Annotated in this window: 53 protein-coding genes and 4 pseudogenes (2 of these 57 running past the window's edge); 27 read left to right on the top strand and 30 right to left on the bottom strand. The window is 41.1% G+C overall.

The window, feature by feature from the left end; all coding sequences use genetic code 11:
• The 8 genes from EGN73_RS18810 to EGN73_RS18775 form a co-directional block, all read right to left on the bottom strand.
• Positions 1–107 carry the beginning of a GIY-YIG nuclease family protein gene (locus EGN73_RS18810; RefSeq protein ID WP_219293211.1) on the bottom strand. Its footprint begins 766 nt before the window's first position, so only the first 107 of its 873 coding nucleotides appear in the window; the start codon lies at positions 105–107; its stop codon lies beyond the left edge, outside the window.
• Between the two features lie 665 nt (positions 108–772).
• Positions 773–1,627 (bottom strand): DUF4062 domain-containing protein, encoded by an 855-nt coding sequence (locus EGN73_RS18805; RefSeq protein WP_219293209.1) that lies wholly within the window; start codon positions 1,625–1,627, stop codon positions 773–775.
• A 495-nt stretch (positions 1,628–2,122) separates the two neighbouring features.
• Positions 2,123–2,656 (bottom strand): restriction endonuclease, encoded by a 534-nt coding sequence (locus tag EGN73_RS18800; RefSeq protein WP_219293207.1) that lies wholly within the window; start codon positions 2,654–2,656, stop codon positions 2,123–2,125.
• A 3-nt stretch (positions 2,657–2,659) separates the two neighbouring features.
• Positions 2,660–3,565: a restriction endonuclease gene (locus tag EGN73_RS18795; protein WP_219293205.1), complete on the bottom strand. Its 906-nt coding sequence runs from the start codon at positions 3,563–3,565 to the stop codon at positions 2,660–2,662.
• Between the two features lie 165 nt (positions 3,566–3,730).
• A complete protein-coding gene (locus EGN73_RS18790; protein ID WP_246611661.1) occupies positions 3,731–4,861 on the bottom strand; it encodes a DGQHR domain-containing protein in 1,131 nt (376 codons plus the stop codon).
• 2 nt (positions 4,862–4,863) lie between these two features.
• On the bottom strand, positions 4,864–5,337 hold the full coding sequence (locus tag EGN73_RS18785; RefSeq protein WP_219293203.1) for a hypothetical protein: 474 nt from the start codon (positions 5,335–5,337) through the stop codon (positions 4,864–4,866).
• 5 nt (positions 5,338–5,342) lie between these two features.
• Positions 5,343–6,173: a DNA adenine methylase gene (locus tag EGN73_RS18780; RefSeq protein ID WP_219293200.1), complete on the bottom strand. Its 831-nt coding sequence runs from the start codon at positions 6,171–6,173 to the stop codon at positions 5,343–5,345.
• 207 nt (positions 6,174–6,380) lie between these two features.
• Complete coding sequence (locus tag EGN73_RS18775) at positions 6,381–6,932, bottom strand: hypothetical protein (RefSeq protein WP_219293198.1); 552 nt, start codon at positions 6,930–6,932, stop codon at positions 6,381–6,383.
• 1,108 nt (positions 6,933–8,040) lie between these two features.
• On the opposite strand from EGN73_RS18775, the gene EGN73_RS18770 reads away from it, so the two are divergent.
• The 4 genes from EGN73_RS18770 to EGN73_RS18755 all read left to right on the top strand — a co-directional run bounded on the left by EGN73_RS18770 (position 8,041) and on the right by EGN73_RS18755 (position 15,052).
• Entirely contained in the window at positions 8,041–8,499 is a 459-nt protein-coding gene (locus EGN73_RS18770; RefSeq protein WP_219293196.1) for a hypothetical protein, read from the top strand.
• A 319-nt stretch (positions 8,500–8,818) separates the two neighbouring features.
• Entirely contained in the window at positions 8,819–10,438 is a 1,620-nt protein-coding gene (locus tag EGN73_RS18765) for a TlpA family protein disulfide reductase (RefSeq protein WP_219293194.1), read from the top strand.
• A 12-nt stretch (positions 10,439–10,450) separates the two neighbouring features.
• Positions 10,451–13,675, top strand: a complete 3,225-nt coding sequence (locus EGN73_RS18760; RefSeq protein ID WP_219293193.1) for a SusC/RagA family TonB-linked outer membrane protein — start codon at positions 10,451–10,453, stop codon at positions 13,673–13,675.
• 21 nt (positions 13,676–13,696) lie between these two features.
• Positions 13,697–15,052, top strand: coding sequence for a RagB/SusD family nutrient uptake outer membrane protein (locus EGN73_RS18755; protein ID WP_219293191.1), 1,356 nt, complete (start codon positions 13,697–13,699; stop codon positions 15,050–15,052).
• A 72-nt stretch (positions 15,053–15,124) separates the two neighbouring features.
• Here EGN73_RS18755 and EGN73_RS18750 read toward each other — a convergent pair whose 3' ends face one another.
• Positions 15,125–15,373 carry a DUF6520 family protein gene (locus tag EGN73_RS18750; RefSeq protein WP_219293190.1) on the bottom strand — a complete coding sequence of 83 codons (249 nt, stop codon included), beginning with the start codon at positions 15,371–15,373 and terminating at the stop codon, positions 15,125–15,127.
• A 785-nt stretch (positions 15,374–16,158) separates the two neighbouring features.
• Positions 16,159–16,590 (bottom strand): MauE/DoxX family redox-associated membrane protein, encoded by a 432-nt coding sequence (locus tag EGN73_RS18745; protein ID WP_219293189.1) that lies wholly within the window; start codon positions 16,588–16,590, stop codon positions 16,159–16,161.
• A gap of 229 nt (positions 16,591–16,819) precedes the next feature.
• On the opposite strand from EGN73_RS18745, the gene EGN73_RS22715 reads away from it, so the two are divergent.
• From EGN73_RS22715 to EGN73_RS18715, 8 genes and pseudogenes are all read left to right on the top strand, one after another.
• On the top strand, positions 16,820–16,951 hold the full coding sequence (locus tag EGN73_RS22715; RefSeq protein WP_281422303.1) for a hypothetical protein: 132 nt from the start codon (positions 16,820–16,822) through the stop codon (positions 16,949–16,951).
• A 259-nt stretch (positions 16,952–17,210) separates the two neighbouring features.
• Positions 17,211–18,479 carry an RHS repeat domain-containing protein gene (locus tag EGN73_RS18740; protein ID WP_219293188.1) on the top strand — a complete coding sequence of 423 codons (1,269 nt, stop codon included), beginning with the start codon at positions 17,211–17,213 and terminating at the stop codon, positions 18,477–18,479.
• Entirely contained in the window at positions 18,476–18,892 is a 417-nt protein-coding gene (locus EGN73_RS18735; protein ID WP_219293187.1) for a hypothetical protein, read from the top strand. Before EGN73_RS18740 ends, EGN73_RS18735 begins: the two co-directional genes overlap by 4 nt.
• A gap of 21 nt (positions 18,893–18,913) precedes the next feature.
• A pseudogene (locus EGN73_RS18730) lies at positions 18,914–19,744 on the top strand (RHS repeat-associated core domain-containing protein); the annotation flags it as partial.
• Positions 19,737–20,192 carry a hypothetical protein gene (locus tag EGN73_RS18725; RefSeq protein WP_219293186.1) on the top strand — a complete coding sequence of 152 codons (456 nt, stop codon included), beginning with the start codon at positions 19,737–19,739 and terminating at the stop codon, positions 20,190–20,192. The pseudogene EGN73_RS18730 and the gene EGN73_RS18725, both read left to right, overlap by 8 nt.
• A 1,016-nt stretch (positions 20,193–21,208) precedes the next feature.
• Positions 21,209–21,382, top strand: a pseudogene (locus EGN73_RS22710) (RHS repeat-associated core domain-containing protein); the annotation flags it as partial.
• Between the two features lie 51 nt (positions 21,383–21,433).
• A complete protein-coding gene (locus tag EGN73_RS18720; RefSeq protein WP_343207143.1) occupies positions 21,434–22,051 on the top strand; it encodes a TNT domain-containing protein in 618 nt (205 codons plus the stop codon).
• Positions 22,051–22,269, top strand: coding sequence for a hypothetical protein (locus tag EGN73_RS18715; RefSeq protein ID WP_219293184.1), 219 nt, complete (start codon positions 22,051–22,053; stop codon positions 22,267–22,269). Before EGN73_RS18720 ends, EGN73_RS18715 begins: the two co-directional genes overlap by 1 nt.
• A 109-nt stretch (positions 22,270–22,378) precedes the next feature.
• Here EGN73_RS18715 and EGN73_RS18710 read toward each other — a convergent pair whose 3' ends face one another.
• Entirely contained in the window at positions 22,379–22,744 is a 366-nt protein-coding gene (locus EGN73_RS18710) for a helix-turn-helix domain-containing protein (protein WP_219293182.1), read from the bottom strand.
• Positions 22,745–22,872: 128 nt separating this feature from the next.
• On the opposite strand from EGN73_RS18710, the gene EGN73_RS22765 reads away from it, so the two are divergent.
• Both EGN73_RS22765 and EGN73_RS18700 read left to right on the top strand, forming a co-directional pair.
• Positions 22,873–24,636, top strand: a complete 1,764-nt coding sequence (locus EGN73_RS22765; RefSeq protein ID WP_219293180.1) for an RHS repeat domain-containing protein — start codon at positions 22,873–22,875, stop codon at positions 24,634–24,636.
• 11 nt (positions 24,637–24,647) lie between these two features.
• Positions 24,648–24,905 (top strand): DUF7660 family protein, encoded by a 258-nt coding sequence (locus EGN73_RS18700; protein WP_219293179.1) that lies wholly within the window; start codon positions 24,648–24,650, stop codon positions 24,903–24,905.
• A gap of 116 nt (positions 24,906–25,021) precedes the next feature.
• On the opposite strand, the gene EGN73_RS18695 is transcribed toward EGN73_RS18700, so the two are convergent.
• On the bottom strand, positions 25,022–25,360 hold the full coding sequence (locus tag EGN73_RS18695; RefSeq protein WP_219293178.1) for a helix-turn-helix domain-containing protein: 339 nt from the start codon (positions 25,358–25,360) through the stop codon (positions 25,022–25,024).
• 743 nt (positions 25,361–26,103) lie between these two features.
• Between EGN73_RS18695 and EGN73_RS18690 the strand changes: the two are divergent.
• From EGN73_RS18690 to bglX, 13 genes and pseudogenes are all read left to right on the top strand, one after another.
• Positions 26,104–27,009, top strand: a pseudogene (locus tag EGN73_RS18690) (RHS repeat-associated core domain-containing protein); the annotation flags it as partial.
• Positions 27,006–27,248: a hypothetical protein gene (locus EGN73_RS18685; RefSeq protein ID WP_009034413.1), complete on the top strand. Its 243-nt coding sequence runs from the start codon at positions 27,006–27,008 to the stop codon at positions 27,246–27,248. The pseudogene EGN73_RS18690 and the gene EGN73_RS18685, both read left to right, overlap by 4 nt.
• Before the next feature lie 409 nt (positions 27,249–27,657).
• Positions 27,658–28,125, top strand: coding sequence for a hypothetical protein (locus tag EGN73_RS18680; protein ID WP_246611660.1), 468 nt, complete (start codon positions 27,658–27,660; stop codon positions 28,123–28,125).
• Complete coding sequence (locus EGN73_RS22600; RefSeq protein WP_343207142.1) at positions 28,106–29,083, top strand: M91 family zinc metallopeptidase; 978 nt, start codon at positions 28,106–28,108, stop codon at positions 29,081–29,083. Before EGN73_RS18680 ends, EGN73_RS22600 begins: the two co-directional genes overlap by 20 nt.
• 2 nt (positions 29,084–29,085) lie before the next feature.
• A complete protein-coding gene (locus EGN73_RS18670; protein WP_219293177.1) occupies positions 29,086–29,598 on the top strand; it encodes a hypothetical protein in 513 nt (170 codons plus the stop codon).
• A pseudogene (locus tag EGN73_RS22860) lies at positions 29,595–29,741 on the top strand (RHS repeat-associated core domain-containing protein); the annotation flags it as partial. The gene EGN73_RS18670 and the pseudogene EGN73_RS22860, both read left to right, overlap by 4 nt.
• Positions 29,742–30,443 (top strand): hypothetical protein, encoded by a 702-nt coding sequence (locus tag EGN73_RS18665; protein ID WP_246611659.1) that lies wholly within the window; start codon positions 29,742–29,744, stop codon positions 30,441–30,443. It begins immediately after the preceding pseudogene.
• On the top strand, positions 30,418–31,188 hold the full coding sequence (locus EGN73_RS18660; RefSeq protein ID WP_219293176.1) for a hypothetical protein: 771 nt from the start codon (positions 30,418–30,420) through the stop codon (positions 31,186–31,188). The genes EGN73_RS18665 and EGN73_RS18660 overlap by 26 nt, the downstream gene beginning before the upstream one ends.
• Before the next feature lie 274 nt (positions 31,189–31,462).
• On the top strand, positions 31,463–31,699 hold the full coding sequence (locus EGN73_RS18655; RefSeq protein ID WP_219293175.1) for a hypothetical protein: 237 nt from the start codon (positions 31,463–31,465) through the stop codon (positions 31,697–31,699).
• 928 nt (positions 31,700–32,627) lie between these two features.
• Positions 32,628–35,507 (top strand): glycosyl hydrolase 115 family protein, encoded by a 2,880-nt coding sequence (locus EGN73_RS18650; protein WP_219293174.1) that lies wholly within the window; start codon positions 32,628–32,630, stop codon positions 35,505–35,507.
• A 346-nt stretch (positions 35,508–35,853) separates the two neighbouring features.
• Positions 35,854–37,731: an outer membrane protein assembly factor BamB family protein gene (locus EGN73_RS18645; RefSeq protein ID WP_219293173.1), complete on the top strand. Its 1,878-nt coding sequence runs from the start codon at positions 35,854–35,856 to the stop codon at positions 37,729–37,731.
• A gap of 34 nt (positions 37,732–37,765) precedes the next feature.
• Complete coding sequence (locus EGN73_RS22855; protein ID WP_425515038.1) at positions 37,766–38,056, top strand: type II toxin-antitoxin system RelE/ParE family toxin; 291 nt, start codon at positions 37,766–37,768, stop codon at positions 38,054–38,056.
• A gap of 616 nt (positions 38,057–38,672) precedes the next feature.
• Positions 38,673–40,964, top strand: coding sequence for a beta-glucosidase BglX (gene bglX / locus EGN73_RS18640; RefSeq protein WP_219293172.1), 2,292 nt, complete (start codon positions 38,673–38,675; stop codon positions 40,962–40,964).
• A 293-nt stretch (positions 40,965–41,257) separates the two neighbouring features.
• Here bglX and EGN73_RS18635 read toward each other — a convergent pair whose 3' ends face one another.
• The 18 genes from EGN73_RS18635 to EGN73_RS18550 all read right to left on the bottom strand — a co-directional run.
• Entirely contained in the window at positions 41,258–42,667 is a 1,410-nt protein-coding gene (locus EGN73_RS18635) for a cytochrome c (protein WP_219293170.1), read from the bottom strand.
• A 5-nt stretch (positions 42,668–42,672) separates the two neighbouring features.
• Entirely contained in the window at positions 42,673–43,395 is a 723-nt protein-coding gene (gene ric / locus EGN73_RS18630; protein WP_219293168.1) for an iron-sulfur cluster repair di-iron protein, read from the bottom strand.
• Positions 43,396–43,434: 39 nt separating this feature from the next.
• Entirely contained in the window at positions 43,435–43,866 is a 432-nt protein-coding gene (locus tag EGN73_RS18625) for an RrF2 family transcriptional regulator (protein WP_219293166.1), read from the bottom strand.
• An 88-nt stretch (positions 43,867–43,954) separates the two neighbouring features.
• Complete coding sequence (gene moaCB / locus EGN73_RS18620; protein ID WP_219293164.1) at positions 43,955–44,869, bottom strand: bifunctional molybdenum cofactor biosynthesis protein MoaC/MoaB; 915 nt, start codon at positions 44,867–44,869, stop codon at positions 43,955–43,957.
• Positions 44,870–45,351: 482 nt separating this feature from the next.
• Positions 45,352–45,798: a molybdenum cofactor biosynthesis protein MoaE gene (locus EGN73_RS18615; RefSeq protein WP_219293162.1), complete on the bottom strand. Its 447-nt coding sequence runs from the start codon at positions 45,796–45,798 to the stop codon at positions 45,352–45,354.
• A gap of 328 nt (positions 45,799–46,126) precedes the next feature.
• A complete protein-coding gene (locus EGN73_RS18610; RefSeq protein WP_219293160.1) occupies positions 46,127–47,206 on the bottom strand; it encodes a HesA/MoeB/ThiF family protein in 1,080 nt (359 codons plus the stop codon).
• Positions 47,207–47,209: 3 nt separating this feature from the next.
• On the bottom strand, positions 47,210–47,437 hold the full coding sequence (locus EGN73_RS18605; RefSeq protein WP_219293158.1) for a MoaD/ThiS family protein: 228 nt from the start codon (positions 47,435–47,437) through the stop codon (positions 47,210–47,212).
• Between the two features lie 39 nt (positions 47,438–47,476).
• Positions 47,477–48,979, bottom strand: coding sequence for an MFS transporter (locus EGN73_RS18600; protein WP_014772542.1), 1,503 nt, complete (start codon positions 48,977–48,979; stop codon positions 47,477–47,479).
• Between the two features lie 41 nt (positions 48,980–49,020).
• Entirely contained in the window at positions 49,021–49,608 is a 588-nt protein-coding gene (gene mobA, locus EGN73_RS18595; RefSeq protein WP_009034398.1) for a molybdenum cofactor guanylyltransferase, read from the bottom strand.
• On the bottom strand, positions 49,605–50,360 hold the full coding sequence (locus EGN73_RS18590) for a sulfite exporter TauE/SafE family protein (RefSeq protein ID WP_235062791.1): 756 nt from the start codon (positions 50,358–50,360) through the stop codon (positions 49,605–49,607). The genes mobA and EGN73_RS18590 overlap by 4 nt, the downstream gene beginning before the upstream one ends.
• Entirely contained in the window at positions 50,344–51,519 is a 1,176-nt protein-coding gene (locus tag EGN73_RS18585; protein ID WP_009034396.1) for a molybdopterin molybdotransferase MoeA, read from the bottom strand. The genes EGN73_RS18590 and EGN73_RS18585 overlap by 17 nt, the downstream gene beginning before the upstream one ends.
• 305 nt (positions 51,520–51,824) lie before the next feature.
• Positions 51,825–52,805 carry a GTP 3',8-cyclase MoaA gene (moaA, locus tag EGN73_RS18580; protein WP_219293156.1) on the bottom strand — a complete coding sequence of 327 codons (981 nt, stop codon included), beginning with the start codon at positions 52,803–52,805 and terminating at the stop codon, positions 51,825–51,827.
• 7 nt (positions 52,806–52,812) lie between these two features.
• The gene (locus EGN73_RS18575) at positions 52,813–53,067 is read right to left on the bottom strand and encodes a DUF6755 family protein (protein ID WP_219293154.1); all 255 of its coding nucleotides are present in this window, start codon (positions 53,065–53,067) and stop codon (positions 52,813–52,815) included.
• A gap of 5 nt (positions 53,068–53,072) precedes the next feature.
• Positions 53,073–53,585 carry a QcrA and Rieske domain-containing protein gene (locus tag EGN73_RS18570; RefSeq protein ID WP_009034393.1) on the bottom strand — a complete coding sequence of 171 codons (513 nt, stop codon included), beginning with the start codon at positions 53,583–53,585 and terminating at the stop codon, positions 53,073–53,075.
• Between the two features lie 12 nt (positions 53,586–53,597).
• The gene (locus EGN73_RS18565) at positions 53,598–54,170 is read right to left on the bottom strand and encodes a 4Fe-4S dicluster domain-containing protein (protein WP_009034392.1); all 573 of its coding nucleotides are present in this window, start codon (positions 54,168–54,170) and stop codon (positions 53,598–53,600) included.
• Between the two features lie 12 nt (positions 54,171–54,182).
• The gene (locus EGN73_RS18560) at positions 54,183–56,414 is read right to left on the bottom strand and encodes a molybdopterin oxidoreductase family protein (protein WP_219293152.1); all 2,232 of its coding nucleotides are present in this window, start codon (positions 56,412–56,414) and stop codon (positions 54,183–54,185) included.
• Between the two features lie 24 nt (positions 56,415–56,438).
• On the bottom strand, positions 56,439–57,494 hold the full coding sequence (locus tag EGN73_RS18555) for a hypothetical protein (protein ID WP_009034390.1): 1,056 nt from the start codon (positions 57,492–57,494) through the stop codon (positions 56,439–56,441).
• A 172-nt stretch (positions 57,495–57,666) separates the two neighbouring features.
• Positions 57,667–57,671: the final stretch of an MFS transporter gene (locus EGN73_RS18550; protein ID WP_014772545.1), read on the bottom strand. Its footprint extends 1,336 nt past the window's final position; the window shows 5 of its 1,341 coding nt (coding positions 1,337–1,341); the start codon falls outside the window, past its right edge — the gene reads right to left on this strand; the stop codon is at positions 57,667–57,669.

Below are 57,671 nucleotides of genomic sequence, written 5' to 3'. Positions count from 1 at the left end.
TTTCTTGGGATTTTAATTGCTTGCCCTGTCCAGTTTGACATGTAAGCAAAAATCACCCCTTCTGGGTCACCTGTCACTAAATAATTTGATATTGTTATTCCTCTCATGTTGTTTTGTTCTTAAGTAGTGCATAACATTTTACTTGCTTTCTTAACAAAGGAAAGCTTTATAATTAAGTTTGATTTAATTTATTATAGTCGAAATCACCCAATTATCAAACCTACCATTCCCCCTCCCACCAATAAAATACCCTGTACAGGGTAATTTTACCAGTCCCTTTCAATAAAAAGAACTCCCCGGAAGGAGTTCTTTGAGGGTAATTCAAACTACTGCAACTTTTAATTTTAGGTGGGGTACTCAACTTTTTTATTTCAAAATAATTCTCACGATTTTACAGGGACGAATCATTCACTATTAAAAATAAATTTTATCTACCAAAAATCAAGGTTGTTAACGGGTTTTTTATTTCAAATGAAATTCCGGATGATATTGACCCCTTAAATAGGAAGGGAAATATTCTGGATCCTTTGGCTCTCAATGGGGGAGGGAATTTATCAAATCCAGAAAAAGAAAAACCCTGGAATGATCCTGGAAAGCCAAAGTCAGATCTTTTAAGCATTCACCAAGTTGGTGGGGTGGGAGAAAACCAGTCCTACAGAAGATGAACTTCCGTACAACGAATGGCCTGAAGCCCTCTTTTCGCTATTGTAAATTTAATAAAACCCTTTGAAAATTACTTGGAATTTAAGTCAGTACCTCGATTCGGTGTTCGTTATTTTTCTTTAAGTTTATCCGCAATTTTATAACCATATAACGTTAAAGCAAACACTTCTCCTTTATATCCACGTTCCTCTAAAATATCATTCATAATTAGGTTTTCAATTACAGCTTGCCAAGTGGCTCTCGTTCGTGGTTCAAAATCCAAATTTAACCTTTTGCCATTCGATTGAATATCAAAACCGCCCTTGTATGCTATTTTCATTACAGTGCCACTTGGATCATTTGAGGCTTCGATTATCAGTTCTTTAGATTCTTCAGTTAAATCAAGTTGGCTTATTTCATCAATTTTTTTTGTGTTTAAGGAGTCTTGTTTATCATTAGATTTAACAACTTGAAAGTAATTGTTTTGAATAATCTTTAAAGAGAGTTGTCTAGTTAGCTTTTGTCTTAAATCGTCTATAGAGTCAAAAATTTCAACTAAACCTTTTTCATAACAGCCGTTTTTAAATTTTTTTAATTCTTCGTATTGCTTCTGATCAATGCTGTCCGGTCTAACAGGGGTATTCGAAAAATAGAGCATTGCTGGCTTGCCAGATTCGACATGCTTTTCAATTTCTTCAACAGAACCACTGACAGAATCACCAGTTGAGCTTCCTATTCTTGTCCAAAAAATTCCTATAAGTAAATCACTATTTTCAAGGACTTGCTTGTTAATAAACTCTTGAGCTCTTCCACCCATTTCTGGACTCGAGTTATGCTCCCATCCGACTGGCAAGAGACATATCCTTTTGTCAAGTGAATTTATACTGTTCCACTCATACACAATTTCTCTTGCAAGTTGTCTTTCTCTGGATACGTCTCCTGGAGAAGCAATTATAACTTGGTAAACATTTGCTTGATATGACATGATATTTTGTTCTTCATAAGGCCCAACCTGACTCATCTTGGAGACAGCTGGCATTTGGCGCCGTTCACTTCAAATTTACTCCTAATTTAAAGATATTAAACTTTCAAATTACCGTGAACCTACTGCCCTCCAGCAGTAGTCAGGCTGTTATCCATTGCAATGTGGTGAGTGCCTTCAATGGTGAATATAGGTCAAAAAGTTAATCGTTCCAACGGGTGAGATGCCTTTACTGACGAATTACGGCATCTTCTAGGCGCGTGAGTAACGGCCTGACTTCGATATTGTATTTGAACTCATATGTACGGTGGTGTGAAAGGAATATCGTGTCAACTTAACGGTTGGCTAGGCTGTCAACCATCAGGAATGACTCCAAACTTTTAATCCCCATAGCTAAATCTCCTCTCAACCCCGCTACACTTCTGTCAACAGGGGCTAATTCCGAAATTCCGCTGCGCTCCACTTCGGTTTAGCCCTTATATGTTAGCAGCCGTATTTCTAGTTATTGAATGGTTTGTGAATAAATAGTCCACAGTATCTTTTTTTAATCAAAGTTCGGAAATCGTCAATAGTTGTAATAGCATCTAAGTCCGCCCTATTGATTATAATTACTCTTATCCCTTCACCAAGTGCTGCTTTAATCAAATCAATTGCTCCACTTCCGTTATTACTATTTAAAAAATCGCCCGTTACGCCATTGGCTGCAATGAATATTCCTGTTTTCAATGTTCTTCGTCTAACTTTTGAAATAAAACTGTCAAAAGAAGGTGCGCCAACTGGGCTTGACCAGTTCTTGCATTCTACTAGTATTGTATTGTCAAATGGTCTTAATACTTCTTCTGTTTGTGCATTCCACAGAACAATGTCAATTTCTTCAGCAGCCATAACTGCGTCTCTTCCTTCAATGCTTACGCCAGCTAAATTATTAAACAAATAAGCACATAGTTCTTCAAATCTGTCACCTTTTTGTGTCGTTGTTACAGCTGCATCTACAGCAGCAAGTAAACCTTGATATGTTGGAAGGTCAAACATTGCTTAGTAGATAAAAAATTTTCTAAATGATTTGATTAAAGCTTTAATTAAATCCTTTGAAGAATTAATACTGCTTAAATCTTCCTTGTCAACGACAAGAATTGCTATGCCAGAGTGTGCTTTTAAATCTCTTATTAATTTTTTATTTCCTTCTGTGAGGTTTGCTGTCGTAATAAGAATAAATGACTTAAACCCTTGTGAACTTGCCTTACTTATAAGCGAATGGATTAAGTTGTTCTCAACATATTTTGATGCTTTAACTTCAATAGGGATAGGGTTGCCCAATCCTTTCAATTCTTCCGATTCGTTAGAATTCCAAACTATAAAATCGTATTCCTTTCCGCTTCTTTGTTCATTATACTGAACTTCAAATCCTGGAATTTCTTTGAGTAAAGTAAATATCCAATTTTCAAGTTCATAAAATTTTGCAACTCCATTTAAATTTAAGATTTCATCTAATCTGTTATTATTAGTGAATTCCTGAAAATCTAAAATATGTTTTTTTCTCGTTTGAGGTTTGAGTTGATTTAATTCATTGTTGTCTGATAAAATTTGTTCAAGTCTAAATGATAGGTTCTTAATTCCTTTTGTGTCAATGTCATAATTGTAAAACCGATATGAGAGTAAAGAAAATCTATTGAAGTTATTTGTCTGGCTTACTAAGATTACTGGTTTGCCCATTGAATGAGCAATACCTACTTCATAATAGATATTGGGATTTTCATTTGAAATGTCGGCAACTACTACATCTGATTTTTTAATGGTCTCTATGATTTGTGGAACAATCTGTTCTTCAATATTAAAATAGTCAGCTTGATAAAGTTCAATATTTAATCTGCCAGAAATCATTTCCAATGCTTCTCGCACTGGATTCAAATTTCTGTAGTTTGTCGAAAGATATATTTTCATTTTTCAGTTGTCATTTTGGTTGTTGCAATGTCGTTCTAATATTCTGACTAGCGCAAGGTTAAGTACAACAAACTTTTTCATTGAATGCAATTTTTAAAGCGATTGAATATGAAATCAAGTTTTTAAAAGTAGGGGGAATTGCCACTAAAGGTTGGTAGTACGTTGCTATTGAAGACCACTCTTCTCAATCAAATCTCTATAAAGTTGTCCTTGACCAGAAGATCCGGGAACATATTTTTCTTTATTTAAGTCCTCTTCCTTTATGTCAATTTTATCAAATATTTCTGCAAACTGCTCTTTAGTTATGATTTCTCCTATTTTATTAAAACTTAAATATGCATGTTTAAAAAATCTCATTAAAGCTATAAAACCTGTAGACCTATTTAAGATTATGTTTGGTGTGATTTCATTCCAAGCGTTTGGCCATTTATTTTGAACAGCATGGAAAAAGTTCCAAATTATTTGTGCAATTATGTAATCTTCGGTATCATCGATAAAAATATTTCTAAGAAAATATCTATTAAGTTCATTACCTCTCACATATTCGAGTTTTTTAGATTTATGTCTTTTATAAAAATCCCTATCAGATTGAGGATCTTTAGATATATAATTTATAATGTTTTTCACAAATGTATCTTGAGTTATGGTTTCAAGTTCTTTATTCCTTGCATTACCCAGAATTTTAATTCGCTTATAAAAAGGGCTTCCTTCTTTTGCGTTTAAAGCTCTAACTATATTATGCGCTGATTTTTGAGGGCTTCTACTCTCAGCAAAAGAATATAAATCAGCAACTAAAGAATTACTTACGTTTTTTTGTTCTTTGTTGATAGTTGCAAAAACGATTGCCTGATCTTCCAATTCCATATCAATATAAATGGTAACAATGCACTGAAATGTTCTGGCTTCCTTTTCATAATGCCTTAAACCTGCAATTCTATGCTGCCCGTCTAAAACTTTTGCAATATCATCTTTGTAAAGAATTTTCATCATTTTTGTATCTGGATTGTACTCAGCATAGTCAGATGAAATCGCAAGGATAATACTATTTGGAAAAGTTGCATCAATCAAATTGACATATTTCCCAATTTCTTTTTCTCGATTTGGATTAAGCTCTCTCTGAATACCAATATAATCTTCTACATCTCTATTATCTTTACCTAATTCAATCCTGCGAACATCAGCATAGGAAATGTATTCAAGCACATCACTATCAAGGATTCCAATATACATATTTCCTATTGGTTGCTCTGCTTCTAGGCACTGAAATTCAACGTATTGTTTATCTATAATTTCCATAATTAACCTAATCTCTTTTTAATATTTTTCTGTTCTTCTTTTCTATAATCACCTATATCAGGTGATTTTTTGTTTACCAAAAATTGTGAATAATAAAAAAGAGGTATTGATAGAAAGAAACCTGAGAAGGATAGAACTTTTACAACCTCAGGCCTTGGGTCATTTGTGCTTGAAATTATAAAAGCGTAACATGCAGAAACTAAAACTAAAATTATTAACAGTGTCTTATTTATCCAGCCTTCAAATGCATTCCTATTTCCTTTGACACTATTATAGCCAATATAGGTTGAAGATATTAATGAAACACTGTAAAGAAAAAATTCACCTTTCAGGTAGTATTCGGAAAGTCCTTTATAACTTGTAAACAAGACATTTGAAAGTATCCCAAAAGCTAATGGTAATATAGTAAATACTACTATAAATAAAGTATTTTGAAGAGAAATACTATGATATTTTAAATATTCACTTGTAATCATATCTTTTAGCTTATATTTGATAAAATTATTTCTTCATATTTAGTACGCTTCGCCTTTTTTCCACCTACAACACTCGCTCTGCTTAAAATGGTGATGTCTCCGTAATCCCCAAAAAGGTCAATAATACTTTCATGATGTGCATTCGTCATAATATAATATGCTCCTCTTTCTATTAAAAACTCTATGAATTTACTCAACCTAACTTGATCCTTCCAACTAAATATTTTCTGATTGTATTTTATAAAACCATTATTACCATGAGCAACTGTATATGGTGGATCTATAAACACAAGATCATTTTGCTTTATTTTATTTGCTATTTTTTTGAAATCACCATGAGAAAAAAAGGAACTCTTAAATGCACAACTTAAATTAATCAAATTATCCGTATCAAATAAAGTTTTATATTGCTTGAATCCATAAGGGACATTGTACTCACCCTGCATATTTTCTCTATAAATACCGTTAAAAGATGTCCGATTTAAAAATATAAACTTCGAAGCGCGTTCCACGGGGTCAATTACATCTCTTGATCTTAGATTGTAATAATATGCTTCATTGTTTTGGTGCTTTGATAATGAAGAGATTAATTGGACAGGTTTTGATTTTAAAACTTGATAAGCATTTATTAACTCAGAGTTTATATCTGATAAATAAGCTTTCTTTTCAATCTTTTCAACGGTTTTCAGATGAATGAATATAGATCCTCCTCCAAGAAAGGGTTCAAAATAATTGTTGAAATTGTTTGGAATAAATTTTTCAACTTCTTTCGTTAACCAAGTTTTTCCTCCTGCCCAACGCAAGAATGGTTTTATTTCAATAATAGTATCATTCATTTTTTGTCATATTTCTGTGGTTATCCAAGACGCTCAGCCACAATTACCGCTAATGGTTCTCTTCCCGCATCGCTTGTGCTATTTATGCCATATGGAATAAACAGCAGGATATGCTGCGAAAACTTTTTAATTAAACCCAAACCTACCCATTTTCCCACGCCAAAAAAATACCCTGTGCAGGGTATTTTAGTAGAATAATCTATGTTCCTAATACCGGTAATAATTCACCCTCTTACTTCCGAGCTCTCCATTTTTAAGAATTATTCTCCTTTTTTGTGCTTTTAGCACACCACCTTTAACGAGATTGACCAATTTGCCAGAGAGGTATTCACTTGAATATGAATACCCAATTTCTTGGAACTTTCTAAGTATTTCCTTTCCTGATTTTTCACTTTCAAAAAAACCTGATTTAATCAATTTCTTGACTACCACTAAAACCTCATCCTCTTTTTTGAAATAAGAAGAACTGTTGGTATTTTCATTTTTTAATTTTAATACCTGACTTTGAATTTCATCTTCATCAAATTCAATGGATATGTCATGAAATAACTCCTCTGAAATATTAAAGGCCCGCTGAATTTTTTTAATCATTAGGTTAGACACCTCTTTATGATTGTTCTTTATTTGATGGATATATTTTCCTTCACTTTTATAGCCTAAAAGAACCTCGAAGCCCAAAAAAGTCAACCCTGTTATTTCTATCAACTTCAATAGCCGCTCTCTTTTTTGATGAGATTTTAATGGTTTAATTTTTCCCATCCCCTAAGGGATTCAAAAGTTTACTATAAAAAGTAAACTTTTTCTTGTTTTTTTGATTTGTTGCTATGATATTTAAGACATCAAGTTTAAGAATTGACATCTATGCATGTTCGATTCATTTTGATACATGTACATAAAGAGTCTCGATCGCAAAATCCGACCATTGTAATCATGAACGAGACGGTAGGTACATGCTCATAGCTAGCTTTTGTTATATTTGCAAAGCTATAGCTGTGGGCAGCCTATCGATAACCGTTTCATGGGGCGTCGGAACCTTGCGATGCGGTTGATAGAAGCCCACGCTATAGTGTTCTTTTTTCGACCTGAACCAGACTCGTTTTTATATGATAAACCATGAAAGCGAGCATTTCACACATCGGTCTTTTTGCGCGACCAGCGCACTCCCTGGCAAGCAGGGTGGAGGGTACCGCTTGCACTTCCCCTTATCAGATCGGTAGAATCATCTCTCTTAAAGAGATCCAACGTAACATCATCAAATCCCCGGTTTGACAAACCGATTTTCCTACCAGGTGGGCATACGAAACCTCCAAACGCCAAAGACATTCTTTTAGGCCCACTTGTGAGATACAAGAATCAAGAGACAAGAACCAAGACAGGTCTGTGAGTCTATTGTACTAGTTGATAGGCGATGGGAATAAGTCTTGGAGTATGACGTGAAGCCTGTCCTGAATATCGGGAACATGAGACAAAAGACAGGTTTGAGATGCTGGAGTCTATATTCTAGATCATAGACAATGGCTCTTAGACCATAATGGATTGGCCTGTTGTAAAGGTCTACTGCAATCTCTTCTCTCCTAAAAGTAGGTCAAAAACCTGCTTAATGGAATTCTCTTGTCTCTCGATTCTCGACTCTCGTGTCTCAATCTTAAATCTACAATCTACAATCTTAAATCTTCAATCAACAATGGCACTTTACCTCAAAAACTGCTACCTGGCATTCCTATGCCTATACCGAAGCAAATCTTATGGCATCCGCAAGGGAGTTGTGACTCACCCCAAAGGGAAAAGGGCAGGGGAGGACTCCCCGCCCTCTCCCGTACGGAGGGCTTTTTCACCGATCCGGTTGATCAAAAAGACCCTATACAATGTGTTCTACCCTCAGGAATCCTGTCCTGCCTATGTCCGCCTCCGGGCGGTAACTTCGCTCGGAGCCAAGTACCCCCGAAGCCTAAATGCCGTGCTCTGGCTGGCATCTCTGGCAGTTACTGTGCGGGCTACCATTGACAGAATTGTAGGGGCCGTCACTCTGAGTAAAGCGAAGAGTCTCCTTCCATTGGGAGTAGGTAGATCCCCCGCAATTCTGCGGGACAGGCTTTCACCTCCGCAAGCTCCGGATCAGGATGACGTACACCAACGGACATTTCCGCGCTGTAAAGGCCAGATTTTAGATACTGCCATTGACCTGATCCGGGAAAGATTACTCATAATCTCCTTCCGCTCAGCCAAAGTCCGCATCAAGGGACTGGCTTACAGAAACCTCTCCCTCAAAGACGGCAGCAGGCACGTCTGTGTGCCTTCTTATATCAAGCCGAAGGAATTTCGCTGATGCCGATGATTAGCAATTATCCATTTAAGGCTCCCGGATTTCACTCCTCATAAGGTGATTTGATCAATGAACCCAAATGTAGCTAGCGGATTCACATAAGGTGACGGTACTGCGCCGGGAGGGAAGCTTTGCTTCCGGGCCGGAGATTTAGTTGATAACATGGATTCCGGCCTCCTTTTTTTATCCCCATTGAGATTTAATAAAACCATATGGATTCCGGCATGAGGAGAACCTAAAACAAAGGGATGATTAAAATTCCGAGGTTCCATAGCCAGTCCTGGCTTATCTGGATGACCATTGAAAAACAAATTATATACACATGAAATATTCAATTCTAATATGCCACAGCTTCTTCCTTCTATTGGCTTTTTTATGCCTATGTGAAGTGGCTTTTAGCCGCCAAACAGATCAGCCTGATCTGCCGATCACCATCTTCGGTCAGATTCGGACCGTAGAGCCTTCCACCGAAGTCAACCTTGAATTTTGGGAAAACCCCATGAATGTTCAGAGCGGTGCCCCTGCACCTTTGACTGAGCTGATAAAACTGACTGATGGAACCTTGCATCAGGGAACCTATGGGAGCACTGTATTCAACTGGACTTCAGACTCTATTTCCCAACCGGGAAGGCTGACACTATCATTGGGTTACAAGATGCTGATAAATGATTTCCTCGTTTTTCCCGGAGACAGCATTCAACTGTACTTTGATGAATACTCAGGTCAACTGGTATTTGGCGGACCTGCCCAATCACATTTCAACCTTCAAAATGAGCTTCAAAACCTCCAAAACAGGCTGTTTTTCAATTCTCCGGTTAATATCCATACCTATAGACTGGAGTCCATGTTAAGAAATGGGAACAGCTATGAGGATTTTCAAAACATACAAAAAAACAACTTTGGAAGGAAGGTGAATATTGAAATAATCGACCCTCCGCTAATGTTGGAAGAGCTGATCGGTAAAATCAAGTCCATGAAGGAATTGGATCTCATGCTTTCATTGCTCAATGAAAACAATGAGATAAACCCTCAAGTGAAAAATGCCATCAGGAACAAATTGGTGGATGGAAGACTGACCCTATATGCCAAAAGTTTGGGGACTATCCTCAGGTATTCAACAAAATTGCAGGACAGCACTACTTATTCAAGTGCATTGGAATTTATTGAAAATGAATTTATTCCTGACTTAACTTCCAAGGGAAATGAAATGGAATCAGGTGATTTCCACCCTTATCTTACTTCAATTTCCGAACTTTTAAAGATCACCGAAGGAGCTTACCCTTCCCGAAATACTGTTGGGCATATCACCGGCAATTTCAAAGACGAACTCAGAGACCAGCTCCTGGCATCTACAATCTTTCTGGAATACCGGAGGGGTATCAGTACAGATAATAGATTAAGGGATATAGCCTCATCTATAAATCAAGGTCCTGCAAAAGAAGAGGTCAATAGACTACTTGAAAAAACCAAAACAGGGGTGCCTGTAAGACATTTTGAATTCACCGGGGAATCAGGTGAGAACATCAGCCTCGATCAACTGAAAGGACAATACCTTTTCATCTATACCTATTTCGACGGCTGCAATGCTTCCTCTTCTTATTACAATAAAAGCATAAAGCCCGTAGCTGAATACTTTTCGGATTCCAAAGACCTCAGAATAGTATCTGTTTCAGCAGACCGTACCAAAAATATCTGGCATTCATCATTGGAAAGCAAAAACTATTCAGATACCAACATCCTGAACCTCTACTCAAAAGATAAGGGAGTCCAACACCCTTTCTTTTCATACTACAACCTGATAGGATTTCCCAGCCAGATGCTGATTGATCCCCAAGGCAATATTGCAGCAGTTTCCGGATTCAACCACACCGCTGAAGAAATCATAAGGAGACTTGAAGATTTCATGGCCCCAAAAGATAACCCTGACCATATTATCCACTAACCCCCAAATCAAATGAAAAAACTATTACTCTTATCAATCCTCACCCTGCTCTCTTCATTTCTCTGGGCACAGCAAGGAGAGTCCTTCTTGATTACAGGGACTGTATATCTCAAAGAAGATAACTCGGTCCTACCGGGTGCTACTGTATTGATCTCCGACACTTCTTACGGTACAGTCACGGACCAAGAAGGAAAGTTTTCATTTAACCTTCCCCCAGGAGAGTACGCCGTAATGGTCAGCTTTATAGGTTTTGAACCTGTACAGATGGGCATCAAGGTCCCAAGTGAAGAAGCCCTGGAGATATTTCTTGAAAACAGAGACATGGACCTCTCAGAAGTCGAAATTGTCTCTACAGGCTTTGAAAAACTACCCAAAGAAAGGGCCACAGGCTCATTCATGCAGGTTGACAATCAATTGCTGAACAGAAGGATTTCCACCAATATTCTTGAACGCCTGGAAGACATTACCCCAGGACTGATATTCAATAGATCAGGGTCTCCCGCCGACAGGATCAGTATCAGGGGAAGGAGTACCATTTTCTCCAATGCCCAACCCTTGATCATCATCGATAATTTCCCCTATGACGGACAGATAGAAAATATCAATCCCAATGATGTGGAAAGCATAACCGTGCTCAGAGATGCGGCCGCTTCCTCTATCTGGGGAGCAAGAGCAGGGAACGGGGTAATTGTCATTACCACCAAAAAAGGTGATTTCGGAAAGGAACTCAAAGTAAGCCTGAATTCAAATATCAATGTGATTCAGAGGCCGGATCCTTTTTATCAGCCTTTGATGAGCACCTCTGATTTCCTGGACAATGAATCAAGGCTATTTGAGACGGGTTTTTATCTTTCCCAGGAAAACTCTCCCTCAAGAGCTCCCCTTACTCCCGCAGTGGAAATCATGATCCGGCAAAGAGATGGTCTGATCAGTGAAGCTGAGGCTAACCAAAGGCTTGCATTGCTCAGGTCTCAGGATATCAGAAACGATATAAGAGAACATCTGTACAGAGAGAGTATCTTCCAGCAACATGCTGTCAATATCAGCGGAGGGTCCGGCAAACAAAATTATTTCCTTTCCATGGGACTTGACCACAACAGTGAAGGACTTGTAGGCAACGAGTTTTCGAGATGGACCCTGAATGGAGGACAGAATTTCAGGTTGGCCAATGATAAAATCCATATCGGAACAGGAATATATTTTACCAGAACAAACAGAACCACAAATAACCAGGGGCCCAATGCATTCAGTATGACACCGTCCTCACTCAGGCCATACCCCTATGGTCGTCTGATGGATGAAAACGGAAACCACCTATCACTGACCAATGGGATCAGAGAACCGTTTAAAAGGGATGCCGAAGCTCTGGGCCTACTGCCCTGGGACATGACACCGCTATCTGAAATCAGGTTGATTGACAACAGGACTGTTTCGGATGACATCCGCCTCAATACAGATATCAGCTACAGAATTCATAACAATTTAAAAGCTTCACTTATGTATCAATTTTGGTCAAATGGTACCAAAACCGATAATTTTGCTCCATTACAGAGCAATAGGGCCAGAGACCTGATCAATAGGTTTACTCAGGTTTCAGAAACTGGAGACCTCATTTACCCCGTTCCTTTGGGAGGAATCCTTGACTTTGCTAACAGAGCTTCAAACAGCCATAACATCAGATTTCAAATGAATTATTCCAAAAAATGGGATAACGGACATGAACTGACTGCACTGGGTGGTTACGAAGTCAAATCTTTTAGAAGCCTCCGTTACCAGACAAGATATTATGGCTATGATAAAGAAACAGGTGCAAACAATCCTGTAGACTTTGTCAGCCTTATACCACAGTTCCATAATAACGCTACCAGAAACCAGATTCCTTTCAATTCATCGACAACAGGACAGATAGATAACTTTCTCTCCGCTTTTGCAAATGCAGCCTATACTATAAAAAACAGGTATATTCTTTCAGCAAGTGCCAGAAGAGATGCATCCAACCTGTTTGGGGTTGCCACAAACCAAAAATGGGTTCCTTTATGGTCCGCAGGACTTGCATGGGTCATAAATGAAGAGAGTTTCTACAGTTCAGGTTTTTTACCTTACCTGAAACTTAGGACTACTTATGGCGAAAATGGAAATGTAGATAATAATGTTTCTGCCCTTACCACTGCGAGGGTATTTGGAACTGCACGCTTTACAGGACTTCGCGAAGCAGTGATTGTTACTGCTGCCAACCCTGATCTTCAGTGGGAAAGAATCAAGATCCTGAACCTGGCAACAGATTTTGAAACAAAAGACGGGATATTATCAGGATCCGTAGAATGGTACAGAAAGGAAGGTCTTGATCTGATCGGTGCCCGCCCTTTTGCCCCAAGTACAGGTTTCCCAAATTTCAGGGGCAACTTTGCAAGTACCCTCACCAAAGGTCTTGATGTACAGGTGGGCAGTTGGATCTTTAACAGGAATTTCAAATGGAGAACAGATATGTTCTATTCCCATGTGAATGAAATTGTAACTGACTATGAGATTGAATCCCCTGCATTCAGTTACCTGTCCCAGGGAGCAGGAGCAGGAGAGTCAGTAATCATTACACCACAGGCTGGAAGACCATTATTCGCGGTGTATAGCCTTCCCTGGGCAGGCCTTGACCCTGATAACGGAAACCCACTAGGAATTCTGGATGGTGAATCAAGCGATAATTATGGTGCTATCATCAACAGCAACACCCCTGAATCCCTTATCTACAACGGTCCGACCAGACCAGTCTCATTCGGTGCATGGAGAAACACCTTCTCATACGGCGGACTGAGTTTTTCATTCAACATCAGCTACCGTCTGGGATACTATTACAGAAGAGAGTCTGTCCTTTATGACCAAGTCCTTACAGGACTGCAGGCTCATGGAGACTATGCCCTGAGATGGCAGCAGCCCGGTGATGAAAATATCACCCAAGTGCCATCAGTACCTGCCTCCAGAAACTTACAGAGAGACAATTTCTATATGTTCTCGGAAATACTGGTCGAAAGAGGAGACCACATCAGGTTCCAGGATATAAATATTTCATATGCTTGGGATAAGCTTAACAACAGCCGCCTCCCGTTCCAAAGGCTTGAACTGTATTCTTATATAAACAATGTCGGGATACTTTGGAAAGCTTCCAATGATCCCCTTGATCCTGATTTCAGAACAATGAGGCCCCTGAGGTCATTCACGGCCGGAATAAGGATAGACTTTTAAATAATTAAAACTCCAAAAATTATGAAAGCAAGATATATATTCAATTTGAGCTTATTGATCTTAGTATTTACAGCTTGTGAATCCTTTCTCAATGAAAAGCCGGACCAGGCTTTGATCGTTCCCAGAACCTTGGAAGAGCTCTGGTCAATTCTTGACAACAGCACACAGGTGATGAACCAGGAAGGTGCCCACATTGAGGCCAGTGCAGATGATGTTATTATCCTTCCCTTCCTCTACAATACACTGAGTCCTGAACAGAAAAACGCCTATATATGGAACGACGAGATATATGAAACTCCATCGGCGCTTGACTGGGACCAGCCTTTCCGGCAGATATTTTTTGCCAATACAGTTTTGTTTGAACTTGAGAACCTACCGGAAAGTGAAAAATCCTCACCTGAATTTAACAGACTGAAGGGAAGTGCACTGTTTTATAGGGCATATGCCTATTTCTCTCTTTCAAGGCAATTCTGCCTGGGTTATGATGAAGCTACAGCCGGAGAAATATTGGGACTTCCCCTAAGATCAACTCCCAATATTACTGATGAGGTGCAGCGAAGCAACCTGAAAGATACCTTTGAAATGATACTCAAAGACTTGGAGGAGGCTGAAATAATGTTGCCTGAAAATACACCTCATATCACCAGACCTACAAAAATAGCCTCAAGGGCAATGCTATCGAGGGTATATCTCTACATGGGTAATTTTGAAAAGTCTTTGGAATACGCGGATTTGACACTTTTATTGAAAGATGACTTACTCGATTACAACAATGTGAATCCTGCTCCAGCAAGACCTTTTGTCAATGAATTTGATGAGGTGATCTTTTACAGTGAACTCCTATTTTACACCTACTACTTTTTCTCCAACGGATCAGCTGTAAATCCAGACTTGGTTGAATTGTATCATGAAAATGACTTAAGGAAACAATTGTTTTTCTTTCCCAGAGAAGATCACTTTGCCTATCGTGGGCAATATTCCTTTTTGGTAAGGCTTTTTTCCGGGCTTGCCACAGATGAGGTTTATCTGACCAAAGCTGAATGCCATGCCAGGCTTGGACAGCCGGAAGATGCTTTGAACGCATTAAATACATTATTGAGAAATAGATTTATCTCAGGTACCTATGAACCAATTGAAGTTGATGTGGTGGAAGATGTATTGGAGACTATACTGACTGAGAGAAGGAAACAGCTTTTGCTAAGGGGTATTAGGTGGGGTGATTTAAAAAGGTTCAATGTTATTCCAGGTGAACAGGTCACGCTGACAAGAGATACTCCTGATGGGGTCTTCAATTTACCGCCAAATGATTTCCGTTATGCGTATCCTATTCCTGAAGAAGAGCTGCAGTTAAGTGGTATAGCTCAGAACCCCAGATAAGTAAAAGGGCAGGGCCAAAAACCCTGCCTTTTTGAAACTTAACCTGTATCTTAAATTAGAATTCAGGAATGATTAAAGCTGAGTGTAAACTCCAGGTCTGTCTGAATCTTCAATCATATTTCCTGACTCATCAAATCTGGCAGTACAGATGCTAGAAGTACCTGAGCAGTCATACAATGAAGTTTCATCGATTTCCTCCCATTGATTGGGAGCTACCTGGGCTTTCAAGACCCCTTGTTGAGGCTGGGTAAATGCAAATGCAAATACCGCAGCTAACGAGAATACTCCTGCGCGTAGCAGGATTTTTAATTTAGTATTCATAACTTTATATGATTTTGTGAAAGAAATCCCGGCTGTTCTGATCTGAGATCTTTAGACCTATTGACCTTTGGAGAGGGATGGCCGGTTATCTTACCCCTACTGGTGAAAGCCTGTCACCTGGTGAGCTTACTTTCTGTTCTTTTCTGACTGTTTTTTGTTTACCTCCTTTCCTTTTTTAATCGATTCAAGAATATTCACGACTTCATTATTCGTTATTCGAAATTCCTTGTTCATTATTCAAATAATTTCTCCCGCAGATTTCGCTGATTCCGCAGATTTTCGACTAAAGTCGAGGGGGACTGATCCCCAAAGGCCAAGCCACCGGCTAAAGCGCGGTGGAAATTGGTCAGACAAACGCTAGGGATTTTCCCCTAGACACTCCTAGCTTATTCAGTTAATCAATTCATCAATTACACAATTAAACCCATTGTTCTTCTCTTGCCCATCAATAATCCCTACCCCAATCACTTGAATTAGAAAGCCACGCTTCATACTAGTCAAACCCATGTTTCAATTTTATTTCAACTTTATATCTATCGTATTTCAACAAATATCTTTTCAAATCTCAGGATCTCCTTTTCACTACGATTTCAATTGTATATCACTTAATCATTAATCACTTTTTCCTTCCTCTTCTTATGAAAGCGAAGAGATTCTTCTCTGCGATCAGAATGACGTCGTAGTATTCAAGCACCAGTCTTCTACTTCCTACCTGTTTTTCACTATTCACTATTCACTATTCACTATTCACTAATAACTACTCACTATTCACTCCAATTCCTCCCTCATCCTTCATCCATTAAATACCCTATCACCGCTATCCCCAAAAACACAAGGTTAAACACCAAATGCTCTCCCCAACCCAGACTGTTGATCACACCGCCGCAACTACAGGGGATCCGGCCAAAGATGCCTGTCATCACTATGCCTATATAAATACTGAAGGCAGTCAGCAGGATAATGGAAATCAGAAAGCCTGTTTTCCTGAAAGGATTGCTGATCAGCATTACGGCCGTAATCAGTTCGATCGGAGGCAGTCCGTAAAGCAATGCCGTGGCCATCCAATCCGGGAAAACCTGGTTGTACAATCCCCCTTTGGTCCCCTGCCAGTCATAGACCTTGCTGATCCCCGTGTAGGCAAAGAGCAAGCAGAGTAGGAGTGCGCAGGCTTCTGATATATAAGGCCTTATCCTGTATGGTTTGGCTTCCTTTGACATGTTTAAATTTCGGAAATATTTAACTATTCCCATGTCCAAAACTGCACATTTTCACTTTTGAGGCTTATTTTGATTGTTTTTGAACATGTTTTAACATAATTAGCACTGATTAATACTTTTTATTAGGTGAATAATACAATTTATAAATAGATTTATTTTTCGACTATAGTGTAAGGTCTATCCTGATTTGGGGATTTTCCCCTGTTGTACCATAAACCCAGCCTGTTGAATGAAATATGAAGAATGGATTATTCAATTAAAAAGTGAACTGGATCCTTTTGATCAGTTGGATATGAAAACATTTGCAAAAGCCATGAGAAATACGAAGCCCCGTCTGGGTGAAGTTTGGCGTTGGTACTAGGCGTAGTTTGTAACTACGCCTTTCTATCAAAATGAATTTGTAATTCGATTTATCGGGAATTACCTTTCAAATTTAGCGTCTAATTGAATAGTCCAATTGCAAATTGGAAAGGATAAAAGGGAGTAGTTTCAAACTACACCCAGCCCTAGCATTCAACGTTTGACTACACCTAGAGGGGGATAGTGTCGAGCTTTCAGTTTTTGCTAAGTTTGAACTTCCTAAACGCAAAGCAAGGAAGGAGTCTCTTTTCCCCAAAGGGTTGGCTCATCAATTAGCAACAGACCTTGGGGATATGGCTATGAGTGGAATTCCAAACCCATTTACTTTGTTCCGGATAGTCGACTTGATTGCTGATGATCTTCAGCAATATCAAGCCCCTGAGGCTTTTATGGGGTATGCGTTATATGATTCAGATAGCAATCTATACGAAAGGGGGAAGCATATACTTAGTAAAAAAGCTGCCAACAATCATGAAGAACTGAATCAGAAACTTTATATTTCGAAAACAGGATATGTTGAAACATATTTAGTGAATGAAACCAATGAAGATGTGTGGTTTGATGATTTCACTGTGATGAGTACTACTCCCTTGATCGTACAAGAAACTCATTATGATCCTTGGGGACTGGAGCTGACAGGACTGGGATATCAGTATGGCGGGATTAAGGCGAATAAGTACCTCTATCAGGGCAAAGAGTTAATAGATGACTTAAGTCTAAATATTTACGACTTCCATGCTAGGGGTTATGACCCCGTCATAGGTAGAACTTGGCAGCTGGATCCGATGGCAGATAGCTATTATCCATGGTCGCCATATGCATGGGTGATGAATAACCCACTTAAGTATATGGATCCGACAGGAATGTTCAGTACCCATACGGATGAGGATGGGAATGTGGTGGCTGTCTATGACGATGGGGATTTGGGGGTGTATCGACATGAGGGATCAGTAACCAAAAAAGATATCGATTCTAGGCATAGTAAAGATAACACTACTGCTGGAGGAGAAAAGATGGGAAGGACTATACACACTTTTTCGTTTGCAAACTTTGAAGCGTTAGAAAGAGGCGAGATAGTTGAAGAAGGTAGAATTGATTATGGAAGTACCTGGGCAAAGGATAAGATCCAGTCTTCCTTGGATGAGATAACTGGGTTCTTCACTGATTATATATGGAAAGCAAATGGGGGTGAGAAATATGATATTAAAAAGAAGTCTCCTAATGGTAATGTATATTATGGATCACAAGTAGAAAAAGGTGTCTATGCATCCGCAAGAGATGCTGGTAACATTTTGGCAGGAGCCACAGCAAGAAAATTTAATGTTCCTTTTGAAGTAGCGATGTCAGGATTTGGTGCTTTAAATCTTGCTGGAAATAATAGAATGAAAGGCGCAGCAATTCTAGGTTTTCATTATTCAACCAAGAATGGTATAAACCCTGGGTATTTATGGAATAAACCATTTTTTGGGGAAAATCCAGCTTCTGGCGTTATGCAATTTCATGGATATTTTAATGGTGGGAAAAAATGAAAAAAATAATAATTGTCTGTATAATTTCTATAATTCTATTTTATATACTCCTTCCTGATTATGAATTTTCACATTATCATTTTTCTAATCAGGATAAATACATCACAAAAATTGAATACAAAAGTGTGATTTTTGGAAATAGTACATACTTTACAGATGGGAAATACAATAAGCGGTCTGTGCCCAATAGTTTTGTGAAACCTATATACTCTGGAATAGATGGGGGATATGATGTTGTGCTTCATGCTGTCGAAGGCAAATTATATATTTATGGTTATAATGGATATTTTGAAACAAAAAATCTTAGTGAGAATTTTGTTTTCGATAAACTAAAGTCGGATAAAGCAAATTCTGAAAGGTGGAAGGAAATGATAAATGATAATACGGGAGTGTATATACATGTATTTTATTAAGCATAGCGTTATCTCTATAATGGGAAGGAACTGCTGGATGACCTGAACCTCAACCTATACGACTATGGAGCGAGGTATTTTGACCCTGTGATAGGGCGTTGGACCAGCCCGGATCCTATGGCCAGTGAAAGGGAATGGGTTTCACCATATAATTTTGTGCAGAATAATCCATTGTCAAGGATAGATCCGGACGGTAGGTTTGATATCAGGATTCATGGAGAGAACAATTCCAGTGTGACCATCGTGACCGACCTTATCGATATCGATGTCAATGCGGGCAGGATAGTTGGGGATTTGGGAGGCAATTATTCTTTGCAGGGGGATGATATCCTCAGTGCGGCTTTGGATATTGTAGGAGTGGTATACCCTACAGGTATTGCTGATGGCCTGAATGCGGGCTTGCAGGCAAAGAACGGTGACTGGCTGGGTGCTGCCATCAGTACAGCCGGAATAATTCCATACATAGGGGACGTAGCCAAAGTAGGGAAGATCGGAAAGGATGTCAAGATCATCAATAATGCTATTGATGCTGTCAAATCAGGTGATAAAGTATCATCCACTTCAAGAGCGGCCAGAAGAGAAGCAATGCGAGATGCTGGAATTCCTACTAGTCAGCAACCAAAATCTCAATCTAGAAATAGTTCAGGAAGAGAATATACATACGAAGTACCAGCAAAAGGAGGTGGAACTCAGACAAAATCTGTTCAACAACAAACATTGGATAGAAGTCACCAAGGACAACCTCACTGGGAAGCCGGAAAGGTAAAAACAGACAACGGTAAGGTAAGGATGAACAATTACGGTAGACCTAAATTGGATAATAATAAATCAAAAGTAAACTATAATGATTAAGATGTTAGAGGAGACGTTTGATCAAAAAAAACGAAGGTTGTTTGGAAAGCAATCTCTTCAGAGCTATATCAACACGATTGAAAAGTTGACTACTGATAGTGAAAGATGTATATTGTCTATAGTTGAGACGGATAAAATACTTGAAAAAGTTTCTACTCTTAAAGAAGTGTTTAAGACTGTTCTTCCATTTGAAGATAAAACGGGGTTAAAAAATATAGTAAATGAAAAGTTCAAGTCGGAAGACAGTATTTATTTGCTAACCTCCTTATCTCGTGATTGTGGTGGTATAGTTATTAATTCCATTGCCAATTTCAATTTCAATTTCAATTTTGACGATGATTCAGGGGGTATTTTTAGTCTAGTAAGTAATGACTTAAAAGAAAGAATTCTCTTTGATTTTTATGAAGAAAACGGTAAAAAATTTATTGAAATCGAATATTTTCAATAATCGAAGTAAGTAATTGAATCAACAAAGTGTGAGCCCGGTCTGACCGGGCTTTTTCATTTATAACGCAGCTATATTTTTCTGCAGGTAGTCCTTGAATCGTTTTTTGGATACGAAGGTCTCAATAAGCTTCAGGAGGGCGGCGTTCGTCATCGGTCGTCGGCAAAAAGCCACGCCAGCACTCACGGCACTGTTTTATGGAGTGTTTGTTTTTTAAAGGCATAAAACAGAGCCGTTCGCCCTTCGGGTCCGCCGCGGCGGATGCTGTCATGTCTTTTGCGCTCCTTCCTCTTCCTCACGGCTGTTCCCGTGTCTGCTTAGGCCTCCCGATACTCCGCTTCGCTGCGATCGGGACGCCACGCATCCACCCACAGCCAGTGTTATTGCGGGCCTGCGGGCCACCGACAGACCGCAGCGCCCATGATAAACAGTCCAAAAAGAAAGCGGTATCATGGGCGCCGCTCACTGCCAGCCACTTCCTACGGTCGTTTTCCCTGGCAGGCTGTCGTCGGCACCCGCAGGCGGCCCGCAACCCAACGCTCAAAAAGGCCGGCCGCCTAGAAATCACCCCCCAACCCCCGATCAGGGGGGCTTTTCCAACCCACAATGCCGGGACAGATCTCCGAAAGCAGGTTGTGTGCAGGAAAAAAACAACAAAAAAGTGAGCAAAGTTAGGCGGGCCGCACGAGGCCTGCCCTCCGTCAAAAAGCAAGTCCGCAGGGCTATTTACCCGCCCACAGCCAACCGCACCTTAAACCGCCCCGCTCCCTTGCTTTTTGCCCATACCCGCCAGATGCAAGGCTTTCTTTTTTTCCGTTTTTTCTTTTAAGAAGATGTTTTATTGGGGAATCACCACTACGCCTGTTTCTTTTTTCAACTGAAAATACCTTCAACTGAAAGAAAAAAAACTATCTTTATGGGGATATGCCGGATGGGCATAACGTTCTTTAAAGGGGTGTGAGGGGGATTGGAAAGAGCCGGGAAAAGGTTGTGCGGGAGTATAGCGTTACGGGTTTAACGGCAAGGAACACGACAGCCCCGGAATTGGCGGAGGTGGCTCTACCTACGACTACGGCTTCAGGATCTACAACCCGGAGATAGGGAAGTTTTTGAGTGTGGATCCATTGACCAAGATCTATCCGATGCTCACACCGTATCAGTATGCCAGCAATACGCCGATACAGGCAATAGACTTGGATGGTTTGGAGGCAGTCAGGTATCCAGGAGTGGGGACCACAACGGAAATGCTCCAGAAACCGACCGAACAGGAGGTCAAAGAAGTATATAGGGCATACAGGGGGATTGCTTTAGGTGTTTATGACTTCTTCAGCGCTTTCCGCCCCCAGGCGGCTATGGGACCGGGTGATCCCAATTATATACCCATCTATTCTGAAGTAAAAGATGCCTACAGGGGAATCTCGAACACTATCGAGAACGGGTCGACTGAGGACAGGTTCAGGCTGGGTACAGTTGGAGCATTGAGTATTTATGGAGGCATTAAGCCAGGGGGCGTTGGAAAAATAAACTGGTTAGATGATACGGGCAAAATAAAATGGCCTACCAATGACGGATTTGCTGGAACTCCAGCTAATGTAACTTTGAAACCAGGTGCTAGAATAGATAGATATGGATACGAGGGAGGTTCTTTTGTTTCGCCAGAAGGAGTTCCATATAATGCAAGGTCTCTGGCTCCTGGTACTGAATTTAAACCTTATAATGTGTATGAGGTAGTAAAACCAATTGATGCCCTAGGAGGAAAAGTAGCGCCATGGTTTGATGAAGCGGGAGGAGGAATCCAATATAAGCTTAATCAGCCCATCGATAAGCTACTCGAGGGGGGGTATATTAAAAAAGTTGAATGATGACAAAAATTGAATTAGAGAAAAAATTGAGAGAAGAAGACGTTCGAGTAGACTCGTATTCTTTAAATGGAGGTTTACCTAATGAAGCATATTGTTTAAATAGAACTGAAAGTGGGTGGGAAGTTTATTATAGCGAAAGAGGAAATAAGACGGGGTTGAAGGTTTTTGATAATGAATCAGATGCCTGTGGATATCTATTCCAACTCTTAGCTGGATAACTTTCAAAAAGGAGACCATCAGGAGACCACCATTTATGTAATTAGCTGAAATAACCACAGTGCTGAAATCTTATGGAAAAAGCCTAGGTTTTTCCTAGGCTTTTTCTATTTACAAAGCTGCCACGTTTTTCTGGAAGAAGTCTTTGAACTTCTTTTTGGTGAGCATGGTCTCGATCAGCTTGAAGATGGTCTGCCTGTCCTCTTCTTCGAGCTGCTGGATAAGCCTGAGCTGTTCTACGGCTGTCTTGTCCTCGATGACGACTTCGGATGGGATATCTCCGTCATATGCGAGTATCTGGTCGGTGGTCATGTTGAAGAGTTGAGCGGCTTTGTAGAGTTCTTCCACGGTGATTGCCCTGGTTCCCTTTTCTATTTTGCTGTAGGCCGACTTGTCCACCCCGATATGGGTGGCGACATCGATCTGTTTGAGGCCTTTCTGCTCCCTGATTGCCTTGATGTTGTCCGCTAAGTTCATGCTGTAAAGTAGCAAATAAAGACACTTGTATCAGCATTGGTATAATTTCCTGTCTGGGTACAGGAAAGGATTCCATAGCCTTTGCCCTGGGATATTTCAATGGAGACTGGACCCCGATCACCTCAACGGTGGTCAGGACAGACACGAGGGATGCCCTCTGGTCGAGGACTTCCACGATCAACTCCAATACAGGACTCTTCAACGGAAACATCACCTGGATGAATACCGAGCTGGCTGGTTCGCAGGATACGTATGATATGCAGGCTATGGTCTATAAATATGATCAGCTGAACCGTATTGTCCAGTCCAGAAGCTTAAGAGAATATACCACCAGCTTTGTGAGCAGGACAGCAGCCGCTGCAAAGGCCTATGATGCTACCTATACCTATGATGGGAACGGAAATTTACTTACCTTACAGCGCAGGAATGGAGCAGCAGCCATACAGGACAATTTTACTTATGGCTATTATGCGAATTCCAACAAACTGAGGCAGACGGCCTCAGCACAGGGTAACAACTATGAATATGATGCCATCGGAAATCTGATAAAAGATGTGGCAGGAGGGGTGACCAACATTGAATGGACGCCTTCAGGCAAAGTCCGTAAAGTGACCAAGTCATCAGGTTCTCCTATCGAATTCCGTTATGATGCCTCCGGAAACAGGGTGGAAAAGAAACAGGGTTCAAACATAACCAGATATATCCGGGATGCATCAGGTAACGTGATGGCTGTTTATCAGGGTGATACGCTGTCAGAACGTCCGGTCTACGGATCTTCCAGACTTGGGAACGTAGCCAATGCTTCCGCTCCGGGTTACCGAACGGTAGGTCACAAGCAATATGAGCTGAGCAACCACCTTGGCAATGTACTTGCCGTGGTGTCAGACCGCATCCATATGAATGGAGACAGTACTTGGGCAGAAGTGCTGAGCAGGACTGACTATTACCCCTTCGGTCTGGAAATGACAGGTAGGACGGAAAGTGGTGGGTATAGGTACGGGTTTAACGGCAAGGAACACGACAGCCCCGGAATTGGCGGAGGTGGCTCTACCTACGACTACGGCTTCAGGATCTACAACCCGGAGATAGGGAAGTTTTTGAGTGTGGATCCGCTGACCAAAAGCTATCCTTGGTATACACCTTATCAATTTGCAGGCAACAACCCGATCAAGTTTATTGACCTTGATGGACTGGAAGAATACGACCCGCAACGGGACGCGTTTTTTACAGCAAGATTATTGCTAACGACTTTCTATGATATCAAGCATTCTGCGGAGAACTTAATATTGAACACGTTTGTCCCCGCCGACCCTGGGATGAAATGGCTAGCGTCCTACAAGGTCAATGAAAGTGGGGAGGAGATATTTGAGACGGTCATCCGGCAAGTACCGCATCAGGGTGTGTTGAAGGAAACGTTTAATACTGCCCTTGATGTGGTGAATATTGCTGCAGCGGGCAGGCTTGATCCCACGGATTTTATTTCAGTGAGGACAGGCGGTAACACACAGCTGACAAGGGGACTGAGAAAATTCCTAGACCCGACCAGCTTTAAACAGTTGCCCAATGAAGGGCTTATTGATCCGAGTTCAATAAGATTTAGTCAAAGCAGCATAAGTCCGAATTTCAGGAATGGGAGCAGTATAGATGATCTGGTATCAGGCCTAAGAAACGGATCAATTGATCCCCTGAGTGTTGATCCGATCAGGATAGTGGAAAGGAACGGGGAGATATTTACATTGGACAACAGGAGATTGAAGGCCTTTCAGGAAGCGGGCGTAGATATACCGTTTCAAAAAGTTAACTTAGATAGTTTGCCTAAGAGAGAGTTAGAGAAATTCACAACGACCAATAATGGGGAGAGTATTAGAATTAGGGGTACAGGGACAAATTAGATAATTAGAATATGGATGTATATGAAATCTATGAAAAAATAGAGTCGAAGAAGGATTTTGAAAACTTTCTTGAGCAATTTAGAATTGATTTGGAGACTAAACCGGAAGAGTGGGAAAATATTACTCTGGTTAGTTTTTTGGAATCTCTTCATGCGTACACTCAAGATGTAGAAGGGTACTACAAAAACATGAATATGCCCTTTGATGAAAGGAGACCTACATGGAAAGTTTTTGCTCACTTATTGTTAGGAGCTAAAGTATATGAATAGTGCCTAATATATGATGTGAAATCAAAAGCCCCTGAAACCGGGGCTTTTTTCATTTACAGCATGAGGCTGACCATTTTATGTTTGGCGAAGAAAGCGATTAAGGAATCCTAAACCCATCAGAAAGCATAGGCTTTTTTTGCCCTTGCGTCCCTGAGGAAGGCGTCCATGAGGGCCATGAGGTGGCTTTTTTCCTCAGGGGAGAGGTTTTCTATCTCTTGCAGTCTTTTTACGGTGAGCTTGTCGAAGGTGGGGGTGGCGGTTTCGTCGACCAGGTAATCGACGGTGACGCTGAAGGCTTCCGCTATTTTTTTGGCCGTCTCCACGGAGGGCAGGGCCTCGTTGCGTTCATACTTGCCGATGGCTTCCCTAGAAGCCCCTATTTTCCCGGCCAGTTCGGTCTGCGACCAGCCGTTCTGCTTGCGCAGCTGTGCTATTCTGTCCCCTATTTTAACCATGATCACACCTTTAAATGGATGATTGTACATCAGTAATCCAAAAATACGGTAAAAAGATACATAAAAAAAGACGATAGTTGTTTTGATAAGCGGTATTCGTCTTCCTTGCTCCGCAAGCCAAACGCCGGCCCGTTGCAGCAGCCTTCCCCGGATTGTTTAAATGAATAAGGAGTTCCAGGCTGCTGCACCACCCTTCGGGAGGCTAGCGCCAGGCTCTCAAAGTGGTCTTGCTATTTGCTGCGTCATTCTCACCGCAGGCTACTTTGTCTGCTTAGGCCTCCCGATACTCCGCTTTGCTTCGATGGGGACGCAACGAATCCACCGCCTGCCAGAATCATTGCGGACCACTGACAAATTTCCCGACAGGCCATGGTGGTTTTAAACTCTTAAGCGGTATGGTCGGTCGGGATCACTGCCAGCCACTTCCTACGGTCGTTTTCCCTGACAGGCTTTCGGCGGCACCCGCAACCCACCCGCAGAGCAGCCGCACCTTAAGCCGTCCCGCTCCCTTGCTTTTTGTCCATACGCTTTCTTTTTTTTTGTTTTTTCTTTTAAGAAAGTGTTTTTAAAAATGCCATCCTTCAGCCCCTTCTTTTTTTCAACTGAAAATATCTTCAGATGAAAGAAAAAAACTATCTTTATCGGGATATGCCGGAAGGGCATAACGTTCTTTAAAAGTGAGTGGGGGGAGTTGGAAAGAGCAGGGAAAAAGTTGTGTGGGAGTATAGCGTTATGGCTTCAACGGCAAGGAAAAAGACCCAAGCGGACAGTGGGGCAATAAGAGTCACTACGACTACGGCTTCAGGTTCTATAATCCTGAGATTGCGAAGTTTTTGAGTGTCGATCCGCTGACCGGTTCATATCCGATGCTGACTCCTTATCAATATGCCAGCAATACGCCGATACAGGCAATAGATTTGGATGGTTTGGAAGCGGTTAGGTATCCGGGAGTGGGAACCACAACGGAAATGCTCCAGAAACCGACCGATCAGGAGGTCAAGGAAGTATACCGGGCATACAGGAGGATTGCATTGGGTGTCTATGACTTCTTCAACGCTTTCCGTCCCCAGGCGGCTATGGGGCCAGGTGATCCCAATTATATACCTATCTATTCTGAAGTGAAAGATGCCTACAGGGGAATCTCGAACACTATCGAGAACGGGTCGACTGAGGACAGGTTTAGGTTGGGAACTGTTGGGGCATTGAGTGTTTTTGGAGGAGTTGAGGCATTCTCCAAGTTCAGAATGCCTAATAAGGTGGGGATTCCTAGCTCGGTTAAAACTCCTTATGGTGAAGCTGTCCAATCCTTGGCGGAAGAGGCTTTGAGTATGCGCTCGTATGTCGAATCAGGAGGGAAATTATATAGAATCGGTACCACAGGTAAAAGTCATGCAGCGGAAGCACAATTTTGGGCAACTGAAAACCCTTTGTCCGACCCGAAAGCATTTTCAGTAAAATATGGAATTCCTGTAGAAAATATTACGAATGCCAATTTTTTAGAAATAGGAACCTTACGACCGGGAAACAATTTTATAACAAGACCCGCTCCTAATGCACCTGGGGGGCCACAGGGTGGGGGTGGTGGAATAGAGGTTGTAACACCGGCTAGTGGGGTTAAGCTTGAATCCTTTAACACGATTAACAAATGAATTACTTATTAAAAATAGATCATATAATAGAAGTTTTGGCAGGAGCCAACGAATTGGGGTGTTCTGAAGAGCTCACTGAGCTAAAGTCATCAGTTAGCACAGGATCGGAATTGTTGATGGCGGTCACACACAGGTTAAAGCAGATGATCGAACAGGATGAAAAAATAGAGGGATTGATAGGGGAGGAAGTTCGTGACTTGGTGTTTTTTTGCGACTCTATTGGGCTTAGTATAAAATAAGGAAGCTCTTTAGATGGGCGCATAAGAGAAAAGCCCCGGATTCCCGGGGCTTTTTTCATTTACAGTGCGTTGATGTTTTTCAGAAAGCATAGGCTTTTTTGGCTCTTCCGTCCCTGAGGAAGGCATACATGAAGGCCATGAGGTGGCTTTTGCCTTCGGGCTGCAGTTTTTCGATGTCCTGTAGCCGTTTGACTTTTTTTGTCTAAGGAACTGTTTACCCCGTCTGGGTGAAGTTTGGAGTTGGTACTAGGCGTAGTTTGTAACTACGCCTTTCTATCAAAATGAATTTGTAATTCGATTTATCGGGAATTACCTTTCAAATTTAGCGTCTAATTGAATAGTCCAATTGCAATTTGGAAAGGATAAAAGGGAGTAGTTTCAAACTACACCCAGCCCTAGCATTCAACGTTTGACTACACCTAGAGGAGATAGTGTCGAGCTTTCAGTTTTTGCTAAGTTTGAACTTCCTAAACGCAAAGCAAGGAAGGAGTCTCTTTTCCCCAAAGGTTTGGCTCATCAATTAGCAACAGACCTTGGGGATATGGCTATGAGTGGAATTCCAAACCCATTTACTTTGTTCCAGATAGTCGACTTGATTGCTGATGATCTTCAGCAATATCAAGCCCCTGAGGCTTTTATGGGGTATGCGTTATATGATTCAGATAGCAATCTATACGAAAGGGGGAAGCATATACTTAGTAAAAAAGCTGCCAACAATCATGAAGAACTGAATCAGAAACTTTATATTTCGAAAACAGGATATGTTGAAACATATTTAGTGAATGAAACCAATGAAGATGTGTGGTTTGATGATTTCACAGTGATGAGTACTACTCCCTTGATCGTACAAGAAACTCATTATAGCCTGTCCCGATGAGCAAAGCGATATCGGGAATCCTTGGGGACTGGAGCTGACAGGACTGGGATATCAGTATGGCGGGATTAAGGTGAATAAGTATCTCTACAACGGGAAGGAACTGCTGGATGATCTGAATCTCAATTTGTATGATTATGGACAAAGGATGTATGATCCGACAATTGGTCGTTTTAACCGCATAGATAGATTTTCAGAAAAGTATTATGGATTATCCCCTTACCAATACGGTGCTAATAATCCAATCAGTAACATCGATATCAATGGAGATAGTATTTGGGTAGTCATCCATCCAACTGTAGATAATCAAATACAGACTCAGCATTATTATTGGGGATCAGATCAGCAAGGTAATTATGCATTCCGTGACCAAAGTGGGAATGCATATCAGGGGAATAATCAATTCATCGGAGATGTTGCAAACGGCTTAAATGATCTAATGAATGGGGGTAGTGCTGGTTATGCTTTAGTTACCGGTTTGGCTGGTGCATCAGACAATGTACAAATAATACCAGGCAATGCGAATAGCTCTCGAGGTAATGCAGAGTTCGCATCAAATAGTTCTTTGGGTGGAAGTGCAGTTCGATGGGATCCTAATTTTAATGGTGTTCAAGGTAATCAACGACCAAGTTTTGTGGCATTAGGACATGAGTTAGCACATAGTCGAGATAGACTTAACAGTACGTTAGACTTAAATTCTTGGTTTACTTATCAAGATCAAAATGGAGCTACCCAATCGGTGCCAAGAGCTGAAATATCGGCAACTCACACAGAGAATCAAATAAGGGCTGAAAATGGACTTTCATTAAGACAGAGTTATACATATGATCCATCAGGTAGTCCGACAGGTACAAGGATAATATTCAATGGAACAAGGCAGAGTAGATACTATAATTCAAGTGGTAACTCGAACCCCAATTTTAGACCGATCAGAAGAAGACAAACCCCATTTACCTACTAATCATGAAAAATTTAGCTCTAATTATTGGATTTATAAATATACTTGCATGTTCATCGATGAAGCAATTACCAATGGATAGTTCTTCTTTTCTAAAGGAGTTGTACAAGCTTCAGAAGAAGAGGAAATGTGGATCATACCCTCAAATAGAGTACGAGCAAAGAAGTAATATATATGAGGAATTTGATTTTATAGATTATTCTGCTGACACAGTCTTTATCCTCCAGTCTTTAGACATTCAATATAGTAGAATAATTGAGTCAGTTTGGAATAATAATAAGATGATCAGTTATGTTATTCAAGGTTCTGAAATTAAAATTGTACCCAATGATCCATTGAGAGTGCATAAGTTGATAGAGGAATGGGATATTGCTTCTATTCGTAATGAAGAAACAGAGCATGGAGGATTGTTAGGTGGTGCATCAATGAGAGGTATCAGGGTAATTATTGAACAAGATGAAATACGAATGGATTGCATTGCTTTCCAAGAGTTTTTTGATATGTCGAAAGATCAATAATCAAAAAGTACCTCTACAACGGCAAGGAACTGCTGGACGACTTAAATCTTAATTTATACGACCACGGGGCACGTTTTTATGATCCAGTGATAGGGCGTTGGACCAGTGTTGATCCACTGGCAGAGCATCCGAAGCAAATAGGAATGTCTCCCTATTCGGGCATGTGGAACAACCCGATAAGATGGAATGATCCCGACGGTATGATGCCGTGTTGCGGAGGCGGGGCAAGGCCTGCCGTAAGAAATTCCCCGAGAGTTGCCAATGTGTCAAATGTCAGAAGGGTTGTGTCCCAGACGTCAAGAATGCATAATTCCGGTATCGCCACAATTGGCAGAAGTGAAGGTGCACTTATGAAGACGCAAAGATTCCATACCACCAGTCGAGGTGACGGAACATATAGGTCTGGCCTTACTTCATCTGGTATTGGGACGTCTGAAAATTTTGATAACACCCACTCTTTTGGGAATACTGGGGGAAATCTTGCTAAGATGCTAGGAGATATACTTCATACCGCACAGACCATAACAAAGAATGAATCTTTTGCTGAGGTTAATGGATTTGAGGTTTCCCTTGGAGCGGATTATTTTGTGGATGACTATAATACAACAAAGGCATTGAAGGGGTTGCAGGAAGAATGGGAAAGCGGGGTCAGGGATAGGGCGAGGGGAGGAATGTCCGCCGAAGAGTTTGAGCAACTTCCAATCGAAGACCAAAACATGAAAATGGGCTTGTCCAGGGTATTGTCTGGCCCATCGCCCCTCCCGGTGATTGAGAATATGTTAAAAGGTAAAAAGCCTGATGAAGTAGAGGTTAGAAGAAATGATGTGGTTAGACCGGGTAATTAGTCTTTTCAAAGGAAGTCCGAAGTGTCCTGTGGGCGTTTTAGACAAGCTTATGCTCGATTGGGAGTTTTCTGTTTTAATAGAAGAGCTTGGGGAAGAGTTTATTTTCGATTCCAGCGTTTATACTGACCCTAAGGAAATAACGGGGATGGAGTTTAGTGGAGATGAAGCATATGCCCAAATACTATTTCAAAAACTTGGGGATATAATTGATGTGGACATAAGTATGGTGGAGATGGGCTTGTTCAGCGAGCCGACGGATGTTGTGTTGGATTCAGGAGTCATCATGGTTTCGGAGGAAGGCGGTGAGCCTGCTTCCAGTAAGTTTACGGAATACTCTGATGGGAGTGTTGAAATCTTGATCAACCGAGGGTATTTAGATGATCCAGGTTGTTTGGCGGCGTCCATAGCGTTTGAATTGATCCGACTGAGATCAAAGGTTAAGGGATTTTCAGAGGATGATGTTTATATGGAGGTGGCACTTGTTTTTTATGGCTTTGGGGTGTTCAATGCAAATAATTCGGTTATTAAAATGGATACATGGTCAGGTGATTTAAGGAGTGGGTGGAATATTAAAAAGGGACCCAGCCAGCTTTCTCCGGAAGCCCATGGTTATCTGCTTGCACTGTATTCATGCTATGGAGGTGAAAATAATCCAGGTTGGGCAGATTCTCTGGTACATGAAGTTGCGAAAGCCTTTTATGTTGGCGTGAAGTATTTAAAATCCAATTCCGAAAGAAAAGAATAAGCATGTCAAAAAAGGGTTCCAATCATTTATTTATAATTCTGTTGACAGTTTCTATTTTATTATTGTTAACGGGCGGAGTAATGTTGGTGAACAACTTGTCAGTTTATGGAATAAACCGAAGAACATTAATGGTATCGGGATATGGCGGGCACCTAATAATACTGATTGGAATTATATCCTTGATTGTCACCTACTATAGTTTATCCCCTTTCAGTAAGATAAGGAACGTTGACTTCAATTTTTTCAAAAAGAAAAGGAACGGGGATAAGAAAAAATGATTGAGAGTATAATAGGTTCGGTTTTCTTCGAGTTTGTTGGAGCCTTGACAAAATGGGTTGTATATGCGGTGCTTCACAAAGTAAGGGGGAGAGAGAGTATAAGTTTTAAAGAAATGTGGGAAGGAAGAAAAGGAAGCCAGAAGTCGGAAATCATCATTCATGGTTTTTCTAATATCCTACTTGGTCTTATAGTGGTTGTCGGGCTTTTTGTTCTGGTTATAAAGTTGACCTGACGACACTATATTGAAACACAAAAGCCCGGCACTGCCGGGCTTTTGTGTTTTATGCGCTGAGTGATTTCTGTACCTGGCACTTGAACAGGAATACGTCCATCAGGGCGAAGATGTGCTCCCGGTCCTCGGGCTGCAGTTTTTCGATATCCTGCAGTAGTTTGACTTTTTTTGTCTAAGGAACTGTTTACCACCTCACCGACCAGATAGTCCAGCGACACGCCAAAGGCATCCGCTATTTTTTGCCATCCCACATAGGTGAAGATTTTTGAGGGCTAGGTGTAGATTATCCGCCCTGCATTCAAGCTGCTCGCTAATTCCGAAAGCTCGGAATCACTGAAGCTATTCCATATCAGGCCTGTTCGGCAGACATGCTCGCCAAAATTTTCTTGTTTTTGGATCATGTACAGTAGTAGGGGTAATTCCAGTTTTTAGGAATTATTAGTAGTTATTGGGTACCCTTATCAACCCAGTAGCCAGTGGGGAGATTAGAATTGCTTATTTTTTTATTTCGAGTAATTCTGATAAATATTTAAAACAAAACAATATAAATGTTTTTTAATTTATGACATTATTTATTTAACTTTACGTGTAAGTTTACTAATAAAAAATTTGGCGAGTCTTTCGGTGAGTGTTAGCTGCATTTTATTTGTAAAATATTGAAAGTCATTTAGTTAAGGGGTGGGTTCATTTCCCTTCCTCTCTGCTAATTCAAATCCTAACTTGCTAAAAATGCGCAGGTTAGGATTTTTTTTGATATTGGATGTGAGTTACTTTTCGAAAGTACTGTGCTGATTGAAATCCATTTGTATGATTCTTGGAAGCCTTTTAAACTTAAATTTTCTATTTTTACTATTTCAGTTAATCTCAAACCTATATAATTTTCCAATGTCTGAGAGCATACATTGGGAAAAACCTATTCAATAATCAAATGAAAAAATTACTGTTCTTTTTGATCCTTCTGCCATGTTTTTCCCAAGCACAAATCAATGTGCATTTTAAAAGCGGCAAAAAAGCCAATCAATTTACCATCGCAACTAAAAGCAATGCAAGCACCATCGTTTATGACCCAACGGAAAATAAATTGATTGGTAGGTCGGCGAATTTTCTTGCTGAGGACATTGAAAGGGTCACAGGCAAAAAACCTGCAATTTCTACAGGTGATAATATTCAAGACAAAAATGTGATCATCATTGGAACGGCAGAAAACAGCGCTTTGATCAAAAAACTGATCACGGAAAAGAAGCTGGAAATGGACAAAATCCAGGGTGATTGGGAAAGATTTGTGATCAAAACAGTGGATAAGCCATTCCCTGGTGTTGATCAGGCGCTGGTCATTGTAGGCAGTGACAGGCGAGGTGCCGCTTATGGGGTTTTTACCCTTTCCGAAAAAATAGGTGTTTCCCCTTGGTATTGGTGGGCCGATGTGGCGGTGGAAAAACAAGAGGAAATCTATCTTGAAAAATGTCATTTTATCTCAAAAAGTCCGGCAGTAAAGTATCGCGGCATTTTTATCAATGATGAGTCCCCTGCTTTCAGAAACTGGGCAAATGAAAAGTTCGGAGGTACCAACCATAAAGTGTATGAACATGTCTTTGAACTCTTACTTCGCAACAAAGCCAATTTCATGTGGCCTTCCATGTGGCCGCCGACCATGTTTTATATTGATGACCCTTTGAACCCTAAATTGGCAGATGAATATGGCATCGTCATGTCCACCAGTCATCATGAACCCATGACACGGGCCCACCATGAGTGGGAATTGTTTGATGGAGGTGAGTGGAATTACCTGACCAACAAAGAAAAACTTCAGGAATTCTGGCGTGGGGGATTTGAGCGTGTGGGAGACTACGAAACGATGATCACTGTTGGGATGCGTGGTGATGGCGATGATGCCATGTCTGAAGAAACAGCCGTGGATTTGTTAAAAACCATCATAGCAGATCAGCGTGAAATTATCAGCGATATCTCCGGAAAACCGGCCAAGGAAACCCCTCAGGTTTGGGCGATCTATAAAGAAGTACAGGATTACTTTGACAAAGGTATGCGTGTGGATGACGACATCACCGTGATGTTCAGTGATGATAACTGGGGCAACATCCGGTACCTGCCCAACCCAGAAGAGACAAATCCCGATTCCAAGTTTGGGATGTATTACCATTTTGATTATGTAGGTGCCCCCATATCCTACAGGTGGCTCAACGTCACCCAGATCGAACGGGTGTGGGAACAAATGAAATTGACCTACGAACATGGCGTGAGAGAAATTTGGATTGCCAATGTAGGGGATATCAAGCCTATGGAGCTACCGATTAGTTTTTTTCTGGAATATGCATGGGACCCTGATGCCATTCAAGCGAAGGATTTACCTGACTTCTATGTGCGTTGGGCAAGGCAGCAATTTGGCAACCAACATGCGCAAGAAATTGCCGAAATGCTTTCGCTACATACAAAATATAATGCCCGCCGAACTCCTGAAATGCTGACAGCAAGTACCTACAGTGTAGAAAACTACCGTGAGGCAGACCGTATAGTCGAAGAATACACACAGTTATTGGAAAAAAGTACCAGCGTATATGAAAAGCTTCCTGAAGCCCAAAAGGCGGCCTTTTATCAGTTGGTTCATTCTCCCATCGAAATGAGCGCCAATATCAACGAAATGTATGTGGCGGCAGGAAAAAACAGGTATTATGGTGTACGGGGAGCTGCATCAGCCAATTTTTACGCGGATAGAACAAAGGAGTTGTTTGAGAAAGACGCGCAACTTACCCAGGAATTCCATGAACTTAAAGAAGGCAAATGGAACCATATGATGTCCCAAACGCACATGGGATATACCTATTGGAACCACCCTCCGCTCAATATGATGCCTGCAGTCGCTTATGTTCAGGTGCAGCAACCCGCTGAATTGGGTTATTTCATTGAATATGGCACCCCTCCTCGATGGGGATGGTTAGATGTAGAGGCCGATTGGGCATTCAGTAAGGAAATGCCTGTTTTTGATCCTGTCAACGATCAGGACTATTATATCGATATCATTAACCGCGGACAGGAAAAATTGAGCTACACCATTAGACCAAAAGAAGATTGGATAAAAGTTTCTTCTGAAGGAGGTGAAACCCTTTTCAATGAAAAAGTTTATGTGAGCATAGATTGGAGCAAGGCTCCTGAAGGAACAGCTAAAGGTGAGCTTTTGATTGCCGGAGCGGGAAATGAATACCTTGTGGAGGTACCCATTCGAAATGAACAGATAATGGGATCCGGTTTTGTAGAAAATAAAGGTGCAGTTGCGTTTGAAGCACCTCATTTTACAAAAAAAAGTGACGCAAAGAACCGGTATTGGACTGTGATCCCAAACTTGGGAAGAACAGGTTCTTCGCTGATCATTGAACCGGTAACTGCGGAAAATGAAGTAGAATTGAAAGATGCCCCGATGGTGGAGTATGAATTCACAACTACCAGCTCGGGGAATTTTAAAGTGGATACATACTTGTCTCCAACTCAAGATTTCAAGCATCAGGGAGGTTTGAAGTACGCCATAGCCATAGACGATGAAGCACCTCAAATTATCAATATGAATGAAGGTGAAACCGTACCTGATTACAAATATGCCGAATGGTGGATGAAATCAGTCGGAGATCATATAAAAATCAAGACTTCATCCCACAAGGTGGAAGCACCGGGCAAACATGTGCTTAAAGTTTGGGCAATAGACTCAGGGATTGTTTTTCAACGATTTGTCATTGATACCGGTAGCTTAAAACCCAGCTATTTAGGTCCTGTAGAAAGTGTACAAGTGGAAGCAAAGTAATGTTTTAGTGTCATCATCCGAAATTGCCCCGACCCATTGGTTTATTCCTTCAATCTCTGCGCCTTCATGAATCTTGACTTTGTTTAGAGCTTTTGCGTAGCAGATCAACGGAAAAAACAATATTGCTACCGGTACGACTTTATGCATGTTTAAGACTTTTTTTCATGAACAGAAAGATCATAATCACCAATTTATGGGTAAAAAGTAGTGAAAGTATTTCATAAAGAGGGTATTAGGTGTTACATTTAAGCAATTGATGAAATTTATATCTCTTACAAGATCAATTTTAATTTTTGGTAAAAACACCTTTTTAAAGCTTAATATTTATTGTTAAAAAATAATTTACATGAAACTAGCAAAATTACTTTCGTCCGTTCTGGATTTTTCATTCCGGGAAAAAATTTTCTTTCTAAACATATCTAAATCCAGGAACTGTTTTCTGTTTTCGGTTTTATGTAGTATTGTTTTTGGAATCCTGCTTACTTTTTCTGGCCCTCAAGTCTTTGCCCAAAATGATCCTGACTGGGTGATTTCTACTGATTTCACGCCAAAATATACTTCTTTTTCCAATGATGGTAAGTATATCGTTCTTGAAAATGAGAATCAATACCAGGTATGGAACCTAGAGAGCAAGCAGCAGGTACTCCAAGGTAAATACCGCAACAAAGTGGGCAGAAGTATTCCTAGGGTAGGTGTGACTGAAGGAAGTGCTTTCCTTTTATTTGAGCAGGAGGAAATCTTCTTGCAGTTTGATTATACCTTGACTTATACAACAGCTACGGCATTTGACTTGAAGAACGGGGAAGAGCAATGGGTGAAAAATGACCTGGATATTGGCATTTCAACCGTGGAATCCATTTATCAGATATTGTCAAATGCGCAAAGGTTAAGACAGGATGAAGAGACACTTTCTGAAGCAACTTTTTCTGCTGCCACAGGTATGAATACCATATCCAAAAAGAACAATATTCCTGTCTCTTATGTAGGACACGATGAAAGGCTGAATAAACTGATCACGTATTTGCCTGAAAAAAATGCAATCGCAGTGAATGGTAAAGATGGGCTTCAGTTATTGGGGGTCAAGTCAGGTGAAGTCTTATGGCAGCAAGCAGAATTAAAAGGAGGATTGGGAGAAGTATTTTACGAGCCGAACAATGACTTGATTATAGCCATCAGGGTAAGTCAGACTGAGCTTCAAAACATTGCGGGAAGACCCGAAGTACAAGCTTTGAATGCCGAAAATGGGGATTTGCTTTGGAGTTTGAAATACAGTGGTGATTTTATCCCAGGGACAGCTTTTGTGAGGGAGAATGTATTGCTTTTACCCTATTTTGGATTGACATTGATTGATATCACAACAGGAGAAGAAATGGAGGGTGATGTCAAGGAAGGCATGCAAAGACATCGGAGAATGTACAGAAACATGTCTGTACTGGGAGCAGGTGGTGAAGAAGGAAATACTTTAGGTGACAACAGTTCTTACCCTTTGGTAGATGAAAATGGCATTATTCACTATGTAGTGGGTATGCAGGGAGGCAAACACATAGATCCCGACGGTAGCCGAAAGTCTTATTTACAGATTGATTTCAATACAGGGGAAATTGTTCTTCAGGAAGACAGAATAGCAAGGCAGAACAACCGTGTCATTCAAGAAGAGCTTACAGAAGATTTACTGTATCTGAAGATGACCAATGGACTTTCAGGTTCATACATCGTGGCCCTTGATACAAAGACCGGGCAGATTGCCTTTGAAACAGAAAAAGTGAGCAATAGATTGGGGACAGACTTTGATCCATTCGTATTGGATGGGGATAAAATTGTCGATGCCTCCTCAAAAGGAATCCACACCTATGATTCCAAAACAGGAGAAAGTATTTCCACAGTCAGTTATAAGAAATTTGAAGTTGGGAGATTAAAAAATCAGATTGCTTTTGACAATGGGTTGATTTTGATCGGAACAGATGGAGTGGCCATTGCGGACAATGAAGGAGATGTGCAGACTATGTTCGAAGGAGTAAAGGAAATCAAAGACCTCAGGCTTACAGACAAAGAAATCTGGATGGTGGAAAAAGACAGATTTTTTAGGGTTGGAACCGCACCCATTGAAATTTTGGAAGAAGTGAAGTTTGAGAAAGATGAAAATGTGTTTTTCAGTCCAGAAGGGACATATTTGGTTAGGGTAGATGCTACAGGCCGTGAGCTGAATATTTTTCAAATGGAATGAGTGAGGATATCAAAAAAAGGTTCAATTTTTAGCACTGGAGGTTCGCTATTCTCTTCGTGCTAGGCAAGAAGAAATAGAATTGCTTGAATATATCCTTCGGAAGTTCGGGCACAAGAAGGCAAAGGAAATCTTTTTTAGCATTGAAAAGACTCTTGGACTCATTTCGAAAACTCCGGAGATGTACCGTAAATCCAACAGAAGGGAAGGGCTGAGAAAATGTGTTTCCAGTAAACAAACGAGTATTTATTATCGCAACAAAAATGATCAGATTGAGGTTGTAAGTTTTTGGTCCAACCAGAAAAATCCTAAGAAATTTAAGATCTAAATTCATGTTTTGGACAAGGGTTTTTTATATTATATGTGTATTCGCATCTTTGCACGGTGAACTTTAAGGACCAAACCTTCAACTTTACTTCTAACTGTAGATTGAAACTTTGGAGGGTGGGATGAATTTCGACCGGGCCAGCGCAGGCCTTGAGCGTGGATAGAGCCTGTCCCGATTTTCTCGGGAATTCGAAATTCTTGATTTTTTGGCTACTTTTTCATTAAGGAAAAAGTAGCTTTATAATAAAGTTTTGATTAGAATTTAGCAAAAAGAACTGGTTCAAAAAAATAAATGGCTACTTGCAGTGATGCGTATACTCATATTATATTATAAAGTTTGCTTTTTAAAATTGCGGTTCAATTCTCTTTATTCTAGAATCTCCGATTCTGTTCTTACCCAATCCATTTGAGTTTTTGGTCTCTCTGATCGTATCAATGGGTTAATATGTTTGATTTTTAAAATACTGATATTCAGCATAAAAAATCATTTGTAGTATAGGTTGAGAAATTTTTGATGTAGTCTTCAATTATTTAAATTGATACAATCTTTGCTAATTGGGATCGAAAAAAAACCTGTAGTAATCATTTGTCGATTTAGAAGTACAAACAATAAACCTATGAAAAAATATTTTCCAGTTCTGATGCTCTGTTTTTTTGGATTGATTTCCTTCAAAACAAGCCAACCTACACCGGTTTCCATCGATGAGTATGCTGCTAAGGCTGATTCTATTATTTCTCTGATGACCTTGAATGAAAAATTAGGCCAACTGAACCTGCCCGTTGGAGGTGACATTACCACAGGTGAGGCGGGCAGTTCTGATGTACTCAATAGCATCAGGGAAGGTAAAGTTGGGGGATTGTTCAACCTCAAGTCAGCTGAAAAAATCAAAGAAGCCCAAAGGGTAGCCATAGAAGAAAGCAGGCTTAAAATACCTTTGTTGATAGGGATGGATGTAATCCATGGCTATGAGACACTTTTTCCAATTCCATTGGGTCTTTCAAGTACCTGGGATATGAAATTGATCGAAAAATCCGCTAGGATAGCCGCTATTGAGGCGAGTGCTGATGGCATCAATTGGACTTTTTCTCCTATGGTAGACGTGTCAAGAGATCCGAGATGGGGCAGGGTTTCGGAAGGCAATGGTGAAGATCCCTTTTTAGGAGCAAAAATCGCCCAGGCCATGATCAAGGGGTATCAAGGAGATGACCTGACCGCTTACAATACCATCATGGCATGTGTAAAGCATTTTGCCTTATATGGAGCCCCTGAAGCGGGGCGTGACTACAATACAGTAGACATGAGCAGGCAACGGATGTACAATGAGTATTTTCTGCCCTATCAAGCAGCAGTGGAGGCTGGAGTGGGCTCGGTGATGACAGCCTTCAATGATGTGGATGGTATTCCTGCATCAGCTAATAAATGGCTGATGACAGATGTATTAAGGGAGCAGTGGGGTTTTGATGGATTTGTGGTGACCGACTACACAGCGATCAATGAAATGACAGCCCATGGCCTGGGAGATTTGCAGCATGTATCTGCACTTGCATTATTGGCGGGAGTGGACATGGATATGGTAGGGGAGGGGTTTCTTACCACTCTGGAAAAGTCTTTGGAAGAAGGGAAAATATCCGAAAGCCATATTGATACGGCTGTAAAAAGGATTCTGGTAGCCAAATACAAATTGGGGCTTTTTGATGATCCATATCGCTATTCAGATTTGGACAGGTCCGAAAAGGAAATTTTTACCCAAGAGCACAGGAAGACGGCCAGGGAAATCGCAGCACAATCATTTGTATTACTCAAAAATGAAGGGAGCATTTTACCTCTAAAAAAATCGGGTAAAATTGCCTTAGTTGGCCCAATGGCAGACAACAGGGAAAACATGTCAGGGACTTGGTCCGTAGCGGGGAGGTTTACGGAAGCCATTTCCTTGAAAGATGGATTGGAAAATGCATTGGGAAATGAGGTTACCTTGCTTACAGCCAGAGGTGCAAATGTGGTGGAGGATGCAGAATACGAGGAAAGGGTAAGTATTTTCGGGAAGCCTACCTACAGAGATGAAAGGCCAGAGGAGACTTTGATCAGCGAGGCATTGGAAATCGCCAGGGAAGCGGATGTGATCATCGCTGCAATGGGAGAGTCGGCCGAAATGAGCGGGGAGGCAGCGAGCAGATCGGATATTGAAATGCCTGCCAATCAAAGAAGGTTGCTGGAAGCACTTTTGGAAACAGGGAAGCCTGTAGTATTGGTCTTGTTTACCGGAAGGCCATTGGCGATCAAGTGGGAAGCAGAGCATGTCCCAGGTATCTTGAATGTTTGGTTTGCGGGATCTGAGGCTGGAGATGCAATAGCAGATGTGCTTTTTGGAGATGTCAATCCTTCAGGTAAACTTACAGCTACTTTCCCACAAAATGTTGGACAGATTCCGATTTTTTACAACCATAAAAACACCGGAAGACCACTGCCTGAAGGTCAATGGTTCCAAAAATTCCGGTCCAATTACCTTGATGTTTCAAACGAACCCCTTTATCCATTTGGCTATGGGTTGAGCTATACGGAGTTTGACTACAGCGGACTTCAGCTGAGTGCAGAGGAACTCAGTGGAGATGAAACCTTGCAAATCACGGTTGATGTTCGCAATGCAGGATCTTTGGACGGGTCAGAAGTGGTTCAGTTGTACGTGAGGGATTTAGTGGCAAGTATCACGAGGCCTGTTAAAGAGTTGAAAGGCTTTGAAAAGGTATTTGTAAAGGCCGGTGAGACCAGGTCAGTAACTTTTGAACTCACCAAAAAAGACTTGATGTTTTACAATCAGGATGCGGAATTTGTCTGGGAAGCAGGAGAGTTTGAGATCATGGTAGGTGGCAATTCCCAAGACTTGATTAAGACAAAAGTCAATTGGAACTGAGCTTATTAAAATTAAAATCCAGATGTATTCCGAGTTAGCTTGACCTAAATCCCCATTTTGCAAGTAAGAAGTTTAAAAAGGTTAAGGGGTTTGTTAGTGGCAAACCCCTTTTTTAATTTTCTTTGTTTCTTTCCTGATTTTTTTCTTTAAGTCTTTCCTTTTGTTCTTCCTTTACTTTAAATATCCTTTTTCGGAAGACGAAAAATGCAATTAGAATAATTGCGGGTATGATGATATAAAGAAGAATATTGGTAGGGTCGGAGAGATCTATAGGCCCCTGTGGTTTTGGTAGGTCAGGTCGTTTTTGTCCAAAGCTCAGAAATGGGATCATTACCAAGAGAAAAAGTGGAAGAGTGCTTTTGAGAAACTGTCTTAGTCGGTTTTTCATGATTTTTTGATTTAGTTGTCAGATTGGATGTGCTGGGGCATAGCAGGTCCTTTTGACCTTTGGTGTAAAAGGAAACGAAAACCATGCCTAGGCCTATGGGAAAAAGTAAAGAGCCGAAGAACATAATCTGGTGATATGCTGGAATACTGCCCCATTTGGCCCAAGCCAGGGTTCCTTGACCAAAGAGCAACAATTCTGTAATAAGAAATCCCGAAGCCAAAATATACCATCCTGAGATGCTGGCGGTATTGCTGGGAAAAATCCGGGATTGTATGGCCATACCGCCAATTCCAAATGTCACCGCCCCTAACAGTATCAAATGTATAAAGGCTATCACATAGCTTCTTATGTAATGAGAAGCCGCCAGAACATCAGGAATAACCAATATTAGTTGTAGGGTAGCTTTTAACAACAAGCTAATAATGCCCAAAGCAATCAGCCTCTTTACCCATTTTTCGGCTAGATAGAAATTGGAGAAAGTACAATTCCATAGAGGCAAAAGCAACCTAAATAAAACATATGCCTGAAGTCCAACACCTATTAGGTTGAGCCAATACCAGCCCATCCACGCATAGCTGTGAAATATTGTGCCTCCGAAAGTGAGGAAAAGTGATAGATGCAGGTACAGTTCCTCTTTTTTGGAAAAAGAGAGGAGATTATTCCCTTTTTTGAGGAAAAAAAGTAACAAGCCTAAAAGGCAATAGACAAACCAGCCTTGTAGTTGGAAATGTAGGAACCACTGTACACTGAGGTGGTAAAGCGGATGAAGTTTTCCAAGGATAATGCCTACAGGTGCAATAGACCATAAACCAACAGATGATAAGACCATCCATCGTACCCCATATTTGATCAGAGATAGATATGGGGTGCTTGTAAGGCCCTTGATATCTTTTAAAAAGCGAAAGGAAAAAACATAAGAAACAAGCAAATGAAGTGTTGAAAAAGCTATACTACCTGGACCATAGCCCTGAACCGGGAAGGTAGCCATCATTCCCAAGTTGGCTAGGATGTTCAGAATAAGAATGATTTTATAAGAGTTCCTTCTTAACGGTTGAGGAACAAAAGTAAACAGCAACATACCTGAAACCAGTAAGTATCCCCAGCCCAAAAGTGCCAAATGGGAGTGTGCGTGGAGAATATTTTTGTAATCCACGAACGCTGGCAGGTGACCAATAAAAAAATACCTCAAAGCCAATCCAAAAAGGGCTGCAACGAAAAAGAAGAAAACCGCCCATTTTATCCACATGTTGGGCAACAGCCTGGCTCCATTTCTAGAAAGGCTTTCTACACCTAAGTTTTGATGCGCGGTTTTCATTCGATTTATTCGCTATACATGGTTTGATACAAGTCTTTTGCTTTGGGGAAAAGGATGTTGTTTTCCAAATGGATGTGGGTGTGAAGGTCTTCTTCGAATTCCTTCAACATGGCATAAGCAACCCGATAGGTCTGACATCCATCAGCAGGAGTATTATAACCGCCGCTGAGTTGGGAAATTTGTCTAAACCTGTCACCTTCAGTGTCATGTTCATGCTCCATCATGGCTATGGGATTGACAATATGGCCAAAATGGGGTTGGGAAAGGGGGAAGCCATTTTCTTCAGCTGTTTCCATGGCTTTGATAAAGGGGAAAAGGATAAGTTCTTCCTTTTTCATGTGGGCCGTAAGGCCATCTGAAGCTTCAAAAAACAAATCTTTGATTTCATGCAGTTCAGGGTGTCGGTCTCCGTGTACCTGACTCAATTTTTGAAGATAGGCTTTGATTGGCGATAGACTCGACTCCACATAATAGTGATGTGTGCTGATGATATGGTCTATAAGCTCTGTGAGAGACATTGCTGTATGCGTGGGCTTTTGGGCATGAGTCAATTCGCTTTTCAGATCATTGAGCAGGTTTTCCAAAACTACTCCGTTTTTCTCGCAAGCATCCTGAATGCTTATTCCGCCTTTACAGCAGAAATCAATGCCATAGGCTGTGAAAATTTTAGCTGTTTTAAAATTTTCCGCGACTATTCCTCCGACTTTTCTTTTTTCTAATGCTTCCATTTTAATTAATATTTAAGGATCCTTATATCTTTTAATAGTTTAATGTTTTAAAAAACTGATACCATTATTCACCCTATCTGCCATATCTGTGAGACTGGTAGAGTGGAGCATTCCTGTGAGATGTTCCCGGATTGCCTTGAATTTGTAATGTACTGCACAGGGATGTTCTTCTGCGCATTTTTTTAATCCTAGGGCACATCCTGTAAAAAGCATGTCCCCATCTATAGCGTCCACTATCCAAGAAAGAAATATTTTGGAAGGGTCTCCATTCATGGAAAAACCACCATGAGGTCCTTTTACCGAAATCAATAACTTGTTCTTTACCAATACTTGAAGGATTTTGGCAGTGAATGCTTCTGGAGAAACAATGGCTTTAGATATTTCCTTCAGGTTTGTCCTTTCTTTTTCAGAAGAACTACCGGGCACATAGATCATGGCATTGATGGCGTATTTACAGGTTTTTGAAAACATCTCCCCCTTATTATAAGACAAATGTATCCTTTATTTAATTAAGGACAAAAATATCCTTAATTATTTTTTGACCACAGGATTAAAAAGATCAATGCCTATACTTAGGCCCTTCCAAAACTTTGAATAGGTGTAAAACAGCAGGGAAAATGGCGTCCATAGATTCTTCGGCGCCTTTGGTTGATCCTGGTAGGGCTAGTACGAGGGTGTTGCCGATCAAGCCAGCAACAGACCTGGAGAGCATGGAGTAGGGCATTCGGGCTTGCCCATAGCTGCGGATAGCCTCTTCTATACCGGGTACTTCCCGTTCTATCAGCGGTCTGATGGCCTCGGGGGTTACATCTTTCGGTGAAAGTCCTGTACCTCCTGAAAAGATGACCATGTCCATGCCTACCTCAATAAATCCTTTGAGCTTGCTTTGGATTTTTTCTTTTTCGTCAGGGATGATGGAATAATCTTCAATGCTGACTTTTGAAGTTTCTAATTTTTGGATTATTACCTTGCCTGCCCTGTCTTCCTTTTGCCCTGAAGCTATGCTGTCCGAACAGACAATAACAGCGGCTTTGAGGTTTTGCTCCTTGTCTTTGGCATAATCTGTTTTTCCCCCTTTTTTCTCCACTAACTTGATCTGCTCTATGCTGATGTTTTTGTCTATGGGTTTGAGCATGTCATACATGGTCAGGGCCACCACAGATGCAGCATGCATGGCTTCCACCTCCACGCCTGTTTTGTAGATGGTGTGGATTTCTACCAAGACATAAATCTCCAAACCTTTGATTTCGTAATTCACGGAAGTAAACTCCACAGGAAGAGGATGGCAATCCGGAATCATGTCAGCAGTACGCTTGGCAGCAAAAAGTCCCGCCACCTTGGCCATTTCAAATACATCTCCCTTGGGCACTGTTTTATTGACCACAGCGGCGATGGTTTCGTCCGAACTCACTTTAACAATGGCCTGCGCTATGGCTTTTCTAAGGGTGGTGGATTTGTGGGTGATGTTGATCATTATATCTTTAGCTTTATATGAAGTAAGTAGGGAAAAGGGTTAGATATTGATGGATATTAGCTGTTGCGATATTGGGATATTAGGTCAGCATGAAATATATCTACTACCCTCAAATTTAACCCAAAACTTCGATACCAATAGCTTTAATGTTTAGGCTTATGGGATGCTTCGGAACCATTATCCATTAGTATCCAATATCCATCAATATCGATTTAGGCAATTTGACTCATTGTTTCTATATTATTTGCTTCAATATCTTGAGTTTTAGGTTTGCTTCGAATTCAATATCCATTATCATGTTTATCCGCTAACTTACAAGTAGAACCTAAATAATGGAACAAACCTGCGATTTATAGCCAATATCAATGAATATCCAATATCTATTAGTATCGGATTTAAATAGGCCCTTATTTAAATTGGTTAGGGGTATAATTGCGGATATACATGTCCATTAATATCAAAAATCAATCAATATCTAATTTTCAAGTATTCACCTTCCACTCAGATTTTTCATTGTCCAGGATTTCCTTTCCCCAGATGGGCAATTCTTTTTTGATGCGCTCGACGAGTTCTTCACAGGCATCGATGGCAGCTTTGCGATGTTTGGAGGAAGTAAAGACAAAGAGGCAGATTTCTCCTGTTTTGACCTCGCCCAAGCTATGGTAAATATGCATGCAGGTCAATGGATATTTGGCAAAGATGGCTTCACGGATTTCGAAGGCCTGTTGCAAAGCCATGTCTTCATAGGCTTTATATTCAATAGCCACTACCGATCCGTCTTCTTTTTCATCAGCTCTAACCTGTCCGAGAAAGATGCTATGTCCGCCAATATTTGTTTTTGTGCTATGATTGGCGATGGATTTCGCGATTTTATCAGGAGAGATCGCTCCTTCTACAAATATGTTTTTTGGTGTTCTTTTCTTTTCCATGGTTTTTTTTATTTAGGCCACAAAGGCACTGAGTTATAATGGTTTTTGCCACAAAGGTGCTAAGACACTAAGGTATTATTGGTTTTGGCTCTTTGGGGCTTGTTTTTGATAGAAATTTGATAGAAATATGGTGGAAATATTATAGAAATATTGTTGAAATAGGGTTTGTCTTCGTGTTTCATTCAGGTTTTTCGAAGCATATTTCCATTCTATTTCTACTATATCCCGAATCACTTCGCTCTCGGGATCTCCGCTTCACTACGATTTCGCATAGCATATTTCTGTATCATAATATCCATTAGTATCTAATATCAATCAATATCTTATTTCAATCAAAAAGGTACCTTAAAATTCCCCCTTCAACAGATTGAATATTTTTATCAGGAAACTGACTTTTGAGCATGTCGACGGCTTTCAGGCTTCTGCTTCCTGATTGACAGAAAAGGAGGATGTTCTGAAAGGATGCTAGCTGACTTCTGGAATTGGGTAGGTCAGCCAAAGCAATCTGGAGGTGGTCAATATCGTCCAGTTCCGGTTGTTCTCCAAGTTCCCGAACATCCACCAATACGGAATGATTGGCGTTTTTCAATAAGCTCAAAGCAGCTTCCCAATCCGTTTGTGCACTCAAGCCACAGAAGTCCTGATAGTCCATTTCTTGGAGTTCGGAATGGTTTTTTGGCCTGCTTTGATTGCTGTCTTGATTTTTGGCAAGTTGAACCTGATAGGAATTGTGGTTTTGCAGGTCGTAGAAGAGCATTTTGTCTTCAAGCGAGTTCCCATATCCAGTCAGGTATTTGATACATTCTGCAGCCATCCACGTTCCGATGATCCCTGGTAGCACACCCAATACGCCTGTTTCATTGCAGTTGGGTACTTCACGAGCTGATGGTGGTATGGGGTAGAGGTCCCTGTAATTGATAGAATGGGGTCCTTTTGCATTGAAAATAGCTACTTGTCCCTCGTGCTGATAGATGGCGCCGAAAACCAAAGGTTTGCCAGCGATCAGGCAAGCATCATTGACCAAATACCGCGTGTGGAAATTGTCCGAGCCATCTATGATCAGGTCGTAGTTTTGGATGATGCCCAGAATGTTTTCTTTCGTCAGGAAATAGGGGAAAGCTTCTACCTCTATGTCATTGTATTTTTTCTGGATGATTTTGGCAGCTGTTTCGGCTTTGTTTTTTCCGAGATCTTCCTTTCCGAACAGGACCTGTCTGTTAAGGTTGGATAGGGAAACCACATCCCCGTCTATGATGCCGATTTTTCCAATTCCTGCTGCGCTGAGGTAAAGTAAAGCTGGGCAACCCAAACCGCCGGCACCTATAATCAGAACTGAAGTTTTTCTGAGTTTTTGCTGTGATGCGGGACCAAATCCCGGGAGTATATATTGTCTTTCAAATCTATCCATGGATCACCCTCCGGAGAATGGTGGCAGCAAAGCTACCTCAGCACCTGTGGCTATGCTTATATTTCCGTTGACTTGTTTTTTATCTATGGCAATGCTGAATTTAAGGTCTTTCAATGCGGGGTATTGTTGTTGCAAATAGCCCACTAGGATATCCGTATTTGGAAAATTTTCAATTTCTATCTCCTGCTTTCCAATGATCTCTGCTATTTTTCCGAAGGCTAATAGTTTCATAATAATGTTACTTGGCTTTTTTCAAAGATAAACATTCTTTCACTCCACCCGATCAATTTTATGGGCGATTTCTGGAGATTCAGTTTTGACTATGTTTCTTGTGACTCTTAGCATCCAAAACAAACACACTACAGAAAGGATAAACATCAGGATCCAACTGCTGGTCCAAAGGCCTGTCCAGTCCAACAAATAGCCAAATAGGATGGGACAAACAAAACCTCCCAAACCTCCGATTACCCCAACCATACCACCAACGGTTCCCACTTCATTGGGGAAATAGTCTGGAATAAACCTGTAAACTCCCGCTTTGCCTATTCCCCAAACTATCCCAATCAACAATACCAATACGGCATACACCCACATGTTTGCTTCAAAAGAAATCTGTGTAACCCCTTTTGCTAACAATTCTTTTTTTCCAACTTCCTGTCCAGGCCTTACTACCGGTTCTTGCCAGCTATATTTATGTGGTAAAAAAGAAGCAGTAGCGGATGGATCATTCATTCGCTCCATTGCGTCATCTTTTGAAGCCAGCGCATAATTTCTATTCCCCACTTCAATTGCTTGGTCTGTAACTCCACTTACTTCACCAGCCTGTGTAGCCATGATGCCCTTTCCAGGTGTAATGATGTCCATTTTGGGAACCATCAAAAGTGCCGCTAAGATAATCGACCATCTAAAAGTCCCCAACATGACTCTTCTTGCACCTAACTTGTCACTCATCCACCCACCAAGTACACGAATCACTCCGGAAGGAAAGGAGAATAAGGAAGCAAATAGTCCGGCTACAACCAAGCTTGCTCCATATACATTGACAAAGTATGGTACGAGCCATTGGGCAAAAGCTACGAAGCAACCGAATACCAAGAAGTAATAAAAGCCAAATCGCCACACGCGGATGCTTTGAAGCGGTTTTAATATCACTGCCATGGTTCGTGCAGGGGCGTTTGATTTTTTATTGACTGAAAAGAACATAAAAACCAATGCCATCACAACCAAAACCCCGGCATAGTACTGAGGCAAAAGCCTCCAGTTTTCAGGGTTTAATCCATTAGCTGTGAAATTATTCAAAAGGGTAGGAGCCAATAGGGTGGTCAATGCCGCTCCTGCATTCCCTGCACCGAAAATCCCCAGTGCTCGACCTTGCCAGCTTTTTGGGAACCAGACAGAAGTATAGCCTATACCAACTGCAAATCCAGCACCGGCAAATCCAAAGAAAAAACTGAGGACTGCGTAAAACATGAAGCTGTCCGCAAAAGAAATCAGGTACATGGGGATGGCGCAGAATAGTAACAAAGCAGCAAAAATCCATTTCCCTCCATATTTATCCGTAAGAATTCCCAAGGGAAGTCTGAAAATTGCTCCTGTCAAAATCGGGATTCCCAAAAGCCAGCCAATCTCTACAGGACCCCATTCAAAAATTCCATTGTCGGTCAGGTAAGTCACCATGACCCCGTTGAAAGTCCAAACAGCAAAGCAGATAGTGAATGCCAAGGTATTCAAAAAAAGCATTCTGTAGGAAAGAGAGTTGATTTGTTCCTGCATAGTTTTGAGGTTTTAGTTTTTTCCTTTACCGTTTAAGATAATCAATGATTTTTCTTCAGCCAAGTTGCAGCTTGGGCTATGTCTGTTGGCGTGTTGATATTTATAAATTCTATAGGGCTTAATTTATGGCGTTCATCCAAAGCGAAAAATTGATGGGGCTTTTCTTGGATGAAACTTTGAAGTTTTAATTTATCGTTGACCACATGCTCTTCAACGGCGGAAATTAAGCTTTCTGGGTATACTCCTGGAAAGGGGAGTGTTCTGTCTTTTAACCTTGAAACTGTGATGTAGTTTTCTCTGGATTGAGTGATCAAAGCATTCAAAGTTTCTGTCTTTAAAAAAGGCATATCACAGCTTAAAAGGCAAACGTTATTTCCCTTAGCATTAGTCAAAGCGGTTAATAACCCTCCAAGTGGGCCTTTCTCTGGGATAGTGTCTTCAATAACTTTCAGGTCAAACTGCCGATATGCAGGGTCATGTGCGATTATTCGAAGAGGGTAGGGAAGAGTACCTATTGATTCGATCAAATACTGAATCATAGGCTTACCAGTGATTTTGACCAGACCTTTGTCACTGCCCATTCTACTGCTTTTTCCGCCTGCCAAAATGTAAATTTCTAATTCTTTCATGCCCAAATTAATTTTATAGCAGCAAAGAAAAGGACGGTTGTAAGGATGTATTTTACAACATTTACATTGAAGCGCTTTGCTCCCAAATAAGCGCCAATCGCTCCTCCAGCTACAGTCAAGGGCATCAAATACCAAAGCTTAGCATCGATGGAAATATTTACTGCATCAGCTCCTATGTATCCAGCTACTGAGTTGAAGAAGATGAATAAGGCACTCAATGCAGCAGTTTCTTTCATTGAGGTCCAACCCAGCATTAGCAAGATGGGAGATAGGATGATACCACCTCCTATGCCGATCAAGCCAGAAAAGAAACCTATCGAAATGCCTAATATTGGTGCCATCCACCATACTCTTTGAATTACCCGCTCTTTGGCTATTGGGAATACATTTAAAAAACGTAGGATTGGGAAGAACAAAAGCATCCCTAATATTTGCTTGTATAGAACAGTATCGACTAAAATCGTTCCCCCTAGGTATGCAGCAGGGATGGAAAAGATAATTAGAGAAAGGAATAGGTTAGTAGGAAATGCAACTGTTTTCCGATATGCTAAAAATGCAAGCAGGGATACCACCATATTCAGCATCAAAGCTGTAGGTCGAATCTGCTCTGGAGCAAAATTAAAAAGTGCCAAAAACATCAGGTAGCTACTGGCGCCACCATGCCCAACTGCCGCATAGAGGAATGCAGCCAAAGGCATCAAGACGAATAGCATAATCCAAGCCTCGTCCATGTTATTACCAATGATACACATTTATCAAAGAGCCTGCCGCCATCTCTTCAGTTTCTTCTGCAACTTCAGCAAAACAGTCAGCTGCTCCAAAGGAGATCAGATTGAATGATTCCTGCCCAGTCAAGATGTGCACCTGGTTATTTTCAATCTTGGCTTTTAGGAAGAAAGTGAGTCCCGCTTTTCTTTTTAGAGGTTCGGCCAAAGGAAGCTTTGCTGTAGGTTGCCAGGAATTCTTATGCCCCATGTATTGTAAAAGTGATGGCTTGACATATTGATTGAAACAAGTAATGACAGAAGCAGGGTTACCTGGTAAGGCGAAGATTAATTTTTCACCCAAAATCCCAACGTAAAGGGGCTTCCCGGGTCTTTGTTTTATTTTGTAAAATAATTCCTCAACTCCTGCTTTTGTTAATCCTGTTTTTACATAGTCATAATCTCCGACAGAAATACCGCCAGAAAGAATCAGGATATCAGCGTTTGCAAGGGAGTTTTCTATGGCTTTTTGCAATTCATGTGGTTCATCAATGGCTTGCGTACTCTGCACCTCCTCTACACCTAAGGTATTTAAGTAACTTTGCAGAACAGGTCCATTTGAATTGTAAATTTGGCCAAAAGATAGGGGCTTTCCCAGCTCTTGCAATTCGTTTCCAGTGATAATTACCGCAACTTTTGGAGGGCTGTACACAGGAATTTCAGCAATCCCCACAGATGCTAAAAGACCTATGCCGCCGGGGTTGATTAGCGCACCTTTTTTTAAAATAATACCTCCAGCTTCCGTCTGAGCTCCTTTTAGACGAACGTTGCTGCCTCTTGTGAAGCTGCTTTTGTCAAATGTAATTTGATTTCCATCTCTTTCAACCCATTCTTGTGGGATTACAGTATCCGCTCCTTTAGGTATCGGGGCTCCGGTAAAAATTCTACTGGCTTGGCCTTTTTGCAATACATGAAATTCACCATCTCCAGCAGCTACTTCTGATACCACTTGCCATGGCTCTTGCTGATCATCCCAGCTAATAGCGTAGCCATCCATCGCTGAATTGTCAAAAGAAGGAACTGCAATCGGGGAATGAATGTCTTTGGTGCAGATCAAGCCTATGGCTTTTTCGAGCGGTAAAATGTTAGATTTCGCTGAAGGGGTGTGCTTTTGAAGTATTGATTTAGCCTGATTGACTGAGATCATATTTGTATTTTACTAAAATGGGCTTCTTCTATTTTTTCTTTTTGGAACTTCTTTGACTGATTAGTCTTACTTTGTCAAAGTAGCAGATTAGATCAACCTGCCAGGTTTATAAGCTAAAGCAGGGTTAGAGGTTAGAACTACATCTTTTCAATCATATATCCATCATTTTCCAAAACCAACTTTACCCAAAATATCCAATAGTATTTCTATTTCTAAATATTTCAATTGTATTTCTACCATATTTCAAAAACAAACTTCCCCTCAAAATATCCATCAATATCCACTAATATCAATTAATATCCTTTTTATCCCCCAATCTTAATCATACTACGATTTTCGATTTTGTCAGCTTCAGCCTTTTGGTAATCAGGGGAAAATTGACCGCCTAATGCAGCATGTTTGTTGTATAGAGAGAGTCGAATCAGTGGTTCAATTTCCTTACCCGCTCTCAGGGTACCGAGAAGATCCATTTCTTCTTTTCCGAAAAGGCAGTTTTTCATTTTGCCATCAGCAGTGATTCGCATACGATTACAACTACCACAAAAATGCTCGCTCATAGTCGTAATAAAAGCAAAAGTGCCTTCATGACCAATTGCTTTGTATTTTTTGGCCGTGGCATGGGGTTCGTCCTTGAGTTTGACTACATCAAACTCTTCTTTGACCATATCTAACATTTTCTGAGCAGTCAGCACCTTCGAACTATCCCAAAGATTGCCAGCAAAGGGCATAAACTCTATGAACCTTACATGAAGGGGAAGTTGTTTGGTGATTTTTACAAAATCCAAAAGTTCATTTTCAATAATACCATTAAGTGCAACTACATTGATTTTTATACGAAAATCATGTTTTAGAAGTAATTCTATGTTGTCCCAGACTTGTTGGAATTTATCCCTTTTGGTTAGCTTGAAGAATGTTTCTTGCTTGAGAGAATCCAAGCTTACATTCAATGACCGGATACCGGCTTTTTTGAAAAGACCTAAATATTGATGAACCAAGACCCCATTGGTTGTAAGGGTGAGTTCTACAGGAAGTTTTGCCAATCGTTCTACAATTTCGGCAAACTCCTTGCGAACCATTGGTTCTCCTCCTGTCAGTCTGATTTTTTTCACACCTAGTGAAACGAATATTTTGGCAATGGTCTCGATTTCATCCGGCTGCATCAGATGTGCATTGGGCATGCACTGGATATTTTCCTCAGGCATACAATAAGTACAACGGAAGTTGCAGCTATCTGTCAGAGAGATTCTTAGGTAATCATGTACACGTTGAAACCGATCTTGGAGCATGTTGCTTTTATTCTTTGATTTTGGGTTTTCTTGGCTCAGGTAAATAGCGTAAAAGCCAAGCTGCTGCTATAAACAATACCGATGAACCGATAAATGTTCCCAATGCAATATTGAAATTATCTGTCAGGGCATTGTTCAATGCCGAATATAATAACCAAATCTGAATACTGACCAATAGAATCAGTAATAGCGTGATGCCTGTCATCAGGGTATTGGTTTTATTAGGGTGTGCTTCTTTTTGGGAATATCTGAAATTACTCATATCGTTTAGGCTTTATGGCTTTTAGCTTTGACAAACACTTTCCCATTTTCAATCACTACTTCCAATTGAGGCAAAGGTCTAGGAGGTGGACCCTGGGTCACAACACCAGTTTTGGGATCAAAATAGCCCTTGTGACATGGACACTCAATCAAATTTAAATCTTTTCGGTAAATGACTGCACAGGCCAAGTGCGTACATTTCTGTTCAAAGGCCCTCCATTCTCCATCTTCCAAATGGATCAGAATATAAGGAATGACCTTATCGCCCTCAATCTCAAATTGGAGCATTTCGCCCATAGGAACTTGACCTTCTTCACAAATGAAATGCTGGCCTTCCAGTTCTTTTTCAGGAAAGGCGATGCTTTTGAGCACAATAGCTCCATTTCCAAGGGCAAGTGCGCCGGAGAATAGGGTGAGGAACTTGGCAAACTCTCTTCTGGAAACGTGGGTAGCTTCCTCCTTGTCTATAGGGAAATCATTTTTCCACTGTGGTGTTTCACCTGCTTTTTCTTCTTTCATAGTACTGGCTGATTATTGCACTTTGAGGTAATTGCTGCCTTTCGGCATCATAATTTTTACTTTGGTCTTTACTTCCTGCTCCCCGAAGAAAAAGGTGTCAACAGGAACACTGTCAGGTCTCTTTTTCTCGATTTCTTCTCTGGTTCCATAAAACAGTGCCTGTGAAGGGCAAACTGTAGCGCACATCGGTTTTTTACCTGCTGAGGTACGGTCATAACACATGTTACACTTCATCATCAGTTCAGCTTTTTCCTGTTTTTGCGGAACTCCAAAAGGACAGGCCAACACGCAGTTAGAGCAACCGATACAGCGGGATGTCTCTGCGGTATGAACTACACCAAATTCGTCTTTGGAAATGGCATCTGCTGGACAGACATTGGCACAGGCAGGGTCTTCGCAATGCATACAGACTTGAACGGTAGTCTGCGTAGAAACAGCCCTTTCCACATAGTGAATATGGATCATGCTTTCCTGGCCGTTGGTTTCACATTCAGCGCAGGCCATTTCGCAGGCATGGCAGCCGATACACCGCTGCATGTCAATGAAAAATCCCATTTGCTGGTCATATTTTGTACTACTAGGCATAATAGATGTGGTTTATGGTTTTAGGGTTTCGTGGCTTTGAAATGCCAATGAATCAGTGGATGGGGCAGCCCATTTTTTGAGCGGCTCCAATTTGCAGGCACAGACTTTAAATTCCGGAATTTTGGATACAGGATCCAATGTGCCAATGGTCAATTGATTGGCAGATTGGCTGCCTCCCCAGTGGTAGGGAATAAAAACTGTGTCGGGCCGGATAGTCTCTACAATTTGGGCAGGGAAAACGGCTTCTCCTCTTCTGGTAGATACCCTGACCAATTCCCGCTCCTTGATGCCAAACTGCTGGGCCAAGCTTGGATGGATCTCCAAAAGCGGTTCAGGGTATTGGTCTACAAGTTTGCCGATTCTTCTGGTTTGCGTTCCAGACAGATATTGGGACACTACCCTTCCTGTGGTGAGGGTCACCGGGAATTCTTTATCGGTCACCTCAGAAGGTTCCCTGTAGGGTACTGCATTGAAGTGAGCTTTTCCATCAGGGGTTTTGAATTTTTTATCTTCCCAAAGTCTAGGGGTTCCTGGATGGTCTTCGGATGGACATGGCCAGAAAATGCCCATGTTTTCCTCGATTTTTTTGTAGGTAATGCCGTAATAATCCGCCGTGCCTCCTTTGGAAGCTACCCGGAGCTCGTTGAAGATGTCTTCAGCTTTGCTGTAATTAAACTTGTCACCTGCACCTAATCTTTGTGCCAGTTCTATCAGGATATCACTATCTTTTCTGGCTTGGCCTGGAGGAGTGATGGCTTGGTTGATTTTTACTACCCTACCTTCGGCTGTGGTTACCGTGCCGTCTTCTTCTTCGTGTAACGAACCCGCCATGATGACATCCGCATGCCGGGCAGTTTCATTGAGGAAAAAGTCTATGCACATATAATACTCCAGTTTTTCCAGTGCTTCTCTCACAAAATTGTTATTAGGAAGAGAAACGAGGGGGTTGAAACAGATGGAAATCAATCCTTTGATTTCTCCTCTATGAATGGCCTCTATAATTTCGTAGGCAGAGAGACCTTTGCCGGGAATTTCTTTTTCTTCTACGCCCCAGACTTCAGCGATGTATTTTCTGTGCTCGGGATTGGTGATGTCTCTATTGCCAGGCAATTGATCACATTTATGTCCATGCTCGCGACCTCCTTGCCCATTCCCTTGACCTGTAATGGTTCCATATCCGCAATATGGCTTTCCAATACGGCCGGTAGCCAATACAATATTGATACAGCTGACCACATTATCCACCCCTTTGGTATGGTGCTCAATGCCTCTGGCGTGTAGCAGAAAGGAAGTATCTGCTTTGCCCCACCATTCGGCGGCCAGTCTGATTTTTTCTTTATCTATGCCTGTAGTCGCTTCTGCCCAGTCCAGATCATATTCTTTAACTGCGTCTATAGCTTCTTCAAAACCACTTGTATGGTAATCTATAAAGTCGTGATCTAGCCAATCATTGTCTACCAATTGCTTGAGAATGGCTCCAAAAAGTGCCGAGTCTCTGCCTGGTTTAACGGGCAGATGCAGATCAGCAGTTCTGGCTATAGGCGTAACTCTTGGATCCACCACGATCAATTTAGCTCCATTGTCCCTAGCTTCCCATATGTAGTGGGTAAGGGTAGGGAAGCACTCACTGATATTGGTTCCTGCTATGATGATCACTTTGGCATGCTTCAAATCTGCCCAGGAATTGGAAATTCTATCCAAGCCAAAAGCTTTCTTGTTTCCTGCCCCCGCTGAAACCATACAAAGCCGGCCATTATAGTCAAGGTTTTTGGTTTTGAGTGCCAATCGGGCAAATTTACCCACCATGTAGCTCTTTTCGTTGGTCAGAGATACGCCGGATAGCATGGCAAAGGCATCATTACCATAGGTAGATTGAATTCTTTTGATTTCATTGACGGTACGGCCCATGGCTGATTCCCAGTCAATGGGTTCAAAACCTTTGCCTTCTACGCGTTGAAGAGGGCTTAATATTCTATCCGGATGGTTGTTTTGCAGGTAGCGTTGTACACCTTTGGGACAGAGCCTTCCTTCGTTGAAAGGAAATTCCATCCAGGGTTCAAAGCCTGCTATCTGATTGTCTTTTACCTTGAGCTGTATACCGCACTGCATGCCACAAAAGCAGCAGTGGGTTTTGACCAATCGGTCAGGTTCATTGGATCCTTCGAAACCACCCAATGGGGTGTAGTTCTTTTTGGGACCGTATTGTTTTATGATTTTTTCAGCGGAAACTGGTAGTTTGGCCATAATGGGATTATTCAGAATTATTGTTTAACCGAAGAATTTTCCAGAAGCTTGTCTGGCCTCGAAATGTGCTTTTGCCAGGGCAGACCTTTTTCCTTCGGGAGAGAGGTCTAAATGGCTGCTGCCATCAGCAAGTGTAAAGTCAAAGCCAACTTCTTTGGTAACTCTTTTGAGATCATTGATGTGTGTTTGAGTGGCAAACTCTTCTTTGGTATGTGGGCAGACTGCCATGCCTCGTTTTTTTCCTTCAATTTTATACAAGTTTGCTCCAAGTTGGGCCAGCCTCTGGAAAATGTGAAAGAATTTTCCGAAAGGCATCCAAATCAAAAAGAGAATCACTGTGATGGCATGGGTTACGGCCATAAACTGGTGCGTCCTTCCATCCAAAAAGGTGTAATCGTAACCTATACCCAATCCTGTTACCGAAATAGCGATCAACAAGACCAAGGGAAGCCAATCGCCTTCCAATGACTGGGTTGCGATTACTCCACCATCTTTCACTCTTCTTTTCATCATGATCACTGCTCCGATGATGACAGGGAAAGAAGTCAGGAATAAGGCTTTGAAGGCTAATATTGATATTAGTCCTCCCAATTCAAAAGAGCCTACTTTGAATCCGAAAAAATTGGCATTGTAGATTTCATAGCTTCCGGGCTCCAAGGTGAAATGTATCCATCCAAAAGTCAATGGGACGGTTATGGCAAAAGACAACAGACATCCTGTGGCCAATAAAAAGTGTCCCCACCATCTGGTTCTGCTTCTGTAGGCTATAAAACGCTGAAAAAGGATGTTTCTAAATAGAAGATACACGGATCTGCTGGCATAAGTGATAAAATCCTTGCTGAATAAAAACTGCATACTACGTCTCCAGTAAAGCCGAGTGGGTGGTCTTTGTAACCACACAGAATAACGGTAAGCTATTCCAAAAACGGCAAAGATGGTTCCGAACAGGTAGGCGATAAGCGCTGCATCAAAATTTTGCAGATTCCTGGAACCAATAAACACCAAAATCACCACTGCCAGAGCGGCAATGGTGGCTTTGATAAAGGCTACCCGGTTTAGCGTTTGAAATAATTTCAGCATAGTGTGGTTCTATTAATAATGATTTTGTGAGTATTATAGTCTAGTAAAGAAATTTATATTTTGACAAATCTTTTCGAAAGCCCCGATATCAATCAATTGCTAGAATCCATTACTTTCAAACATTCTGGACATCATTTGGCTTCTTGAATTCACTTTACACCTAAAGCATTTATTATG

It is taken from the genome of Arthrospiribacter ruber (genome assembly GCF_019343195.1).
In the GTDB taxonomy this organism is placed as follows: Bacteria; Bacteroidota; Bacteroidia; order Cytophagales; family Cyclobacteriaceae; genus Arthrospiribacter; species Arthrospiribacter ruber.
Note: the sequence above shows the minus strand (reverse complement) of the source record. Positions and strands in the feature narration are given on the sequence as shown.

Bases quoted from the DNA above. Each gene is read 5' to 3' on its own strand.
- EGN73_RS18805 (WP_219293209.1), bottom strand. From the start codon at position 1,627: ATGTCATATCAAGCAAATGTTTACCAAGTTATAATTGCTTCTCCAGGA.
- EGN73_RS18800 (WP_219293207.1), bottom strand. From the start codon at position 2,656: ATGTTTGACCTTCCAACATATCAAGGTTTACTTGCTGCTGTAGATGCA.
- EGN73_RS18795 (WP_219293205.1), bottom strand. From the start codon at position 3,565: ATGAAAATATATCTTTCGACAAACTACAGAAATTTGAATCCAGTGCGA.
- EGN73_RS18790 (WP_246611661.1), bottom strand. From the start codon at position 4,861: ATGGAAATTATAGATAAACAATACGTTGAATTTCAGTGCCTAGAAGCA.
- EGN73_RS18785 (WP_219293203.1), bottom strand. From the start codon at position 5,337: ATGATTACAAGTGAATATTTAAAATATCATAGTATTTCTCTTCAAAAT.
- EGN73_RS18780 (WP_219293200.1), bottom strand. From the start codon at position 6,173: ATGAATGATACTATTATTGAAATAAAACCATTCTTGCGTTGGGCAGGA.
- EGN73_RS18775 (WP_219293198.1), bottom strand. From the start codon at position 6,932: ATGGGAAAAATTAAACCATTAAAATCTCATCAAAAAAGAGAGCGGCTA.
- EGN73_RS18765 (WP_219293194.1), top strand. From the start codon at position 8,819: ATGAAATATTCAATTCTAATATGCCACAGCTTCTTCCTTCTATTGGCT.
- EGN73_RS18760 (WP_219293193.1), top strand. From the start codon at position 10,451: ATGAAAAAACTATTACTCTTATCAATCCTCACCCTGCTCTCTTCATTT.
- EGN73_RS18755 (WP_219293191.1), top strand. From the start codon at position 13,697: ATGAAAGCAAGATATATATTCAATTTGAGCTTATTGATCTTAGTATTT.
- EGN73_RS18750 (WP_219293190.1), bottom strand. From the start codon at position 15,373: ATGAATACTAAATTAAAAATCCTGCTACGCGCAGGAGTATTCTCGTTA.
- EGN73_RS18745 (WP_219293189.1), bottom strand. From the start codon at position 16,590: ATGTCAAAGGAAGCCAAACCATACAGGATAAGGCCTTATATATCAGAA.
- EGN73_RS22715 (WP_281422303.1), top strand. From the start codon at position 16,820: ATGAAATATGAAGAATGGATTATTCAATTAAAAAGTGAACTGGATCCT.
- EGN73_RS18735 (WP_219293187.1), top strand. From the start codon at position 18,476: ATGAAAAAAATAATAATTGTCTGTATAATTTCTATAATTCTATTTTAT.
- EGN73_RS18725 (WP_219293186.1), top strand. From the start codon at position 19,737: ATGATTAAGATGTTAGAGGAGACGTTTGATCAAAAAAAACGAAGGTTG.
- EGN73_RS18720 (WP_343207143.1), top strand. From the start codon at position 21,434: ATGCTCCAGAAACCGACCGAACAGGAGGTCAAAGAAGTATATAGGGCA.
- EGN73_RS18715 (WP_219293184.1), top strand. From the start codon at position 22,051: ATGACAAAAATTGAATTAGAGAAAAAATTGAGAGAAGAAGACGTTCGA.
- EGN73_RS18710 (WP_219293182.1), bottom strand. From the start codon at position 22,744: ATGAACTTAGCGGACAACATCAAGGCAATCAGGGAGCAGAAAGGCCTC.
- EGN73_RS18700 (WP_219293179.1), top strand. From the start codon at position 24,648: ATGGATGTATATGAAATCTATGAAAAAATAGAGTCGAAGAAGGATTTT.
- EGN73_RS18695 (WP_219293178.1), bottom strand. From the start codon at position 25,360: ATGGTTAAAATAGGGGACAGAATAGCACAGCTGCGCAAGCAGAACGGC.
- EGN73_RS18685 (WP_009034413.1), top strand. From the start codon at position 27,006: ATGAATTACTTATTAAAAATAGATCATATAATAGAAGTTTTGGCAGGA.
- EGN73_RS18670 (WP_219293177.1), top strand. From the start codon at position 29,086: ATGAAAAATTTAGCTCTAATTATTGGATTTATAAATATACTTGCATGT.
- EGN73_RS18665 (WP_246611659.1), top strand. From the start codon at position 29,742: ATGTCTCCCTATTCGGGCATGTGGAACAACCCGATAAGATGGAATGAT.
- EGN73_RS18660 (WP_219293176.1), top strand. From the start codon at position 30,418: ATGATGTGGTTAGACCGGGTAATTAGTCTTTTCAAAGGAAGTCCGAAG.
- EGN73_RS18655 (WP_219293175.1), top strand. From the start codon at position 31,463: ATGATTGAGAGTATAATAGGTTCGGTTTTCTTCGAGTTTGTTGGAGCC.
- EGN73_RS18650 (WP_219293174.1), top strand. From the start codon at position 32,628: ATGAAAAAATTACTGTTCTTTTTGATCCTTCTGCCATGTTTTTCCCAA.
- EGN73_RS18645 (WP_219293173.1), top strand. From the start codon at position 35,854: ATGAAACTAGCAAAATTACTTTCGTCCGTTCTGGATTTTTCATTCCGG.
- bglX (WP_219293172.1), top strand. From the start codon at position 38,673: ATGAAAAAATATTTTCCAGTTCTGATGCTCTGTTTTTTTGGATTGATT.
- EGN73_RS18635 (WP_219293170.1), bottom strand. From the start codon at position 42,667: ATGAAAACCGCGCATCAAAACTTAGGTGTAGAAAGCCTTTCTAGAAAT.
- ric (WP_219293168.1), bottom strand. From the start codon at position 43,395: ATGGAAGCATTAGAAAAAAGAAAAGTCGGAGGAATAGTCGCGGAAAAT.
- EGN73_RS18625 (WP_219293166.1), bottom strand. From the start codon at position 43,866: ATGTTTTCAAAAACCTGTAAATACGCCATCAATGCCATGATCTATGTG.
- moaCB (WP_219293164.1), bottom strand. From the start codon at position 44,869: ATGATCAACATCACCCACAAATCCACCACCCTTAGAAAAGCCATAGCG.
- EGN73_RS18615 (WP_219293162.1), bottom strand. From the start codon at position 45,798: ATGGAAAAGAAAAGAACACCAAAAAACATATTTGTAGAAGGAGCGATC.
- EGN73_RS18610 (WP_219293160.1), bottom strand. From the start codon at position 47,206: ATGGATAGATTTGAAAGACAATATATACTCCCGGGATTTGGTCCCGCA.
- EGN73_RS18605 (WP_219293158.1), bottom strand. From the start codon at position 47,437: ATGAAACTATTAGCCTTCGGAAAAATAGCAGAGATCATTGGAAAGCAG.
- EGN73_RS18600 (WP_014772542.1), bottom strand. From the start codon at position 48,979: ATGCAGGAACAAATCAACTCTCTTTCCTACAGAATGCTTTTTTTGAAT.
- mobA (WP_009034398.1), bottom strand. From the start codon at position 49,608: ATGAAAGAATTAGAAATTTACATTTTGGCAGGCGGAAAAAGCAGTAGA.
- EGN73_RS18590 (WP_235062791.1), bottom strand. From the start codon at position 50,360: ATGTGTATCATTGGTAATAACATGGACGAGGCTTGGATTATGCTATTC.
- EGN73_RS18585 (WP_009034396.1), bottom strand. From the start codon at position 51,519: ATGATCTCAGTCAATCAGGCTAAATCAATACTTCAAAAGCACACCCCT.
- moaA (WP_219293156.1), bottom strand. From the start codon at position 52,805: ATGCTCCAAGATCGGTTTCAACGTGTACATGATTACCTAAGAATCTCT.
- EGN73_RS18575 (WP_219293154.1), bottom strand. From the start codon at position 53,067: ATGAGTAATTTCAGATATTCCCAAAAAGAAGCACACCCTAATAAAACC.
- EGN73_RS18570 (WP_009034393.1), bottom strand. From the start codon at position 53,585: ATGAAAGAAGAAAAAGCAGGTGAAACACCACAGTGGAAAAATGATTTC.
- EGN73_RS18565 (WP_009034392.1), bottom strand. From the start codon at position 54,170: ATGCCTAGTAGTACAAAATATGACCAGCAAATGGGATTTTTCATTGAC.
- EGN73_RS18560 (WP_219293152.1), bottom strand. From the start codon at position 56,414: ATGGCCAAACTACCAGTTTCCGCTGAAAAAATCATAAAACAATACGGT.
- EGN73_RS18555 (WP_009034390.1), bottom strand. From the start codon at position 57,494: ATGCTGAAATTATTTCAAACGCTAAACCGGGTAGCCTTTATCAAAGCC.